The sequence below is a fragment of the Vibrio sp. 2033 genome (genome assembly GCF_033339735.1).
In genome coordinates this window covers 115,344-163,887 of record NZ_JAWOVC010000011.1, presented here as the reverse complement: position 1 = coordinate 163,887, position 48,544 = coordinate 115,344, and the positions used below count along the sequence as shown (strand labels likewise).

The following is a 48,544-nucleotide window of genomic DNA, read 5'->3' as shown; positions in this document are numbered from 1 at the left end:
AATACGTGGGAAGCTTGATTGTATCTACTCATGTTATTTGTCCTCTTTGACTTCTGGAAAAATCAAAGACGCATTTAACATGAGTAGTTTTACAGGCAAAGCCGAAACGGATGATAACCACCTACTGAAGTAGGTGGTTTAGGGCTGAAAACAAAAGGCGGCTTCAAGCCGCCTTTTTCTACTCAATGTGTTACTGCTGTGCAACCGTTACAGGTTTAGTTGCACCACGGTAATCAAACTCAAAACCAATACCTTGGTCTGTCACGTCCATCGTCATACCACCAACAAGCTCGCCTTGTAAGCTTTTGACAACATCATCCGGAACCGGCTCCCCAGTGATTGACGACGCACTCTCTAGCACTTCCAAAATACGCTCTGAATCAAAATCAAAACTGAACAAGCCATTTGGAGAAAGTGATTGCGCCATCACATCTTTGCTTGCTTCCGCAGCACTATCACCACTGTAAAGAGTGAAATGGTTTTCGTTTAGACGAGCAAACACGTCCACCTTCATGCCAGTATGCATTTCTAATAGCTCACTGACATTAACAGGTTGGTTATCCGGTTGAATTTGCAATTGAGCAAGTTCAGGAACGAACATTTGCGCAGTTTGAATAAGCATCATTGGATCATTGGCAGAAAGAGACAACATACCATCTAGCTGGCTAAATACTTCACCATGCTGAGCATTAGTATCTACTTTGATATCAAACATTTGCAGGCTTAACCCTTTAAGGCCATTAACCATGCCTGACCCCATGCTTACAGCGGCTGCTGGATTCTGGCCGCCCATCTCTTGCTGCATTTGTGTCAATAAAGAGCATTGATATTGAGGCTGGGTCAAGTCAGCCCAAATCTGACCAATCGATGGCGCTAGCGTATTAATGTCTAAACCAAGCGCCATACTAAAGAAACTCTTATCACTTTTAGACTCAGCCAATACACCACGAATCGACTTGAGCGCATCTAGAATCACTTTATTGTTGGACTCAACAACAAAAGAACCTTTAATGAACGCCTGATCGCCTTTCATCTTGTATTCTGCAAACGCGACGGACTGAGGCCAGTTTTCTGCAACTTGAGTAAGCTCAGTATGGCAGGCTGGTGAACGCATTTCCTCAATAGTTGGTTCAGGATCTATTGCATCCAACGTGCTGATTTGACGAGCAAACATATTGCCATCTTTCGTCGTCAAACCTTTAATCACTTCGCGATGATCAAAGTAACCAAAAGAGTTGTTGTTTTCACCGTATTTGGCTTGCAACGCCTCAAGGCGTCCACTGTCAGCAATATTTTGACTTGGTGCTTCAAGCCCTAATGCCATTTTAATCGGGTTTTGAACGCCCAGTTGCGGAACATCAACCGTTAACGTAAGCACGTTATCAACCACGGCTACAACCAAGCCAATACCGTCCTGCGGGTCAATTGAATCAGTCATCTCGTAACGACGATACTCGACGTCACCAAGCTTAACCAACTCATGCTTAGCGCCGCTCATCTGCTCTTCATGATCCAGTGTTTTCCATAACGCGGCAGGGTCTTCAATATCCACTTTGTACACCGGTACCATACCAATTGTGTACAACACAGGATTAATGTTTTCCCCGGTGCCCAAATAAGCTTTTAATGTTTCTGGCGACGCAGCACTCTCTAGGTACCCATCGAATAAGTTAACTGCAAACTGCTGTTGTGGAGACAGTGGTTCATCGGCAAAAAGTTCTGCAATCGAGCCTTGATTCGCCGTACCGAATGCGTTCATGTATTTATAATGGTTAAAAGGTTCTGTCTGATACGTCACCATAAGTGAATCTGCAGGAACTTGCGTTAACAGTGAGCCTGCATCACTCGCGGTAGTATTGTTTTGGTACAGGTAGCCAGCGCCCCCTGCTGCTGCGACCACTGCTGTAGCCAATAGTAGTTTTTTCACGACCAACTCCGTTGTCATAGTTATGTGTTCCTAAACGAAATGTAACGCTTAGGTTTAAAGCCAATGAATAGTGCTTTATATCAACCGCTATCATAAACAAGTTATCGATGTAATGAATGTCGGTTTGATAAATTATCCAACATTTATAAGGCAAACCGTGAAGTAAGTTGAATTGCGTGCGGATGCTATTGGCAATATTCACAATCCAATTTCTCGGATAACCGCCTTAAAAATCATAATATTCAGTTAAATGAAGCGATTTGGAGTAATTACGACCAAAATCAGCAGAATATTAAATCTTTATTGAGTCTTTTATCTAATATCTGAAAACGCCTCACGACCTGACACTTCTTTCCAATTTGCCTCTGGCGGTCCCTACTCGTTTTCCTTACATTCCTACTAACTCAGTGACGAGACGTATACCAAATACGAGCAATAGAAGACGATGAAAGACCAGTTGACGATCTCTATATCAACTATCAATGGCTCAAGACATTGGTACTTCAGTAAAAGGATGCAACGCAACATAAAAACGTTTTTCGTTTTTTTTGTTGTTGCTCTGGCCGCGACCGTAATCTTAATTCATCACTTGTACACTCGCGTTGATAATGCAGCGTTAAAACAAGCTGAATTGACAGAGCATTCACGCACCATGGGTGAAGAGCTCAGCACACTGAAAACACTTAAATCAGAGCTAGAAAATGACCTTTCAGAACGGGAAGAACGGGTACAACTTGTTTCGGAACGTTTGGGTGAATTAGAGAAAGTGCTTGGGGTTGGAGAACATACCTCGACAAATAACTTGGATGCTAGGCTCGATGCAGCGGCGATAACCTCAAACGTTCGCATGGTGTTATTAAACCAAATACCAAGTGGCTCTCCAGTCGGCAACGTACGACTATCTTCCGGATTCGGTAAGCGTATCCATCCGGTGACAAAAGTTGCCAAGATGCATCGTGGGCTCGATTTTGCCGTAAATATCGGCACCAAAATTTATGCCCCTGCCGATGGGGTAGTGGAAGTCACCCGCCGCAGTAATAAAGGCTCTGGTAACTTCCTCAGGCTACAACATTCTTTCGGTTTTTCGAGTTCTTATTCGCACTTGAAAGCGTTCAAAGTAAAAAGTGGTCAGTTCGTCAAAAAAGGGCAGCTGATTGCAATTTCCGGCAACAGTGGGCTCTCTTCTGGCCCTCACCTGCATTACGAGGTGCGATTTGTTGGGCGAGCACTGAATCCGAAACCATTTGTCGATTGGAGCCTTAATGATTTCGAAGACATTTTTACTAAGGAGCGAAGAATACGATGGGAATCTTTAATCAAAACAGTGGAACAACGAGTAGCTCAGCAGCTTCAACTCTCATCGCCAAAGGCTGTTCTCTTAGCGGAGAACTCAAAGTAGAAAACGATGTCCAGATTGATGGCATCGTCGATGGTCAAGTTAACGTGGAAGGCACTCTCGTTGTCGCAGAAAGCGGGCGAGTAAACGGTGAAATCTACGCTAAACAGCTGATCATTAATGGCATGATGGACGGAAACTGTCACGCAGAACACATTCAAGTACTTGCCAAGGGACGCGTAAGCGGTAGGATCTGGAGCAATAACCTCAGCATTGAACCTGGTGGCAAATTCTTTGGTGAAGCAGCTGAATTACCTGAAAAAGAAGTGGTAACGCTCAAGGGTAAGGCTCAAGACAGTGCGATCACAAAAGAAAACAACACCAACAATGAAAAGCGACTTTCGCGTAAATCAGCATAAAAGCTTTGATTAAAGTGCTTAAAAAAGACGGCTTTCACGCCGTCTTTTTTATTACTATTGCCACGATTTTCGTCAGAAACTACGTGATTATTCGGCCGGATTTAAAACCATCACCGAGCGTTTTGCCTGTGGACCAAAAGCTGATTTTGCATGCGCTTTCACTTCATCTAACGTCACACTTTTAGCCACTTTCTCAACGTCAAGTAACACATCGACGCCGTAATCATGCACCAAATAACGAGTATATGCCCATGATCTCTGTGCTGGGTTGTCATCCAATCCTTGCATCGCGACTGCCAGTTGTTTCGCGGCCGTATCCACTTCTTTTTGGGTAATATTTGACGCTAAACCATCAAACACTTTGCCTAGTTTACTCTCTAAAAGTGCCACGTCTTCGGGCTCAACTTGAGACTCCAAGAGCCAATCAGAGATGGGTTCGCGATCTTGTGTCATGGTGTAAATGCTCGGGCTGTAATCAAGGCTAGACTCTTCTCGCACAATATCCAAAACACGTGCATTACTAATACGTTGCAAAATATCTTCGATAACCGTGTCTCTTGCCGTACGTTGGTAATCGCTCGTATTAGTCAAACGCATTACATACAACGATGAAGGTTCATGCCCATCCGCAACCACAGTTCGCTCCGGCACTTCCGGGTTAAACGCAACGTGATAATCAATCGAACGACTCGGTTTCATTTCGATAGAGGCCACATATTTACGCAAAAGTGGTGTAATTTCTTCCGGCTCTACGTTTGCAACAATAACCATCTTAAAACCATCATTGGTTTTGAAAAGTTGCTCATGCACCGCTAGTATCTGCTCGGAAGTCACTTGTTCAACATCATCACTGGACACTATACGATGACGACTACCCGGCAAATAAGAATTGCCGTTTGCTTTTTGAATCAGTTTTCCCATCGGTGATTCAAAAAAAGCGCCGCTCTGCTGTTTAAACTCTTGCTTCGCTGCTGCCATCTGGCGCTCGTCGACTTTAATCTCCGTCGCTAGGTTGTATAGTCCATTCAAAGCATCAGTTAGGTGCGTATTTGGCGCCGTAATTTGTGCTCCGTGACTGGTCGCATCAAGCATCGCGCCAAGCGCAATGTTGTTTTTGCGTAAGTAGCTATCTAGCTCTGAACCAGAAAATGCCCCTAACCCACTGCGTATTGCCGTTGTTGCTGCGATTTCATAAGCGGCATACAACGTCGGATCAACAGCGGCTTTACCACCTTGGCTCGCATAGTAAATATACGCTCGACCACCCGCTTTAGTATCTTTTTGGAACCACACTTCGACACCGTTTGATAGCGTATAGACTTGAAAACCACCCGCTTCCTGACGCATGCTCGTGATGCTGCCTTCCTGGGTAGGCTTTAAGAATCCATCCACTTTGTCATACATCTCTAACGTTTTTTCGCCAGTTTGAAGATAGGCACTGTTTAGAGCGGCAAATACACCATTGAACTGTTCTGACGTTTCGCTTTTCCCCAAACCAATAAAAAAGCTTGGCTGCTGAGATAACAAAGCCGCCAATTGTGTGTTAATGCTCTCTAAATTCTCGTTGTTGATGAATTCTGCCAAACTCTGGGCATAATTCTCTTTTGATTGGCTGACACTGTCTTGTCCAATTTGAAAAACACGTGCTTCTGCGTAACTGTTTGGCTTACGCTGACTCCAATCTGAATCAATATTTGCAAGTTCACCTTGCCAATTTGACATAACGCTATCTAACTCGGATTGAGTCGCACCATAATCTCTCAACGACGCCAAGGTACGAATGAAAGTCTGGTGCATTTGTTCGCGGCGATCTGGTGCAAACGAAATCCCTGCCGACATCATACGCTGATAGTTAGAGTAATAGGGCTCTGCATAAGCGTATTGAAAAGGTTCAGCGGCATCACTGAGTACACGGATCAAACGCTGTTGAATGAGTTGTGTTGCGACTTCATCACGCCACACTTCATGTTGTTGCTCAATCGTCGTGCCGCCACTTAGACCACGCTCAATCACTAAATGAAGACTTGGTGATTCCATCGTGTTACTTGGCAAGATTCTGTTTTCGTTGTTCACTCGAATATCACGGCGCTTCTCTATTACCGTATCCGAGGTACTTTCCCAGTTCGAGAACTTGCTTTTGATAATCTTGGACAGTGAATCTACGTCGATATTACCAGTCACAATCAACTCGGCATTTTGTGGCTGGTACCATTTGTCGTAAAACGCCTTTAACTTACTTGAGGAAGCATTTTGAATCGCTTCGCGAGTACCAATTGGGTCATGCTCACCATACATAGTGCCTTCAATCGAGGCTTGGTAAGCATGCATAGAAAAGGACTTATCATCCGGATTGGCACGTCGCCATTCCCCGAGAATCACCCCTTTTTCTTTCTCTACTTGCTCAGGAGCAAACTCAAGTCCGTTACCGATATCTCTCATCCACTTCAGGGCATCTTCTAGCTTCGTATTATTCGCAAGGTCAAGTTGGTAAGACGTTTGCTGATAACTGGTAAAAGCGTTGATATCAGCGCCAAAGCTACCACCAGATTGCTCAAAAAGTTTGACAACGTCGTTACCGGTAAAATGCTCACTACCATTAAACGCCATATGCTCAACAAAGTGAGCGTAACCCTTTTGAGAAGATGTTTCTTGGAATGAGCCGATATTCATCACCAAACGGACCGAGACTTCTTGGTCTTCTGTTGGATAGAGATGGTATTTCATACCGTTCGATAACTGGTCCACGTGCCAGTTGGCGTCAGGTTGAATCGGCGTCGACTGTTGTATCAGAGCACACCCTGACACTAATAACGCGGGGACTAACAATATACTGCGCATAACGATTGCCCATAACAATGATTAAGCTAATCAATATATATCCGGTGCTATAACCTTCACATTTTTAATGGATTATCAGACACGCAAATGTGATAAAGATCACCATTTATTGAAATCAATTCTCATTTACAAAAATCGACAAATCCTTACTTTACAAATACATAAATAATATCGTTCCAAATCCTTTTGCTTATTTGGTGTAAAACTCAAATTCGCGACATGGAGTCAGTATTTATTTTGAGCAATAAAATATAATTATTGAACAGATTCGAATCTGACTTTCTGCTGCATATTCAACAGCGCAGAGAGCACTGATGAGAATAAAAACACAACAACTATTATTCAAAGATCTATTATTCGCTTTATGTTCAAAAATCTATCATTAAAAAACAAACTGGCAATTTCTGCCAGTGCCGCCATCATTCTAGGGGGAGTGCTGGTAGAGGGGCTGTCTTTTCGAGATTCATTAAATAGGCTCGATGTCGAAGTCGCACAGCGACTAGAAAGCACTAGCGCATCTTACAATCAATACGTAAAGGACTGGCTACTCTCTAAAGAGCGCGCACTGACTTCACTCTCTTCTGATTCAGAGAAACGTTCTCTGGTTACACATTTGAAACAAGTCCGAGACTCTGGCGCGTTCGATAACGTTTTCCTCGCTTACCCGGACGGGTCACAAGACAACGCTAATGGGGTGGTTTTGCCACCAGGTAATAACGATCCTCGCAAGTGGGGCTGGTACACCAACGCCATTGCCAATCCATCGAAAGTCTTTATGGATAATCCGACCGTTGCTGCTGCAACTGGTGCGAATGTGGTGTCGCTCGGTAAAGCCCTGCAATTGCATGGTCAAACCGTCGTTCTGGGTGCTGACGTAGAGATCGGTGATATCCTGAACAGCCTCAACCAAGTGATCCTACCGGGTGAAGGTTATATGTTTATTGCCAATGAACAGGGCAATATTTTCACTCATAACAACGGTAAACTGCTGAATCAACCGGTTAGCAAGCTAGGCCTCAACAACAACGACATTACGTCAGCCGCACGTTCAGGTACAGAACGTCGCGTCTCTATTAACGGCATCGAATATGTGATTTACGCGCGCCACATAGAGGGTACCAAACTCACAACGGTCACAGTGTTAGATCAAAACTCGTTGGTTGCCCCACTTTACGATGCAGTTTGGGATCAAATCATCGCAACCACTATCGTCGTCGTTATCTGTGTGGCTTTGTTTAACCTGCTATGTAACATCTTGTTCCGTCCGCTCTACAATGTTTCGAATGCGCTTGCGCAAATCGCCAACGGTAGCGGCGATCTGACTCAACGCATCAAAGTAGAAAACCGTGACGAAGTTGGTGAACTGGCTGAAAACTTCAACCAGTTTGTTGAAAGTTTACAGCAGCTTATTGGTCATATTCGTCACCAAGCGGAAGAACTAAGCCAGCAATCAGAACTGAGCACGACTCGCGCGAATCAGTCGGTTTCTGATCTGAACCATCAGCAACAAGAAATCACTATGGTGGCGACCGCTGTGACCGAAATGGCATCGGCAACGCAAGAGATTGCCGCACATGCAGAGCAGACGGCTAAAGCCGCTCAAGACTCTTCAGCAAGCACACAAAATGGTCATGAGTTGGTGATCAACTCCAAATCGTCCATCAATAATTTGTCTTCTGAAGTCAACCAAGCGAGCGTTGTCATCGGTGAGCTCAACCAGCACGCGCAAGACATCTCAACCGTGCTATCAACGATTCGAGACATCGCAGAGCAAACCAACTTACTGGCTCTGAATGCGGCGATTGAAGCGGCGCGTGCAGGAGAGCAAGGTCGCGGTTTTGCCGTTGTTGCAGACGAGGTTCGCGTGCTATCACAACGCACACACACCTCAACCGAAGAGATTCGCTCGACGATCGAGACCTTGCAGCAAACCACACAACGCGCAGTGACCATCATGGATACAAGCTCTCAGCTCGCGCAAGGTTCGGTGGAAGATGCAGATCGCGCAGCACTGGCTCTGGATGAAATCAACGCGGCCGTTGCGCTGATCAGCGATATGGCAACGCAAATCGCGACCGCCGCCGAAGAGCAAACGCACGTAACCAATGAAATCACGCAAAATGTCACGTCCATTAAAGATGTGACCGATCACTTGGTAGTTGGTGCCGAAGAATCGATGAATCAATCTGCTGAGCTGAAATCGCAAGCTGAGGATCTCAACTCGAAAGTGGCGACGTTTAAACTGGCTTAAACGCCACATTAAGGACGCTCTTAAAAACAACAAACCCCGCTAGCAACTTTGTTACTAGCGGGGTTTGTTTTTATGGATCGACGTTTTTATTGCAGATAGCTTTCCAAAGACGTAAACCTACACCGCCACACACATCGGCGTGCCTGAGATTGGGTCATTAAATACTCTCGCTTGTAAATCAAACACCGATGACAACATGCCTTCTGTCATTACCTCTTGCGGTGTTCCCTGCGTGACTAACTGACCTTTTTCCAACACCACCAAATGATCGCAGTAACGGCACGCTTGGTTTAGATCGTGCAGCACTACGACCACTGTTTTGCCTTTGTCGTTCATCTGCCTCATGAGTTTCATCAGCTCAACTTGGTGAGAGAGATCCAAGTAAGTGGTTGGCTCATCAAGCATCACTACGTCGGTATCTTGCGCCATTACCATCGCAATCCACGCTCTTTGCCTTTGACCGCCAGACAACGATTCAACTGGCTTGTCAGCAAACTCAATCACGCCAGTATCTTGCATTGCTTGCTCGACCAAGGCTTTGTCTTGTTGACTTAACCTGCCCCAATGAGAGAGATAAGGCGAGCGGCCATATTCGACCAGTTTTCTGACGGTAATACCTTCAGGACCGACAAGAATCTGCGGCAGCAAAGACAACGAACGCGCCAAGCGTTTATCACCGTAGCTGCTTAGTGGTTTGTCGTCATACAACACTTGGCCAGAAGCGGGTTTATTGATGCGTACCAAGGTTTTTAATAGTGTCGATTTACCGCAACCATTTGGACCAACTAGTGCGGTAATTTTACCTTGAGGAATCGACAAAGAGAGATCTGGAATGATGGTCTGTTTGCCGTACGCGACGGATAAGTTCTGCGTTCGTAACATGCTTACCAACCTCTATAACGATACAAAAGAAAAATGAAATATGGTGCGCCAATAACAGATGTCAGCACTCCCGCTGGTAGCTCAATTGGCGGCTGTAAGCCTCTCGCTAAACCATCGGCGCAAATCACCAACAAAGCGCCAAGGGTTGCAGCGGCTGGAATCAACAACTTGTGGTTGTGGCCAAACAGCAAACGCGCAAGATGCGGCGCAAGCAGGCCAACAAAGCTGATCGTGCCTGCCACAGACACACTGATACTCGCCAATAGCACGGCAGCAATCAACGCAATAATTTGGATCTGTCTTGGTTTCGTGCCAAGTGTAGTGGCGCTTTCTTCTCCCAGTCCCATAACATCTAGCCGCCAAGCCAGCCAAAACGCCAATGGTAGTAGCAGCAATAAAGCACTCCAAATAAACGGCACTTGTTGCCAGTTTCGTCCCCACAAACTGCCGGTTAGCCATACCATCGCCGTGTTGATTTCAATAGGGTGCACAATCAGAAGAAAATCGATACCGCTGGCTAAAAATGCGCTGACAGCAACACCAATCAGCGCCAAACGTGCTGGTGTTGGTTTCGACCAGTAAGCCAGCACAGCAATAAAGCCAGCAGCAAGCAAGCCTCCCGCCATGGCGACCATCGGCAACATTGCCACTGGCGCATTCGGATACAGCACCAAACAAGCGGTAGCCGCCAGTCCTGCTCCGGCGCTTATCCCCATTAAATCTGGTGAGGCAAGTGGATTACGGATGACGCCTTGAACTAAAACGCCTGACAGCCCCAACCCAGCGCCCACGCCAATGGCGAGCAACATTCTCGGTAATCGATATTGGTGAATCACAAAGTCCGAGTCAGAGAAAGAAAACAGTAATGCAAAAACCTGTTGAGCCGACATGTTCGCCGCGCCAACAAACAGCGTGAGAGAAGACGCAATCAGCAACAATCCAACTAATGCAAACAGTTTGGTTTGATTCATCATGATGATTTCCTCATTGCAATCGCGATAAAGCAAGGTGTGCCCAACAGCGCGGTAATCACGCCCACTGGCGTTTCAGCCGGAAAGGCAATCGCTCGTGATAAAGCATCTGACCACGTCACCAATGCCGCGCCACACAAGGCGGAAACCGGAATGAGAATGTGATAGTTGTGACCAACAATCGGGCGTACCAAGTGCGGCACTAACAACCCGACAAAGCCAATTGGCCCAGCAATCGCTACGCTAGTTCCTGCCAACAGCACAACCGCTAAACCACTGATAAATCGCGTAAGACGAATGTTACCACCTAGCCCAACAGCAACTTCGTCCCCCAACGCGAGTAAATTTAAGTTTCGCGCTAAGCCCATGGCGAGCACCAAACCTAAAGTCGCAAAAGGCCACAGTTGCTGCAACTGCTCAGAATCTACCGCAGAGAGTGAACCCGTTAACCAATGCAACACGCTGTAAGCCATGTCATCCGCCAAAATTACCGACGCACGAGTTAACCCTATCAGCAGTGCACTGATGGCAATGCCCGCTAGCACTAAACGCAATGGGTGAGAACGCGCGGAGAAAAAACCGCCCAACAACATGACCGCACCACCACTTAGTAGCGCACCGAATACTGCGTTGATGATGGGGTTCAATTGACTAAAGAATGGTACGCCGATGGAGGCCAAGGCCATAAAACACGCCGCACCAGCATTAATGCCGAGAATGGATGGCGACGCCAAAGGGTTACGAGTTAACCCTTGCATCAGCACACCGGATACCGCAAGCGAAGCACCAATCAATAACCCAGCATAGGTGCGAGGAGCGCGCAACGTCGCAAGAATTTGATGCAGCATATTGCCCTCATCAAACGCAAACCAATAGCTTGTCAGATCATTAACACTCAAAGAAAAGTTGGACCACCCAATCATTGAGGCGGTATAGCCTGACAACGTACACAACGCCATAGCACTGACAAACAAGCTCGCTTTCCAATGCGATTTGCTAACCGAAGACGGGCTTTCTGAGATTATCGACGCACTCATGAGCGCTCCAATAACGCTTCAAGGTTGCAGGCAATTTCTTCCGCCGCCAACATGCCGCGATTTAATGACCACAGTTCCGGAGAGACTTCTACCAGTTGCTGCTTTTTCGCCGCAGTTAACAGCTTAAATAATGGATTTTTGCGCCATTCATCCACGATATTTGGTTGAGAGTAAAGTCCAACTAGTAACCAATCAGGGTTGGTTTTTAGCAAAAGTTCGAAGCTGGTTGGGATATACGCATTGCGCTCAGATGGAGCCAGCGGGCTTTGGATGCCTAGAGTGCTCAAAACGCCGCCAGCGTAAGAAACCCGGCTATGCAGCCACATCCCTTTGTCGGAAACCACACCAAACTGAATGGTTTCTTGTGTCGAAAAATGCTGTTTGAACTCTGCCATGGTCTGTTTGTGCTGCTCAATGCGTTGCGTCATTTGCGCTTGCTTGCCAATCGCAACCCCGATTTTCTGTGCAGATTCGAGGTTTTCTTGATATGTCTCTCCACGGCTTTTTAACAGCAAGGTTGGCGCAATTCGCTGCAAATCCTGATAAATAGCACGATGGCGTTCGGCATCGGCAATGATCAAATCAGGCTTGAGCACCGCAATCGCCTCTAAACTCGGTTGTGAGCGCATGCCGACCGATTGCCAAGGTTCGATCTTGTCACGAACAGCAGGGATGACTCGTGTGGCATCGTTGTCATCGGCAACGCCTACCGGTGAGACATCGACGGCCGCCAGAGCGTCCACAAACGAAAACTCCAAAACCACAATACGTTGAGGTATCGCTTCTAGCTCAAAAATGCCTTGCTCATCTTTCACGCTGCGCGCCTGAGACAATGCGCTAAATGACATCAAAGCTGAGCTCAGTAGCATCAGCAAAACGGTTGAAAAGTGTTTGATCGTAAATTGTTTTTTATTTTTCATCTTGCTTTTTTCCAGTGCTAAGAGTTTTCCATTACCTAAGATCGGCAAAGTCGCCAAGGTAAATTGGCGACTTTTCTTTTCAAACTCGGTGAACGAAACGCTTAAAACTGATAGTTCAGATCCAGTGTGTAAGAGCGTCCCGGAGCTGGGTACCGACCAACTGGGCTTGTATCAATCCCGCGGAAGTAATACTCCTCGTCAAACAAGTTGTTCACCGCAACATTCATGCGTAACTTGCCTTTATCGTCTTTGTATAAATCCGTCCCCAAGTTGAAGTTCCACACCATGTAAGATGGTACTTTACCCGTTGCGCCTGTTGCATCTTCGGCACTGGTGTTGACGTTATCGGTATACGAATCACTGAAGTAGAAGCCCGATAGCGTGGTGTCCATGCCGTAAAATGCGTAAGTTGCATCCCAACCAAGCTGATGCTTAGAGGTGTAAGGCAGTTGATTACCTTTATTCGCGCCTTCTTCTTCAAGCGTAGCGTCTAGATAGTTGTAGCTTGCGCCTAAACTCAGTGCAGGTAGAACTTCAGGCACATAACGAGCAGAAAGCTCTATGCCTTGGTGAAGTGTTTTTCCGATGTTATCGAAAGTCTGCGTTGAGCTTTGCCATTGCAATTGATCTTCAAAGTCGATGCGATAAAGTGCAGCGTTAAAGCTGGTCGCATCTTGGGTGTAACGCGCGCCGACTTCGTAGTTCCAAGCCAGTTCGCTACCTTCTTCACCCAAGCCTCGGATGTAGGCAATTTGTGGCGCACGAAGTGATTTTTGCGCGTTCGCATACGTCACCCACTGATCAGTTAAGTTGTATGCCACCGTCAAACCTGGCAACCATTCCGTCACGGTGTTGTCTGCTGTTTGTTTTTTACCACGATCGGTAAACGTCATTCGAACCGACTCAACACGCAACCCAGGCGTTACCTTCAATGTATCATTGAACAAACCAATTTCGTTGCTAACGTATCCAGCAAACGCGTCCGTATCTAAATGCCAATCACGCGGAACGCTGGTTGCACCACCGGCGATTGGAGTCTGAGTGAGTTTGTAGTCGATGTCTTCGTTAACATAACGGGTACCCACGATCCAGTTTTGAGTAACGGATTTACCTTCGCCAAAGTACATCGCCATTTTTGGCTCTATACCATACACGGTAAATTCACGTGGAGAGGTACGAACGTCCGTCGCTGGCAGAGCCGGATCCGCCCAATGGCCACCCGCGCTGTTAAAGCCCCACTTGAAAAGACGCTCTGACTTATGGCCAAACGTTAGCACTTCTAGCTCAGCACTGTCGGCAAATGGCAAATCGTGGATGTACTTAACACTCCAGCGCGTCGACTTACCTTCATAATCATCGTAAGGACGTTTCGATTGGTGACGATCTTGCTCGTAATCTTGTGGCGAAAGTGCGCCCGGCATTTGCGTTTCAGCATCGTAACGTTGCAGGAATGCTTGAATCTCTTGAGTGTCACTCAGTAGCCACTGTGCTTTGGCTTGGAAGTTCTTCACGTCCGTATCGGAATTTTCACGGAAGCTTTCACCTTTTAGGAAGTTACCTTCCAACTGTAGTGCAAATGTGTCGCTTAACCAGCCGCCCGTGCGTAGGTAAAAATCATTCAGCGGCGCATCACCGCCATCAAACACGGTAAGGCGGTTACTGATTTCAGTTTGCCACGTGTGTGGAATCGGTTTGGTCACTAAGTTGATCACACCACCGACGTTGTTTGGGCCGTACTGTACTGCGGCACCACCGCGTACAATGTCAATACGATCAAGCATCGACAGTGTTGCTGGGAAGATAGACTGACCAGTGTGACCATATGGCGCAAGTGTTAGCGGTACACCATCCATCAAAAACTGAGCATGACCACTACGGCTTGCTTTCAAACCACGTACGGAAATGTTAGGCAATACGCCCGTTCCGCTTTCATCCTGAACTTTAATACCCGGCACGCGCTGCAGCGCGTTATCAATCGAACCTGCGGCGGTTTTCTCAATTTGATCACGGGTAATGACGGTACGAGCACCAGGGTACTCTTTGACGTCTTCAATTTCAGAGTTACCAATCACACTACCAGTGACAACGACAGTTTCCATCGCGGTAGTTTGTTCTTTTTTAGCAGGAGCGGCAACCGCGCTCATGGATGTGGCAGAAGCGATTGCAATCGCAAGCACACTGTAAGTGGTAGACAAACCAGCACGTACACGCACTTTACCATCCAAATTCTGGTAAGACATTAAGATCTCCTTTGCGAGAAATTGAGCCTCGGGCAGAATACATCCCGTAGGCTCTCGGGGCTAAACATCCTCAATATGAGGAAAAAATCGGCTAACAGGCGCTAACTACGCACAAAAAGCCTAGAACTGATATCCGTAGCTGAGCATGAACTCGGCTGGTGCGCCGTAGCCAATCTGGTTTAAGCCAGACGTGCCGTTTGTTGCGCCAAGAATGTATTTCTCATCCAAAATGTTGTAAGCGTTCGCTTGGATTTTGTGACGACCAGTGGTGTACGCCGCCATCAAATCCACCGTTGTGTAATCGCCAAGTGCGACGGCTTCGTCGTTCCCTGCATAACGGTCGCCCACGTACTTCACACCACCGCCTAAACGCCAGTTGTCATCCAATTGGTAAGTGCTCCAAAGAGAGAACAAGTGGTCTGATACATCGTTAGGCTTTTTGCCTGTGGCTTTGTCTTCCGCATCCAAGTAGCTGTAACCCACAGAGATGTCCCACTGTTTGGTGATTTGGCCGCGAGCCTCTAATTCAATGCCTTGGTGACGCACTTCAATTTTATCGATCACATCGCCGTCCACGTTAGTTTGTGGTTGCTCTTGATCAATCTGGAACAGTGCCGCATTCAACATTAATGCGTTATCCAAAAGGTACGCTTTCGCACCCACCTCTTTTAAGTCGGTGTGGAAGAATTCCGCCAATTTTGGATTGATGTAGATACCAGCGTACGGTAACTGCCAAGAGCGCGCTAAACTGGCGTATACGGATGTGTCGGAATTGATGCGGTATACCAAACCAGCACGGTAGCTGACTTTGTCATCATCCAATTTTTCCTTATCTGAGCCCGCTTTTTGTTGTTCTAGCTCCATCGAGTCGTAACGCACGTTACCGATCAAAGAAAGGTCACCCCACGTATAGACGTCTTGCACATACAAACCTGTCGTGGTGGTGGTATTGTCACGAAATGGCTTAAAGCCCGGATCAGGCGTTGGACCAACGACTGGGTCGTAGATATTTTGCGGAGGAAGCGTTTTGTCACTTGCCAACGTTAGGTCGATATCGATCTGGTTGAAATCTGCACCCACCATCAATTGATTGTCCCTGGTTTCCCAAACCAACTCAGATTGTAAAGTGGTCGTAGTACGTGGATCGTAACCAAAGTTGTTAACGGTTTGAGACACTTCATTACCCGTCACTTTGCCCTGACGCGTGCCTTTTTGCTCAAGTTCGATATGGTTGAACGCCGCTCGGTTGTTCCATACCCATTGATCATTCAGACGCCATTCGTAATCCACCGCAATACGGAGACTGTCTGACTCCTGATAGTCGTTTGTGCCGCCAAAGTAAGTGCTTACTGGCAAATCAACTGGCTTGCCATTTTTTGATGGCACACCACGATACGGCACTAGTTCTTGATGGGCGTATTCCACGTCAATATCAATGGTGTGACCTTCCGCTGGTAACACACGAATGGTCGGTGCAATGAAGAAATCGTTTGAATCAACATGATCAACGTACGAGTCGGCTTGACGGTATTCCAAGTTAATACGCCCGTTGACCTTATCTGTAAACGCCATTGAGCTGTCGACCTGACCAACATATTGGTTGTTGCTGCCTACACTACCGTTTACGTGAGTAAAATTCTCACCGTTAGCGCGTTTCGTCACCAAGTTGATGATGCCCCCAGCCGAACCACGGCCATACAAAGCACCCGCAGGGCCTTTCACAATTTCAACGCGTTCAACGTTCGCTAAGCTGCGGTAAGACTGCAACGTACCGTCATCTCGCAAGCCATCACGGTACATATCGTTGAGTGAATCAAAACCACGGATCATGAACTGATCGCGGCTGCCTTCGCCCAAGGTGTTATTGACCCCGGCTACCCCATCTAGCGCATCCACTAAGCGCACCGCGCCTCGGTCTTGCATTTCTGTTTTCGTAACTACGGATACCGCTTGTGGCACATCAAGCCATTCCACATCGGTTTTGGTGCCTGATTGAGGCATGTGTTCAGCATAACCTTCGTACTGATGCCCGAAGACTTGAATCGTTTCAGTTGCTGATGAGGTTGAGTTCGTCTCTTCTGAAGCCACTGCGCTTGGTGCTACTAGTGAAGAACCAATCGCGACCGCCAAGGGGGTCAGGGTCAATAATTTATTCATTCCATAATTCCGTTTAGTTGTTATAAAGCCAACGGATGGAAATAAGAACAAATATTATTTCTATTTGCAATATTAATTTTATGCTCTATATTTATTTACCCTAAAAACACAACTAACAACAAAAAAAACCAAACATAATAACAATAAACACTAAAACTTCTGCCCTCCGTCTCGCGAGAGGCACATTGGAAGACGACCGTGAGCGACTTTATCAACGTTAGAAGAAAATGTTAGAAAATTAGGAAAGCTCATGAAATCTACGATGATTATCGTAAGTCATGTCGTTAACGATGCAGTCACTCACGGCTTCGTGCCTGCAGCTAAAGCGATGGACCTTCACGTCGTTCTTATCACCGACCATAAGCTCAGCCATTTAGAGTTGGCGAGTCGTGATAGTCACTTTAATCCGGATACCATTCTAGAATGTGATGTCTTCAACCCATTAGAACTCATCGAAACCATCACGGAGCATGAACTAAAGCCAGACGCTGTTTTCAGCAATAGTGATCACTTACAAACTTCCACCGCCATCTGCGCGCAATTTTTTGGTCTACCAGCCAAAGATTGGTCTGTCACGTTAAAGGCCAAAAACAAACACTTAACTCGACAAGTGTTAAATGAAAAATCCTTACCCAACACACAAAGCTGTTTGCTGCATCGCCATTCGAATGTGGCATTAGGCATGGCCTTCCCTGTCGTAGCAAAACCCAAAGAAGGCGTGGCAAGTATAGATGTACAGCGCTGTGACTCCCAAAGCGAGCTCGATGCATACTGCGATACGTTTTGGCAAAAGCACCCAAACGCCACCATTCTGGTGGAGCAGTTTCTTCAAGGACCGTTGGTTACGCTCGAAACTTTAGGAGATGGTAACCAACTTATCGCCGTGGGCGGTTTTGATGTGTCGCTCTCTGAGCCGCCTTACTTCATCGAAACCGCCGCAGACTGGAACGGACCAAACGGCATTGCTCACCGAGAAGCTTGCTTGGCTCAACTGAAAGCGTTCGGCGTTGGTTTTGGAGTTTGCCACAGCGAATTTATCATCACGGAAAACGGCCCAGTTCTGGTGGAAATTAACTACCGCAGTATTGGAGATGGCCGCGAATTCTTGCTCAACAATCTCGCTCACTTCGGCTGGTTTAGCACGATTTTGGGTCTGCATCTGGGTCGAAGATTGGACGGCGATTACCAAATTCATGGGTCAGCGCACGTGCACTACGTAGTTGCGGGACACAGTGGTGTGATTGACGGAGGTTCGACGTCGTTCATCCAACACGATGACGATATCATCACCCAGCAACAGGTACTAAAAACCGCTGGAGAACACTTCCAACAGAGTTATTCCAATAAGGATTATCTCGCCCGAATTTCGATTGTCTCACCATCAGGGCGAAACCTCGACCAAGCGCTGCAGAACGCGCTTAGCAATTTCGATCTCGCTCCGACTCGTGAGGTGGCAGCATGAATGACAACGCTTTGTATCTAACGCAACGATTGATCGACACTTGCTTGCGCGAAGACATGTTTGGCATTTTGTCGAAGGCCAAGTTCAGTAGAGACGCGCCAAAAGGGGTAATTGTTCCTCAAGACGAGCAAGTCTGGCTGATATTTGCCAACTCTGATTTCACGTTGTATTTACCTGTTGCGCCAACGTATTACATGCAGCACTGGCGCTACGGTCACGCCAATGACGAAACACCACCAGGTTGGTGGGTGGAGAAAAATGGCCAAGTCGAGCATCAACAGCATTACAAAGAGTGGATTGCGCTACTAACGACACTGGCGCATGAGAGCTCTCACGAGTTGTTGGCGGGATACCTTCAAGAACTGGAATGTGCAGAGAAACACAAAGCGCTGTGTGACCAAGCGTTTCATCATCACGCAGACCACATTTCTCAACCAATATCCGAGCTTGGTTCTTGGCATCAAAAACTGCTGCTAGCCGACCAGATCGCTTCTTACCTTGACCACCCGTACTATCCAACTGCGCGGGCGAAGTTTGGCCTGAGCGATGAAGACCTTGCTAAGTACGCGCCCGAGTTCGCACAAAGCTTTGCTCTGCATTGGATTGCGATTGAAAAATCACTGGTAACATTAACCAGCGGACAACCTGATTGCTGGCCAACCATGGAGCAAGTAGGGCTTCCTGCTGATTTTGCACTGAGCCACGTTCTGTTCCCTGCACATCCGCTCACCCTGCGATCTTTAGAAGCCTTACCCGAAGGTGTGATAGAAGCGCCTTTAACGTATCTAGACGTGACGCCGACGCTTTCCGTTCGTACTGTGGTCGTCAACGAGGCACCGCACATTCACATCAAGGTTCCGCTGATCATGCGATCGCTAGGCACGAAAAATATTCGCTTAATCAAGCCTTCAACACTGTATGACGGCCACTGGTTTGAACGCCTACTCAGCCACCTTGAACAAACGGACGCCGATTTAAACAGTCGCTTGTTCCATTGCAACGAAAAACACGGTGGACACATCGGCGAGGATAAAACCTTCGCGTACATCGTACGTGAGTACCCACTTACTCATTGCGAAGACAAAGCGTTAGTTCCGGTTGCAGCACTAGCAAGCCCAATGCCTGACGACCGCTTGTTCTTAGAACATTTGGCAGAACATTACTATCAACAAGATACGCTGGCGTGGTTCCAAGATTACGTCGATCTATTATGCCAAGTGCACCTCACCTTGTGGCTTCGTTATGGCATCGCATTGGAGTCCAACCAGCAAAACGCCATCATTGCATTTGATCAACAGGGCAAAATGACGCTCGCGATGAAAGACAACGACGCGGCGCGAATTTGGCCAGAGCGCTTCCACTTTGCAACAGAGCATGCCGCCCAAAAACACGGAACAGGAACAACTCCCGTGGATTGTGATGAACTGCTCGACCAACGCATCAAAGTCGACAATGAATTGGCGCTCGGTCAGATGTTTACCACCATCACACTGCAACTGGATATTGCAGCGATTGTAGAAGCCATGGCAGCGAAGGGCATTTCCTCTTCAGCATCGCTTTACGCTATCGTGGCCAAAAGCATTGCAGAGCAACTCAACCGATTAGAAGGCGAAGGGTTAGAGACAAAACTGGCTCGCGAGTTACTGCAAGAGGCACCTGATTTGTACGCCAAGTACTTGTTGAGCTCTGGCAGTTTGCTCTCAAAAGAAGCCTCCGGCGCGAGTGACATCAATAAGTTCTATGGTTTGTCGGCTCCGAACTTCTTGCTGCTTTCTAGCGAAGAAGCGCAACGCGCCTACTTAGAAGCCATCAAAAAAAGCGTACGTTAAACGATTATGACCAAACTCATCTACAGTGTGTTGTTGTGCCACTTTATCGCTGCGTTTGCCGCGTTAGGTATGCCGCTATTTCTACCCGTCGTGTTGCCAACGTTAGGCGCAAGCATTGATGCGGACTGGGCAGGGGTATTGTTTATCCTACCTACGTTTTGTACTGCGTTGGCGGCGCGATTTTGGGGCAACTTTGCCGATCGCTACGGTCGCCGCCGCTCACTCTTGCGTGCGCAACTTGGCCTTGCAGCAGGGTTTGCGCTGTGCGGCTTGGCAGACAACCTCGCCATGTTTGTGTTTGGTCTTATTGTTCAAGGAACCTTTGGCGGCACCATGGCCGCCTCGAACAGCTACTTATCTAGTCAAATTAAAGAAGCCAAAACACTCGGCAAGTCACTCAATAAAACCCAACTATCTGCTCGCTTGGCGCTGATCGTTGCGCCCATTGGGCTCGGCTGGAGCTTGTCCGAAACCAACCCACTCAACGCGTACCTGTGGTTATGCGTTTTGCCTTTGATTGCGATGGGCATCACGCTAACACTGCCAGTGGATAAACCCGCCGAACGAAACTTCGAAAAGCCAAACTCAGAATCTCAGCAAGAACAACCGGTTGCACAGAAAAACGCAATGCATGCCATTCGTTGGATCTTCTTTGCTCAGTTCGGGTTTGCGTTTTCTATGGTGGTGACCTTTCCTTATTTCTCGCCGTTTGTGCAGCAATATGGCATCACTAACCACGCATGGATCGGTTTTTTGTACGCACTGCCGCATGGTGTCTATCTGTTGCTGGCAGGCAAAATCCACGTGTTGTCAGATGGGCTGAATCGCCATCAACCGCTGCGCACGTTGTGGCTTGGGTTTGCATTGCTTGCCGTGAGCTCTGCCTTGCATTTGATTGCATCCGAAACCGCACTCATTGCTGCGAGAATTATCTTCGGCATCGCGATGGTGTGTTGTTATCACGGATTGCATCAGCATCTTGCGAGCAATCTGGATCGCAAACTCAGTGGCAAAGTATTTTCTCGCTTTGATGCCATGTCCAAATGGGGGGGCGTGGCAGCGGGATTTTGCGCTTCTTTCATTTCTAGCTTGGGGCTACTTGAGGTTCCTTTCCTACTTTCTGCGATAGTCAGCGTAATCACCTTGATCGCGCTGGTTCTCCATTCAAAATTTGGAAATCAACATGTTACAAACTCAATCCTCTCAGACTAGCGAGTTGCGCGCGCATGATGTGCAGCTCAATCGTGAGAAGGCCCAACTCAACACGATAATGGGTGTTCTTAATTGTTACTTACGTGAATTTGCGCTACCGAATCAACAAGTGGAATGGCACTACCAATCGACATCGCTACCCCAAACGTTAAAACGCAACTATTCCGCCAAGCAGCGGGTAGCCGTTCATCTTTCTCAACAAAATGACGTGCTGGTTTTGCCGATTCACTACGCGAGCAAACTGGGCAAAATCAAATTGGCAGAACTGCCGTGGGCGAAAATGCCGGGATCTGGTTGGGCGAAATTGGATGCCACGCAAACTCTTACGCTTTTGCTTAACTATCTCAAGCAGGTGTTGGCGATCCCGTTCAACCATGAGCTGATCGAACAACTGGAAAATAGCGTGCTGGTTACCGAGCAGTTTCTCAACGTCGCGCCCAAATCGCATCACAACGAGTTTATCGCTTCGGAACAATCTCTGATTTGGGGGCATACTTTCCATCCGACCCCGAAAAGTCGTTCGGGCGTCACCATGGATGATCTCTTGGCGTTTTCTCCAGAAGTCGGCGCGCAAGTCCCGTTGTACTGGTTTGAAGTGGATACGTCCTTACTTGATGTGCTGAGTTCCGACGGAGAAGCTAACCCTGCGCAACGCATGCTACAACAGCTCGCGCCACAACACACCACCAGCAATGGGAAGACCCTCTACCCTTGCCATCCTTGGGAAAGCTACACCATTTTGAGCAACCCAAGCGTGAAGCGTGCCATTGAACAAGGCAAGATCACGCCACTGGGTTTAGGTGGTGAAAAGATGCAGCCGACCTCTTCAGTTCGTACCCTCTACCACCCAGATATGGATTGGTTTGCGAAATTCTCCATCAACGTACGATTAACCAATTGCGTGCGAAAAAACGCGTGGTACGAACTCGACAGCGCCGTGCAGCTCACGTCGATTCTCAAACCAATTCGAGAAAACGAACAGCTGCACAACCCCGTATTTAAAGTGATGACAGAGCCTTACGCCACCACATTGAATCTAGAAAGTGTCGCTGAGCGTAATTGGGATGACAACACCAAAGCGCGCGAATCGTTTGGGATTTTATACCGCGAAAATTTCTCGCTGAGCGAAGTCGACATCTTAAAACCAACCCTCGCTGGCGCTCTGTTTGCTTACGACAAAAACGGCAACAGTTGCATTGCTCAACGCCTTAAAAACAAAGCGCGTACTACGCAAAATCGCTATTCCGACATCGCGACACTGTGGTTTGAACGCTATTTGCATTGCCTAATTCCAGGTGTGTTTAACTACTACTTCAAACACGGGGTGGCGTTTGAGCCGCATTTGCAAAACACCTTGATTGGCTTTGAAAAAGAGATGCCGTGTTGTGTTTGGATTCGTGATTTGGAAGGCACCAAGTTACTGCCAGAGTTTTGGCCAGCAGAAACATTAACTGACTTGTCTGAACGCGCGCGACAATCGGTTTACTACAGTCGCGAACAAGGCTGGAATCGCATCGGATACTGCACCTTTATCAACAACATCAGCGAAGCGATTTTCTTCATCGCAGAAGGTGATGAGCCACTAGAGCAAACGCTGTGGAATGCGGTGCAAAGTGCCATTGTGCGTTGGCAGTCAGTGAATGGAAAACAGCCAGAACTAGAAGCATTGCTGAATGGCGGTCACTTCCCAAGCAAAAATAATTTCACCACGCGTTTGATGCAAAAAGCCGATAAGGAGTCGGGCTATACCCAAGTCGCCGCGCCTTGGCAGCAACACGAAAAAGGATCGCAACATGTCTAATTCACTCTCTCTACCGACACGCGTTTGCCAACAAGTTCACACGCTCGCACAGCAGCAAAGTCAACCCTTGTGCGCGTACGTGTATGACCTAAGCGCCTTAGAAGAACACATCAAACAACTGCGTCACGTTTTGCCGAGAAATGTCGAGCTATTTTACGCAGCCAAAGCCAATCCATCGGGCCCGATTCTTAAAACGCTCGCGCCGTATGTCGATGGTTTTGAAGCGGCATCTGGCGGGGAGTTGACACACCTCCACCAGCAACAACTCGATAAGCCATTGATCTTCGGTGGCCCAGGAAAAATGCCAAGTGAATTGCAACAAGCGATTGAGCTTGATGTTGATGCAATTCATGTCGAAAGCCTCACCGAGCTACAACGCATTGGAGCACTAACCGAGCGCCTCAACCGCCCTGCTTCGATCTTTTTGCGTATGAACATTAATATCGGCGACATCACGCTCAGCAAGTTGGCGATGGGCGGCAAGCCGACCCCTTTTGGTTTTGACGAGTCCGAGCTGAGCAATACTTTGATGTTGCTGCGCGATTTCCCGCAAGTGTCACTCAAAGGATTCCATTTTCACTTGATGTCGCATCAGCTCGATGTTGAACGTCACTTAGCGTTAATGCAGCGCTATTTCCAAGTCGTGAAAGCGTGGCAACAAGAGTTTGAACTCGGTGAGCTGATGATCAACTTGGGTGGAGGCATGGGGATTAACTACCAAAACCCTGAGCAACACTTTCCGTGGATGGAGTTTTGCGACAAGTTGGAATTCCTCATCGCCAAAGAGCAAGTGCAAGATTGGACACTGCGTTTTGAATGCGGACGGTTCATCACGGCGGCATGCGGTTATTACGTGATGGAAGTGCTCGATATTAAGCAAAATCTTGGCGAAAACTTTGTCATCGCACGCGGGGGAACTCACCACTTCCGCACGCCAGCAGCGCAGAGTCATGACCATCCATTCGTCATCCTGAAAAGCGAGCAACACCATGAGATTTCTCACCCAATTCAGCATGCACAAGCGACCTTTGTCGGCCAGCTTTGTACGCCCAAAGATGTGCTGGCACGCAATCAGCACGTCGCCCACGTCGATATTGGTGATTACGTTGTGTTTACCTTAGCGGGCGCCTATGCGTGGAACATTTCCCATCAAAACTTCTTGATGCATGAACCGCCGATCTTCCACTATTTCTAAACGGCATACTTCGCTTCATTCAAGCCCCAATCATTGGGGCTTTTTTATTCCACTCGGCACAAATTCATTGCCATTAACCGCTTTGCGAAATAGCAATAATGCGTTTTATCAGCTCGTCGGGTTCCATCTTGGGATTGCGGTAAAAACGGAAGATTTCCGAGTTTATCGCTTGCTGAGCAACCGGATTGACCGCCATCGAATCAATCATACTCGGCACAGCGAGGTTGTATTTAACGCCGTAGTGAAAGTCTTGATATGACTGGACCTGACACGGATTAAAATCGCTGATGTCGATATCGGTACGCACCGGAATCGAGCCTTTTACCTTATTGAACTTAGCTTGAAACTCGACATCTGCCAGCGCGCTTGCGGTTTGCTGAGCCGCCTCGGCAGAAAACGACTTGCTCGACATAAACACCAAGCTGTCCATGTTGTAGAGGAATACACCATCGCTGTCCGGCGTTGGGTAACAGCCGACCTCTTGCGGAACCGAGACTTGATTGGCGAGCAGCTCCCCCAAAATCCAATCTCCACCGATTTGAAACAGCGCTTGACCGTCGGCTAGCGCTTGGGTCGCCGTATCCCACTTACTGTCAGGTAATTGGTTGTCGATCAACAAACTCAGGCGGCGAAATTGCTTCAACGCTTGGCGCAGTGTATCGCTGTCGATGCTGTCTCGCTCAAGTTTAACCATCGCATTGGTGTAGAACTCAACGCCGCCAGTGGAGATCACTAAGTTCTCGAAAAGTTGGGCGACTTGCCACGGCTGCTCACCGACCGCGATCGGTACAATGCCATTTTGCTTCGCAAGCTCCATGGCAGCGAACATCTCTTGCCAGTTTTTCGGCGCTGATAGATTCAGTTGTTTAAGCAGTTTGTGGTTGACCCACAACCAGTTCAAACGGTGCAGCGTAAGTGGCAGGGCGATGTAGCCGTTTTGTGTTTTATTGATTTCGATAGACAGTGGGTAGAGCACCTCGTCCCAGCGCTGCTCATCGGCAACCGCGTTGACGTTGTGCAAAATACCGATGGCATCCCACGCTTTAATACTTGGCCCTTCGATTTGCGCGAAGCTCGGTGGATTGCCCGCCAGCGCGCGAGCTTGCAGTACCGTCATTGCGCTGTCGCCACCACCGCCTAGCACCGGGCTTTGCAGCAGCTCAATATCGTGCCGTTTTAGCTGAGCTTTGAGTGTTTGCAGCGCTTGCTGTTCGCCGTCAGAAGTCCACCAATGTAAAAACTCTACCCCTTGTGGCGACTCAGCGTGAGCGACGCAAGGGGCGAGCAACAGTGGGAACAAGAATGCCAGTTTGTTCATAGTCAGTCTCTCGGGAAAGTCAGCGTGGCGCAGAGGCCGCCAAACTGAGAATGGCTCAGCAACAAGTTGCCGCCATGAGCCTTTGCAATACTTTGTGAAATGGTTAACCCCAGCCCACTGCCTTCTTTATCGTTGCTAGCGCGAAAGTATGGCTGGCAGAGCTTTTCAAGTAATAAATCGTCAACACCGTCACCGTGATCTTCAATTTCAATCTGGATCGACTCTGGGCTTTCACTCAGCGTAATGTCCGCTTGATGGCCGTATTTGAGCGCGTTATCGACCAGATTCTGAATGCAGCGCTTAATCGCTAACGGTTTACCAGCAAAGTGGGTGCGGATTTCACCGTGGATGCGAATCGTGTCCGGCGCATCGGCGATATTGGAGGAAATGTGCTGAATCAGTTGGGTGAAATTGATCGGCTCGATTTCCTCGTGGATATCGGTCTCTTTAATGCATTGCAATGCGCCTTTGACCATCAAGTCTAGGTCGTTACTCAGGCGGATAAAGCGTTCTCGGTCGGCGTCGTCATCCAGCATTTCCGCTCGCAGTTTTAGGCAGGCAATCGGCGTTTTCAGATCGTGGGAGATGGCGCTGAACAACATTTCACGGTCTTTAATATGGCTGTCGATGCGTCGATTCATCTTGTTAAACGCACGTACCGCCGCTTTCAGTTCGTTACTGCCTCGCTCAGAGACTTCGGGCACGTCTAGTCGGCTCGACATCAGGGTTGCTGCTTTTGCCAGATCTCGAATTGGTTGAATTTCTTTGCGAACGATAAACCAGGTACACAGCAACAGCATTAGCGCGGACAGCAATAGCGTCAGCCATTGGCGCAGCTCAAAATAGTTAGTCTCTAGGTTGATGTAAGGCGCGGGTAGCACCGCCGCGAGATAAAACCATTCGTTCTGTGCGACTTCGACCTGCATCACCAGAATCGGCGGATTGAGGTCACCAAACGAAAGCGAATAATGCGCCCACAATAGTGGCAGTTCATCGATAGGTAGCTCGTTGTTGAACACTTTGAGTTTGTCGCGCTGGGTGAACTCCACCTCGATATTAGGAATGCCGCTCAGCTCGCTTTCTAATACCTCGCGAACTTGGTTGATGACCAACGTTTTGCGTTCGCTCTCAGGCAGCGGGTCGACGTTAATCTGGTGATTGTTGAGTGAGACGAAGAAGCGCGTGCCGCCCATATTGCGTAGTTGATTGAGCACCAAGTGGCGGTATTCCGAAGGGAGGGTTTGAAAGAAGGCGATGGTAGAAGAAGCACTCAGTGCTAAGCTTTTGACTGTGGTGGTCAGGCCTTCTTTATCGCGTTCGCTGGCGTGTTGATACCAGATAATTCCGGATAATACCTGCGCCAGAATGATCACCAGCAACAGGAATACACTGGTACGAACGACCAGTGATCCCGTCCAGCGTTTAATTCTCATAATGCACGTCCGTGGTCAGCATGTAGCCTTTGTTGCGCACCGTTAGGATCAGCGAGCGCTCTTTATCTTCAAGGTGATGACGCAAGCGGCTGATCTGCACATCAATGCCGCGTTCAAACGGGTCGGCATCGCGTCCCCAGATCTCGCGCGCAATGTCATCGCGAGACAATATTGATTGCGCGTGGTTGACGAACAAACCGAGCAGCGACAAATCCGCGCCACTCAGTTGCTTAACCTCGCGGCTAGCAACGTGGGTCAGTTGCCGGGTTACGGTGTCTAATAACCAATCGTCAAAACGCACTTTACGCGTCAGTTTGCTATTGGCGGTCGATTGGCTGCGTCTCAAAATCGTTTTGATGCGCGCGAGCAGTTCTCGCGGGCTGAATGATTTGGTGATGTAGTCATCGGCGCCCATTTCTAGCCCTGCGACTCGGTCGGCTTCTTCAGTGACGGCGGTCAGCATAATGATCGGGATATCGGAGTTTTTGCGCAGTTTTTGGCACAGGGTAAAGCCGTCTTCACCGGGCATCATAATATCGAGGATGATCAAATCAGGATGGTGCTCGTTGAGCAGTTGCCACATCACGCCGCCGTTTTCCGCGCAAAGCACTTCAAACCCAGCGCGACCAAGGTAATCCGACAACGCTTCGCGAAGGTCGAGGTTGTCATCGACGACCAGTATCTGCTTGTTTTCCATCCTACTTTCCCTGTGTCCGTCCCTGTGCCTGCCCCTGAGTTTGGCGCTGGCCAATATGATGCATTCTTAAACGCCCATGCACAATCGAGCCGATTGCAATTTTCACTTCTCGGTATAAGAGATTTGTAAGCGGCCACTTACAAACTGATTGCCTTTTGTAACCTTAGGCGCCGCCTTGCTCGCTATGATCATCCTGACCTTACGTGAAACAACATGACCTGAAGGAATCAGGTCCTACAACACTGGCATTCGTCAGGAGGAAACCATGTTTGCAAGTATATTTGGACAACTACAAAAAATAGGGCGGTCGTTGATGCTGCCTGTGGCGGTGTTACCAGTGGCTGGCTTGATGCTGGGTATTGGTAACGCGGGGTTTGCGTTTATTCCAGACGCGGTCAACAAAGTGATGCTCGCCGCCGGTGAGGGCGTGTTCGGCAACATGCAGTTGATGTTTGCGGTCGGTGTAGCGCTCGGGTTATCAAAAGGCAATGACGGTGCGGCTGCGCTCGCAGGCTTAGTTGGCCTAATTATTATGAACGCATCGCTCGGTATCGTGACTGGCTTGCGCGGCTTAGAAACTGACGCCACCATCATGGGCGTTGAGACGCTGCAAACCGGGGTGTTTGGCGGCATCTTTATCGGTGCGGTCGCGGCAATCATGTACAACCGCTTCTACAACATCAAACTGCCAGAGTACTTGGGCTTTTTCGCGGGTAAGCGATTTGTGCCCATTGTCACCGGTTTATCGGCGATCGTCGTTGGTGCGATTCTCGCGTTTGCATGGCCACCTGTCGGACAACTTCTTGATGCATTCTCTCATTGGGCAGCGTACCAAAACCCGGTACTCGCGTGGGCGGTTTACGGCGCGGGCGAACGTTCATTGCTCCCGGTTGGTTTGCACCACATCTGGAATGCGCCGTTCTTCTTTGAAGTCGGCAGCTATGTAGACCCAGAAACAGGCAAAGAATTTACCGGTGAGCTCACTCGCTTCTTCGCAGGCGATAAAACCGCAGGTTATCTGTCTGGTGGCTTTATGTACTCCATGTGGGCACTACCAGCAGCGGCATTGGCGATTTACCACTGCGCGTCTCCAGAGCGTAAGAAAATAGTCGGCGGTTTGATGATGTCTGCGGCGTTGACCTCTTGGTTAACTGGTATCACAGAGCCAATCGAATTTACCTTCCTATTCGTCGCGCCAGTGCTGTACGTAATCCATATTTTCCTAACTGGTATTGCGTTTGCGATCACCGCATTTTTGGAAATCAAACACAGTACTGACTTTGCGCACGGCGCGATCCAGTTCTTCCTTTACTACCCAATGTCGACCAACGCGTGGATGTTCATCATCATCGGTCCAATCTGGGCGACGCTGTACTACGGCTTGTTCCGATTCCTAATTGTGAAGTTGGATCTAAAAACGCCGGGTCGTGAAACCGACATTGCAGAAGTGAAGATTGCCGGACAGCCTGATGAAATCGCGGTAGATGTAGTGGCGGCATTGGGCGGTAAAGCCAATATCAAGTCAGTCGATGCGTGTATCACTCGTCTACGTGTCTCGGTAAAAGACATTGCCAACGTTGATGTTGCTAAGCTAAAAGCACTTGGCGCGCGAGATGTATTAGTGATTGGCGACAGTTTACAAGCGATTTTCGGTACGCAGTCTGACTCAATTAAGTCAGAGGTGCACAGCGTACTCGCCACCTCCTGATCTTACCTTCCCCAATCTAGGTAAGATTTGCCAACCTCCTTGTGAGGTTGGCTTTTTCGTTTTCGGAGTAAAAAAAGCGAAGCCAATAACCAGCCCTACTTCGCCGCCGCGTTGGTTAAATTGCCCAGCACGCCGCTGATTTTGTTCAATACCTCGTCACAGCCTTCAATATGATGGCGCTGCTTTAAATACATAGGATCGTTATAAGCTAACCACGTTTTGCCTTCTGCATCTTCATACACCAACACTTTTTGGGGTAAATCGAGCGCCACTTCCTGCGCACAGATCATCAGTGGCGTGCCCACTTTAGGGTTCCCAAACACGATAACTTCGGTTGGTCGCAACGTCATATCGACTTTCGTGGCATTCTCTTGATGGTTAATGCGCGCAAAGACGTTCAACCCTTTTTCTTGCGCGATAGCGACAAATTTATCCGCCGTATCTTTTGCTGAATGCGTGCTCGCAACGGTTACCATACCCTCCCCAGCCAATGCACTCAATGACGTCAACGCCACGACCAACCCGATGATTACTTTTTTCATTTGTCGTCCCTTCCTCTCTCTGAGTCGAAAACTAGATATAGAAAAACCAAGTGTAGGAAAACTATAGAAGTCAGATTCCGCTATCGCGAATTGCACCCTACCCACTCAAGAGTCGACCGTGTAACACGGATTAATTGATTCAGATTAATAAAGCATTAACTAGCCGAGCATCAAAAGCGTGAAATACGTAACATTTGCAGCCTATTTTAGTAAGAAAGAGAAAAGTAGTGACACGCGATCAATTTGAGTTATTAGCACCTGGTGGTGATTTAGATTCCATCAAAGCCGCCATTGCCGCTGGCGCCGATGCAATTTACTGTGGACTCGACCGCTTCAATGCTCGTAACCGAGCGACCAACCTCACCTTAGATAACTTAAATGGCGTGTTAACGTTAGCCCATCAGCACAGCTGTAAGATTTTCCTAACGTTGAATGTGCTGATTTTAGAAAGTGAAATTCCAGCGATTGTTCGCTTACTCAGCCAACTGAACACCACCAAAATCGATGGCGTGATCGTGCAAGATCTCGGTCTGGCCTACATTCTCAAACATCACTTTCCCGATTTGGATGTGCACGCTTCAACGCAACTAAACACGCATAACGAAGGCCAGATCCTCTTTCTCAACCAGCTCACCGCAAGCCGAGTAAACTTATCTCGCGAACTTAACATCGATGAAATAAAACATCTGGCGCAATTTGGTCGCGAGCACAACGTAATGATGGAAGTGTTTGTCCACGGCTCATACTGCATCGGATTCTCCGGAATTTGCTATATCAGTTCCGCTCGCAATGGTGCATCAGGTAACCGTGGACGCTGCAGCCAACCTTGTCGCGAACAGTACGAAACGACCAAAACGGGCAACAACTACCCACTCAATATGAAAGACAACTCCGCCTTTGGGGACTTGGAAGCGCTTGCCGATGCCGGCGTGTATTCATTAAAAGTGGAAGGGCGAATCAAGAAATCGCACTACGTCTATACCGTGGTCGACAATTGGCGCCAGCAAATCGATCGCTTGTGCGAGGGTTTGGAACTCTCTGAAGACACCACAGAGTTATACACGGTGTTCAACCGTGATTTCTCCAACGCATTTTTGCAAGGTGATTTCGGCAAGGCGATGTACATCGACAACCCGCGCGACCATGCTGTAAAGCATTTTTCGAAGGTTTACCAATGCCAGTCTGCTGATGATGTACAAGCGGTGAAAAAGAAACTCTACGATGACAAAACCGCGATCATTGAGAAAGTGGCAGAGCAAACTAAGTCGTTCGATGTCACTTCAACACAAGTATCCGGCAGCAGCTTGAAAGGGTCGATTGATGTGCCAACTCTGCCAGCGTTACCTCAACCAGAACCTCGCCAAGGTGCGCCAAAATTATCGGTTCTGATCTCGTCAGCACAAGAAGCCATGCTGTGCGAATACCACGACGTTGATGTTTACTATCAATTGCCAATGGGATTGTCTGGCGAACTGAGCGCGATGATTGAGTTATTCCAAGCCAATCCAATGCTCAAACCATGGCTCCCGGCCATTTTGATTGGCGAAGACTACCACGCCGCGCGCGTATTTTTGGAAACCATCCAACCTGAGTTGTTGATCACCAACAACTCAGGCGTCGGCATGATCGCAAAAGAGCTCGGCTTAGGCTGGGTGGCAGGCCCACAAATGAACACGGTGAACTCATACGCGTTTAAATGCCTTCAAGACGAGTTCGCGGCAAGTGGCGCGTTTGTTTCTAACGAGCTGAATATGAAGCAGATGCGCCATATCAAGCGTCCGAAAAACATGCGCAGCTTCTACAGCATTTATAATCCAAATACCCTACTCACGAGCCGCCAATGTTTGTTCCAACAAACCGAAGGATGCCGTAAGGTGAAGGTCAACAAAGGTTGTTTGAAACGCTGTGATAAACGCACGTCTATCATCAACTTAAAATACAATCCTTACGTGGTGCAAAAACAGAAAGGCAGCCACAATTCGATCTACAGCGAACACAACGTCTTAAACCTGCAAGTGCTGCACGATCTGCCTCAATTATTTACCGATGTGTTGATCGATCTGCGTGATATCCAGACCGAAACGAAAGTCTCAGCGAGCAAACCTGAGTTGATTGACGCGTTCTTAGCTCTACTTGAAGAACACAGCGAACAAACCGTCCAAACGCTGAATGCCATGATTCAACCAACAGCCAACGCGCAGTATTTAAAGGGGTTGTAGAATTTTTCTAACGAGGCAAACAAAACAATAAATTATCCTACACTCTACTAGAGGGAAGCGTAACGCTTTGTAAGTCAGATGGTTGGCTGAAGAACATAGTTCATCAATAGAAGAACTTCCTGGCCATTTGAGATAATTTATTTGAGTACGCCATGAAAATATCTAAAGGTATCGAAGAGCAGGGGATCCCTGTCGGAAACTATTACGACAAATACAATACTCAGAACCCCATCGCCAGAAAAATGATGAGCAATTTCGATCATCATTTATCGCAACTGGTTGATATGGTCACACCAAAGTCGATACACGAAATCGGCTGCGGAGAAGGAGTCTGGGCACTTAAATGGCATCAACAAGGGATCCGTGTGAAAGGGAGTGACTTCTCCCAACAAGTGATTCAACTAGCAAGAGACAATGCCCAAGCACACAACTTGGAAGACATTTTGTTTGAACAAAAAAGTGTGTATGACGTTGCTAGAAACACTGATTCTGCTGACCTTGTTGTTTGTTGTGAGGTCTTGGAACACCTAGAGCATCCCGAGCAAGCACTAGCAACATTGCAAGATCTCGATACTGACTATTACATTTTTAGTGTGCCAAGAGAGCCGTTGTGGTGTGCGTTAAACATGGCAAGAGGTAAATATTTAAACAGTTGGGGCAATACTCCCGGACATATCCAACACTGGTCCAAGAATACCTTTCTGACTTTGCTCAATCAACACTTTGAGATTCTCGAAGTACGCTCTCCCATTCCTTGGACCATGGTTTTATGCCAGCGTGTGAATCATGAAACATAATAAGAGTAAATTCATATTAAGTTGGGTTGGGCGAATCATTACTATTTTTTCCATCGCCTTTGTATTAATCAAGCTCTCTACATACTCGCAGCAACTGAATATTCAGGATATTCCCTCTTACTCCTATCTGGTATTTATTTTTTGCATAGGCCTCTACGCCTTTGGCAATTATGTTCTTTCTATGGCGTGGCGACTTTTAGTCGCGAACAGTGAATATACTTTGTCTGCATCAACTGCTATTTGGGTGTTTGGCGGATCTCAAATTGCTAAGTATCTACCTGGAAACATTTTCCAATTCGCTAGCCGACAAGTAATTGGCGTACAACACGGAATTAAGAATAATGTATTACTGAAATCGACCTTATGGGAAATAGGGTTGATGGGTATTGCGGCTGGTTCGTTTGGCGTCTTTCTGCTGAATGAGTACTTCCCTAGTTTAATGGGGTACGAGATGACTTTATTCGCTGGATTTATCGTGATCACCGGATCAATATTAAGCTTGATAGCCAGTCGCAATTACCTAAAAGCTTGTGGGCTTTATCTCTGCTTTTTTTTGGTATCGGGCGGCATTTTCTCACTCATATTTTTTACGCTAAACGACAATCTAACTCCAACTTTAGAGACATTTTTACATACATCTTGTTACTTCATCATCGCATGGTTAATAGGGTTTGCCACCCCAGGTTCTCCTGCAGGGTTGGGTGTCCGAGAGGCTGTTTTAATCACACTTCTAGATTCGCCGAGTATTGAAGATACACTCTTAGTTGCAGTCCTTGTTTCCAGAATCGTCACGGTTCTAGGGGATATGTTGTTCTTCGCTATCTCGAGTTTATTTAGGCCTAAGCAAGCCGTATCAAATAACTCACTTCTTTAAAGTATCGAGGTAACTCGCTATTACTCTCCAGATCGTTTTCGCTTGGTTTCAAACTGATAAGTGGGCAACTTTTCCTGATGCTCCAGCTTTTCTTCCAATACCTCAATTCGGTGCAATACTTTTTCGGTCAGCTTTCGATTGAACCCTATTAGATCGGCCACCAACCCCATCAATAAAGTGATGAAACCCAAGATAAGTAGCGTTGACCCCAAGACCAATGACTGAATATGGCCATCTCCTGCTCCATTTAAAAAGAAATACAGGAATCGCATAATGGGAATCACACCACAAATCATCGCCACCGAGCCAATAAACAAAAACACTTGCAGAGGTCGATACATGGTATAAACCCTGACCAAGGTAGAGAGCGACATTTTTAGAAACTGCGGAATGCTCTTAAACAGACGGGACTCTCGCGTTTTTTCATTAGTTCGGATTGGCACCGAAACCACACCAATCCTTTTTGCACTTGCTTGAATCAACATTTCTATTGTGTAGCTAAAATCCGATACGATATTAAGTTGTTGTGCCGCACTTCTCGATATTGCGCGAAAACCACTCACAGCATCTTTAACATCCAATCCCGTCGCTTTGGCAATAATAAAGCTCCCCGACACTTGTAAACATCGTTTAAATACAGAGAAATGTGTATTGCTATACCCTCCTCGGTCACCAACAACAATTTCTGCTTTGTGCTCGATAATAGGCTTAACCAAGTGCGGAATATCGGCCCCATTATATTGATTATCGCCATCGGTGTTCACAATGATATCAGCATGAAGACGAAGGCACTCCTCAATCCCTCTTCGAAATGAGTAAGCAAGCCCCTTATTGCCCTGGTTAGTAATAATGTGCTCAACACCACACTTGCGTGCGACTTCTGAAGTACCATCCGTAGAACCATCATCGATGATTAGAATCTCTATCTTAGCGATACCATCAACGCGCTTTGGTATTGAGCGAATAACATCAGCAATATTGTCCGCTTCGTTAAAGCACGGAATTTGAACAATTAACTTCATGCTTGCTCCTCATGTTCTGAATCAACATTACTGTGCGTATTAGAAGCCGGTAAATAACCTCTGCTTCTCTTCAAGATTGCGAGGTCGGTACAGGTTATCTCCCCAACGCAGAACGACTTTACCTGGCTCTTTCGACACTAATTCATAGCCCCCCCGCGCCAAGTACCGTGCTTGACCTGCCAACCAAACCTTGCCATTAATCAGAAGACTATTGCTAGCTTCAAGCGTATATACGCCCTCGATGTTGACCTTAACTTCCCGACTAAGAGAGTTGGGCGTCAGTTCAAACGTCTTTCCTGCAACATACAGATGCGACCAATGATGAATGTAGTTCTGCCTTAACGCTTGAATATCTTGCCTTAATAGCCCTTTATCGGTTTTGTCAGGGCCAAACACATCTAAATAGTGCGAATTAACCAGTACAAAAGCCGGATTGTCTTGCTCTATTGCATTGCGAATAACGGGGATGTTTCTCGCAATATAATCTTCGTAACCCCACGTACTCATGAAAAAACCTTGTTTTGAAAAAGTCGGAACCATGGAGCATCGATCAATATAAGCAACAGGCTGAGGAAAGATTTTATGTATTTCATCAAGAAACTGACGCTGGTAGGCCAAGTTGCTTTTTATCGGTAAAACAAAACCATTCACCACAATGGATACCGCAAACAAGCAGGGAACAATAAAATTAAAAAATTGTGCAACTCTTGCGTTAGTGAAATTCTGGATACCAACCCAAGCCACAGCAAACAAAGCACTCACTGGAGCAAGCATAAAAGAGTAATAGTATGGGAAAGCGTTGCGATAAAAGAGCAAAGTGAAGAGTAATAAACTTAGGCACAAAAACTTAATCGATGACTCACGGCTTAATAGCTTTTGCGAAAAACACGCATAAACAGCAGTACCAATACCAATGAAAAGAGCTAACCAATACCATGAGTTCGTCGAAACTGAATGAACAAAGTAAAACAATCGAGGAAAAAGCTCGCGCTGGTTTAGTGTCTTATCCGCAGCACCGAACATCGTTCCTGCATCACCAACCGAACTCGCTCCATGTATAGAGAAGTAATGCCAACTGTATAGCATCGCAAAGGCAACCAGTATTGCGACTCCATACATGAGAACTTGCCTAAAATAACGCTTACGATTTCGCGACCAATAAAGCGAGGTTAAAACTATGCCTATAAAAGTCGGGATATACAGAGCGGTCTTTAAAGTGACGAGCAAGGCGACAGCCGTAAGGACACCAGCAAGAATGGATACACGCCAAGAAAATGTTGTACTAAACACATAATACAGCGCCGCCATGATCATACATGTCGCGATAGGATCAGTACGAAAACTGGCCCCCATACGAACATTATAAACAAAAGAAAAATAGGCAAGCACCGCAAAAAGTGCCGCCGATTTGCTGCAGTACAATCGACATAACTTGTATAGATAAAATCCCGTGAGTAATTGAAAGAAGACCATAACGACTCTCGCCACAATGATCTGGTCAACATCGTTATCTGATACACCACTCAGCCAAGTAAAGAAGTGAATGTGAAAGGTTTGGAAACTATTAATCACCTCGCCGTTAATAAACCGATGCACAAAAGATAGGTAATAAAACTCGTCCCAATTTACTTCGTAATTAAACGCAACAAAAAACCGAGCGATTACAGCCACTACGATTAGAATACAAAGAAAAATAGAAGTGCTAGAGGTAGTATCTCTATCCGATAAATGACGTTTATTAACCTGTTCAACAGTCTTCATTCACCCTTCCTTGTTAATCGTTTCTCGACTAGTGGCATGCTCTGAGACATTAAGTTGTATGAATAAGGTTAGAACTGCCAGTAATGAGTATAGTCATGATTCAAAACCAAATAAGGGGTGGCAGGAGAAGTTTCGAGAGCAAAACACCGTTGAGCAACGAGACCGTGTTTTTATTCCACACTTTGAAAGCGGGAAACTTTGCATTATTTCAAAAGGCTTTAGTATTAAGTCTCTCAACATATCTTGAACACTCACTGTGCACTGACTACAATGGCGCACTTTTTACGGAATTTAGGTCACAAACATGACAGATACAGCTAAACCAGCTCTACCAGATCGCCTAGCAGGTAACCCACGTAGCCCATTCTTCATCAAAGAATGCTTCGAGCACCAAATCGGTATTCGTATCAACGGCCAAGAGCGTACTGACGTAGAAGAATACTGCATCAGCGAAGGTTGGGTAAAAATTGCTTCTCCTAAAGCAAAAGACCGTTTCGGTAACCCAATGCTAATCAAACTTAAAGGCGAAGTTGAAGCGTACTACGTGTAAGCTAACCACGCTGAATTTCTTTGAAAGCTCGAGTCTGACTCGGGCTTTTTTAATGCCTGTCATATCCCCTTCTCGTTTAATCTATTCCCTCTTCTTTTCAGTACAAAGGAGGGTCTGTTTATCTTTCGAGATTAAGTTTTGTTCGAGATAAAATCGTTTTAGGCGAGGCAAGGAGTGTGTAGCCTAGCATTCTAAGTAAATACTCCTTAACAAAGCATAGAACGATTTTAACCGAACCCTTTGGGCAGCGTTTGTTGGTCATTTCTCCTGCGTTATCAGCTTTTTCATGTAGGCTAACTACACATCAAAGCTTCTGCCTTGCACAAACACCCAACAATTCGCTGCAAAAATCAGCTCGAAAGGTCAACAGACCCTAAACTCGATGTGAATCGCTGTTTTTATCTGATTGTTGTCTAAAGTTTCTAGAGAACTAACTGCAATAGCCATTGCCAAAAGAAACGACACCTTTTGAATACAGGGAGAGGAAATGGAAAGCCCACTTGTCACACTCAAACACGCCAGCAAAAGCTTTGTCGATGGCAAAGAGACACATCGCGTGTTGGAAGGCGTCGACTTTACGTTGAACACAGGAGCGAGTGTTGCGCTGACGGGCGCAAGTGGCAGCGGCAAAAGTACCTTACTCAATGTCATCGCTGGCTTTGAGCCACTTTCCGAAGGTGAGTTGTGGTTAGATGGTGATAACACGGCGACTTGGAAAGACCCGCAATGGAGCCGATTTCGACACCAAAAACTCGGTGTTATTTTTCAGCAATTCAACCTATTAACGCCGCTCAACGTGCAGCAAAACATCGCCTTCCCTCTGCATTTGAATCAACAAAAATGGAATGACTGGTGCGATTATTTGGTCGAGACTCTAGGCATCAGCCAACTGCTTGATAGACATGTTTCTGCCCTTTCCGGTGGTCAACAACAACGAGTCGCGATTGCGCGCGCTTTAGCACACAAACCTAAACTGCTACTTGCTGATGAACCCACAGGTAACCTCGACCAAAAAGCAGGCTTGGAAGTGATGAAACTGCTCAGTGAAATCACCACCCAGGGCAATACGGCGGTGCTATTGGTAACACACAGCCATGAATGCGCTGAATTTATGAAAGCACGGCTGCGATTGGATAACAGTCAGCTACAGAACAGTCATCAAGTAAACAAACATGAGCTTCGCCATGAAGCAAGCTAAGCTATCAACCACCAGATTCACGCATACTCGACTCGCCCTGGATCTGTTTGCGGCACATTATCGACAAGCACCACTGCAAGCCGCCGCGATTCTGATCGGTATCGTGTTGGCTGTGACCTTATTTGTTGCGGTGCAAGCCATCAACCTCAATGCCAAACGAAGTTATGCGGAATCTACCGAGCAGCTTAGCGCACAAGCTCAGAACTTAATTATTCCACCAGCAGGGCAAAACTATCTGCCCGAGTCTCTTTATTTCACCCTTAGACAAAACGGGCTCAGTGCAGCGCTACCTGTAATCGAAGGGCGAGTGAGAGACGAACAAGATCGACGCTGGTCAGTACAAGGTAGCGAGTTGATTGCCGCTATCTCTTCACGTTCTCGCTATTCATCAGATAGTGAACAGAACGTGTCTTTGTTCGATAGTGCTTTACCTTTGCCTGAGCTTTTAGCCGGCAAGCCAATCGTGATGATGAGCCAATCTCAACATCAAAACTTAGGAGAGGTAGAAACCCTAACTCTGGACGACATTCCAACCCAAGTGGTGGTGCTACCTGACGAATGGCAGTTAGGTAGCCGAATGTTGATGGACATTGGCTTTGCCCAGCAACTGCTCAATAAACAAGGACAGCTCAGTTACATTGCAGTTTTCCATTCGGGTGATAAAGAGAATAAAGACACGCAAGCAAAATGGCAGAAGTTGATTGGCGATCAAGGGCAATGGATTTCCAATAACCAAAGTACAAACCTTGGCTCGCTGACCGACAGCTTTCACCTCAATCTCACGGCAATGAGCTTACTTGCCTTTTTAGTCGGGCTGTTCATTGCCTATAACGGCGTAAAGTACAGCTTGCTTAAACGCAATCGGCTGTTAGTGCAGATTCAACAGGCGGGTGTCGCGCCGAGCATTGTATTTTCTGCGTTGTTAGTTGAACTCACGATTCTGGTTACCATCGGCGCTTCCCTCGGTTTTGTATTGGGCATGCAGCTTAGTCATTGGCTACACCCGACCGTGGCACTGACTCTAGAACAACTTTATGGCGCGACACTGCTGCCCGGCACTTGGCAGTGGCAATGGTGGGCGCAAGCCCTGCTGCTCACGTTAGCCGCAACACTATTGGCATGTTGGCAGCACTTTAAACAGCGAGTGCGCCAGCCGCTCTCCTCTCATGGTGGATTTTATCAAGCACCTGAAGCCTCTAACGAAAACCAATTGTTCTTGATAGGTGCTGCGTTAACGATTCTTGCGCTTGCGGGTTTGTGGCTGAGTGAGCACCACCGATTTACCATGGCGTGGCTCGGCGTGCTTGTGGTGTCGATTCCTTTGTATCTACCCAAAACACTCAGCGTGTTAGCCAATTGGTGTGAAAAGCGCACCACTTCCGGTTTGATGCAGTATCTGTTTGCTGAGTTGCGTGAGCTGATTTCTCCGCTTTCTCTCGCCATGATGGCACTGCTACTCGCCGTTACTGCCAATATGGGCATGAACACGCTAGTTGGCAGTTTTGAATCCACCCTAAAACAGTGGTTAGAACAAAGGCTACACGCCGACATTTACGTCAGCCCTGCCCAAGGAGAAATCGCTGATGTAGAGCGCGCATTAGGGCAGTTCGACAAGGTTGAGACCGTCTACAAGCAATACTACGTCGATGATAACCTGCAAGGTTTACCGATTTTGCTTGGCACCAAAGACAAAGACACCTTAGAGCAAACCATGGTGTTCAAATCGCATTTGGAGAACTTCTGTTCACGCTTTTACCAAGGTGAGTTGGTCGCTATCAGTGAACCAACCGCGGTCAAACTGGGTTTATCTCTGGGTAGCGAGCTCACGCTTGATGCCGTTCCAAATAAGAACCTCCTTGTGGGTGCGGTATTCCATGATTACGGCTCACCTAACGGTGAAGTCTTATTAGCACCAAAGTTATGGCAAGAGAGTGGCTTTACCGACCTGCCAACAAGCCTTGGCATTAAAGTCTCAGGGGACCCACAAATCGTCTACGAGCAACTGCGCGAGCAATTGAATCTGCATCCGAGTCAACTCTACGACCAGGCGCAAATCAAATCCATCGCGTTAGATATTTTCTCGCAGACCTTCGCCATTACACGCGCGCTCAACGGCGTGACGTTGATGGTCGCGGTGATTGGTTTGTTCAGTGCTTGCTTCATGTTGCTCGACGCGCGCAAAGCCGCCATTGCAAGGCTGTATGCACTTGGTGTCAGCCGTCGTAAATTAATGACCATGGTGGTCGGACAGATCGTCGCTCTGGTCAGTTTTATTCTGGTTATCGCCCTGCCCCTCGGTGCCATGGTGGGTTATGTACTGACAGACATCGTCACCTTGCGCGCTTTTGGTTGGAGCTTAAATTATCTGTGGAATTGGAGTGACGCCCTCAGCATTGCGGCGATCACCATCTTGGTGGCAGTGATTGCGACCTTGATTCCGCTGTGGCGATTGGTCAGCAAGCCTGTCGTATCCAGTTTGCAAAGCGAGGTGTTGTGATGGTTCGATTGGCAAGCAAACTTACTCTACTCATAAGCAGCTTATTCCTATTCGGTTGTGAAGATGCCCAACAAAAAAATATGGGCACGCAAAATATGGGCACGTTGCTGGGCAGTGGAGATACACAAAGCGAGAGCAACTTATTCACACCCGTAGAAAAAGGGGTTGAACTCACCTTTCCTACCGATCATCAAGCGCACCCCGACTTTCGTCATGAATGGTGGTACTTAACCGCTAACTTAATTGATGAAGATGGCAACCCACTTGGCGTCCAGTGGACACAATTTCGCTTTGCTGCTGCGCCACCAAAAGGCGAAGATGACGTAAAGAAAACCGAATGGCAAACTCAACAAATCTACATGGCGCACAGCGCGGTCACGACGAAGGACAAACACTACGCCGATGAAAAATGGTCGCGCGACCAAGCCTCTCTCGCTGGCGTCGACACTTCACCATTTCGAGTTTATCTCGATGATTGGCAGTGGATCTCTTCAACCAACGACCTCTTCCCTGCCACATTGAAGGCAAACTCCGAACAGTTTGGCTATTCGCTGACGCTTACCAGCAGCGCACCTTATCAAAAGCAAGGCGAGCAAGGGTACAGCACCAAAAGCGCCGATGGTCAGGTGGCTTCGTATTACTACAGCCAACCGTTTATTGATGTCTCCGGTGAAGTCACGATCGACAGCAAAACCCATCAAGTGTCGGGCAAAGGCTGGATAGACCGAGAGTGGAGCTCGCAATTCTTACTCGACTCACAACAAGGCTGGGACTGGTTTGCCCTAAGATTGAGTGACGACACCAGCTTGGTGGTGTTCCAGTTGCGGGATTCCAAAACCGGTCAAGCCAGTTACTCCAGCGCAAGGCTGATGCAGCAAGATGGGGCTGGCATCGCCATTTCTCAAAAAGACATTCAGTTAAAGGCGACCAAGCAAACAGAAATCCAAGGGCGAAAGTATCCAACCCAGTGGCGAGTGTCGATTCCGAACCAGCAAATTGAGCTTACGGTTTCTGCACTCAACCCGAACGCAAAAATGCCCCTTTCTGTGCCTTATTGGGAAGGCCCGGTGCGTATTGATGGCTCTCATTCTGGGACGGGTTACATGGAGCTAACAGGGTATTGAAATATTGCGCGGGAGCCCCAATTATTCTGCTAGAACAAATACTGGCAACCAAGTCATACACTGATTGAAAGGAAATATGATGAACCCAATTATCGCCTTGCTGAAAGAGAACAACATCAGCGATGAACAGATCAACGAAATCTTCCAGACTCTGACGCAAAACCCGCTCGCAGCAATGGCAAGCATCAGCCAACTAGGTTTGCCACAAGACAAGCTACAAATGCTGATGGCGCAAGTGATGCAAAACCCTGCGCTAATCAAAGAAGCCGTAGACGAGTTGGGATTGGATTTCTCAAAGGTTGAAGAAGCAAAAGAGAAGCTTCAAAGCCAAAACCAAGGCAACTAAGTCTTAGCCATTTAGCGCTGAATATAGAAAAGGCCGTTAACCCGAGCATGTGGGTTAACGGCCTTTTTTGTTCGCTACTTTTTGTCAGCTAATTATTAGCGATTTAAAGACGCGAATTGTTCTGCGGTCATACCGTAGTAAAGCTTGTCGTCAAAGCCTTGCTCTAGTTTGTAGTAGTCTTTCTGACGGCCTTCTTGAGTAAAACCATTTTTCTCTAACGTCTTGTAAGAACCAGCATTAGAAGCGTAGCAATCGGCACTGACTTTATGGGCGTTTAGCTCAGTAAAGCCAATGTCGGTCATCATTTGGCAAGCGCGAGTCGCAACGCCTTTACCCCATGCACAAGTTGGTAATTGATAACCTACTTCGTAGTTGCCAGTTAAGAACATCACTGCGGTCACTGCACACATTCCCATGTACTGGCCTTGTTGGTCACGAATCACGAACGTTGGGCTATCTGGCCAAACACTGTCTTTAATCGCTTGTGCCGTATTTTCAATAATAGGGCCAAAGAAACCCTCATATAGGCTGTTGTCAGCAGGTGCGAAGAACAGATACTGATTGACCTTATCATCGTTCAACATCTCGATAATATCTTGTAGATCAGAGCCTTGAATCAGTTGGATAGTCAACGATTCGTTAAATGGGATGGCTTCGCCTTGTTTTAGTTTTTGATATGACATGTGTTACCTCGTTATCTGCTAAAAATAGTAGCCCAGCGGATAAGAGAAAAATTGGATTTTTGCGACAACTTTCGGGCTGAGTAGCAATGTATTACGACTCAAAATCGCCATAGATATCGATGGTTAAGTCGCGTTTTTTCAAGTACTTGCTCGGTGTTTTTCTTAGCTGCTGTTTGAGGGTACGAATCAAATGCGATTGGTCACTGAAACCAAATTGCTGTGAGAAGCTCGCCCAATCAATCGCCTCTTGTTGCTTGTAGAGGGTCAAAATCATCTGCTCCAGACGTGCCATTTGTTGATACTGCTTAACACTCAACCCCACCACCTGCTTGAAACTGCGCTCAAGCGTTCTGCGAGAACAGGCGCACTGTTTAGCTATCTCATCAATATCCATCGCTAGTTCAGGTGAGCGTAGTGCTTGAGCGTCCATCACGGATACTGCTTTTTGCGATGCCAAAAACGGTTTGCTGCGGCAAGGTTCGATATCTAACGCAGCTAGATGTTGTTTGATGTAGTTCAGCAAACATTGCGGTGAATCTTGCAACTCTAGCTGCCATAACCCCTGTTGAAAGCGCTCATCAAACGCCGTGTTGAGCCAATCAAACCATTCGCATTGGTTAATTGCGCTAACTCGGGATGCATCACTAAACCGCGATTCAATGGCATACAAACCCTCTGGGCGAAAGGTGATACCAATACGCTTGATGGGTGCCGTATCTTCCAACAACAGCAAGTGTTCGTTAGCCGTTAATAAGTGACAGCCTTTGCCAGCAAGCTTAGTGTCTCCCGTGTCGTAACTGTAGCCTTGCTCTGGTGGCGTAAAGAGTAAATGAGCACGCGGGTTTGGAATAAGGTGCGGCTTGGGGTCAATGACTTCACCCTCTGGCACTTCCAAGTACCAAACTTGATGAATGAGCCATTCGTACTCTGGCAGAGACTGTTTCCAAGCTATCATGATTGTCCTAGCGGTTAGTAAAGATAATAAGCGCGACGTTTTTGCTTCAACATCTGTTCGTTGAGTGTGACTGATTGACGCTCATCTCGCCACGCATTTCTCACCTAGTTCCCTTGCAAGCTTGTTGGATTACGGTAGGCTTTGAGCAGAGAATACAAGCTGAAAAGAACAAGGAAATACCTCGATGCGCGTCGACTACCACCAACGACTGATTCCTGTGATTCGCTTTTTAGAACAACACTTTAATGAACCACTCAACCTGCCAGAAGTAGCCGCGCTGGCGAACCTTTCCCCTTATCACTTTCATCGTACCTTCAAAGCCGTGCAAGGCGAGACATTGGCTGATTTCATTCGACGTTTACGTTTAGAAGCCGCCGCCGATGACTTATTCAAATCCAAGCAACCTGTATTAAACATTGCCCTAGAGTACGGATTTTCTAGCTCACAGAGCTTAGCCAAAGCCTTCAAACAACATTATGGCGGCACACCTACGGCCTTTCGTGACTGCGAAAACTACCAGCAATTTTCTGAATTAGCACGAAACAGCAAGATTGGACACACGTTGCGCAAGAATGGAAACGAAGTATCACCAAGCGATTCATATACTGGCTCTGAACTCACCAAATGGAGCATGACAATGGAAACGCAAAACTTTGAAAAAGCAAAACTGGCTTACATTCGCGTAAACGGCCCTTACGGCCAAGGCTATGAGGAGCCATCAGGTCGCTTGTATCAATGGGCAGGAATGAAAGGTTTGGCAGGCAATACCTGCATCTTCATCTACCATGACAACCCAGAAATCACGCCAGACGAGAAGTGCCGTACTGACATCTGTCTAATGGTGCCAGAAGATACCGAAGTTCCGAAAGGCATTGAACTGCAAGACTTCCCCGGCGGTCAGTATGCGGTGATGCGCCAGCACATTACTGACCCGAGCCAATACTCAAAAGCGTGGGATGATGTCATGAGCAAAGTGATTGAATCCGGTATTGAGAACGACGACCGACCTTGCTTTGAGCTTTACCACAGCTTCGACCCACAAACGCACCATGCAGACGTTAGCTTCTGCACTGCCATCAAATAAACCAAAAGCCTGCATCGTTGCAGGCTTTTTCATTTCTTACTCTGGTTGCTTAAATTCGTTCTTCCAAACGCTGTTTATCTTTTAATCCAATTACTTAGAACACGAACGAATACCTCAATATTTTCGTGATCCTACTTCGCGTTTTGACCACGCGCGTTCATTCGCTCGGCTGAGTTGGGATTCATTTCACAGATTATTCATGAAGCGAACCTAGACTGAAAAAATTCTATCGACCCCGTTCGACCTACAACGCTAGGCACAATAAAAACTAGGTACTACAGCACCTCTAGGACATTCCATGAAGAAGAACTTACTTGCCATTGCTCTTGGTAGCGTGATTGCGCTGACTGCTGCCCCATACTCTATCGCGGCTAACGATGCTGCCGTTCAATCTTCCGCCGACTACTCACAGATCGTCACCAAACGTCAGGTTGTCGACCAACTGCTGAATGACGCGGTACAAGCATTCAAATCCCCTGCGCGTATTTCGCATGCGGGTTTTACCGCCAAAATGCCGAGCAACATGGAGATTGTTACCGACCGCTTACTAGAAGCATACAAACTCGAGCCGTACCGCACTGACCTACTGATTTCTGCGGCAAACGCACAGATCTACAACAAGAATGCAGACCGCGCGATTGAACTATTTGAACAAGCTCTTTCTGTCGCACCAGACGATGTGGATTTGCACGCTTACTTAGCGGTATGGCAACGCTTTGAGGGCAACCAAGCAGAATCAGCGAAACACATGGCGACGCTCATGAAGCTCAATGCAGGTAAAGCGGCAGATATCCAACGCATCTTCGACACCGTAGACCGCGTACTTGCAACGCCACTAAAAGAGAAAGCCGATAAAGGCAAACTGGATGACAAAGGCGCTATAGTCACGTTGGGATACGCGCTGAACCCAGATGGTTCAATGCATCAAATCTTGGTTGAGCGTCTGGAAACCACGCTAGCCATGGCGAAAGCAAGCCCAGACGCGTTGATCGTGTTGACGGGTGGTGTACCGAAGAACCACAAAACCGAAGGCAAATTAATGGCAGATTGGCTGATTGAAAAAGGCATCAGCAAAGATCGCATCATTGAAGAAAACTACGCCACCAGCACGGTAGGTAACGCCCTATTCAGCAGCTACGCATTGGCACGTCATAACATCAAGCACGCGACCATCATCAGCTCAGCGAGCCATGTGCGCCGTGGTCAAACCTTGTTTGAAATCGCAAGCTGGCAAACTGGCCCGCAAGACATCACTTTTGACACAGTGAGCTATCCAGACAAGCCACTGAAAGACTTAGCCAAAGCCAGCGATGGCGAATTGCTTGGTATCTACCGCGATGCACTGCGTACCTACGGTATGTGGAGCTACCGCTCTTACCCGCTAGAGTCGCGTTAAGTATTCTCGACTCATACCAATCAAAAAAAAGCCTGCGTACTTGCAGGCTTTCTTGTCTTTGTGCAGTGGTTGAAACCGCTTAAATCGCTTCGCCGTTTACCGTTACTGCCACATCAATGTTGCCACGAACTGCGTTTGAATATGGGCAAACTTGGTGTGCAATGCGCGTTAGCTCTAGTGCTTGTTCTTGTGGCATGTCTAGCTCTACCGCTAGGCTCACTGTTAGTGCAAAGCCACCGTTATCGTTCGGACCGATGCCCACTTGCGCTGTTACGGGTGCACTTTTCAGATTTACTTTACCTTCACGCGCTACGTGCAGAATCGCGTTAGAAAAACATGCTGAATAGCCCGCGGCAAACAGCTGTTCTGGGTTAGTTGCTGCGCCTGTGCCGCCCATTTCCTTCGGGTATGACAGCTCTAGATCGAGAAGACCGTCATCTGTTTTTACTTGACCATTACGACCAGCCAAAGCGGTAGCTTGAGTTTTGTATAGAGTAGTCATGCGAGTGTCCTTCTTAATTTAAGTTGTGCGCAATTTAATTGCTTGCAATCTTATATCGAAGTAAAGATCGTTTGCAACTATATTGTGCACAATTTATTTTATGACTTTCTTTCTCTGTGATCAGGTAGGCAACGCCAATGAGCCAGTGTTACACCGACAACACCATGACCGACGACGATAAACTCTTACTCGAAAACCAAGTTTGCTTCCCGCTCTACAGCGCAGCAAATGCAGTGATCCGAGCGTACCGCCCGTTATTGGACGAGCTTGATCTGACTTACTCGCAGTACTTAGTGATGATGGTACTGTGGGAGAAAGACGGTGCCAGCGTTAAAGAGTTGGGGTCACAACTGTATTTGGACTCAGGCACACTCACGCCGCTACTTAAACGCTTAGAAGCAAAAGGCTATGTAGAGCGTGGTCGCAGTGAAACCGATGAACGCGTTCGCGTACTCAACCTAACCGAGCAAGGTAGTGACCTTAAAGAACAAGCCAAGTCAGTGCCAAACGCCATGATGTGTAAAATCACCTTAGAGCTGGATGAAATGATCATGCTGAAGAAGTTGTGTGGCAAAGTGCTCGATAATCTGAGCTAACAAGATAGAAGCATCCGCTTCCACACTTCCTATTAGAAAGAGCCTGCCGAGATGCAGGCTCTTTCGATCTTAGCGAGAAGATCTACTCAAAGTAATCATCGGTATTCTCTATTGCAACTCTGCCTTAATCTTCAATAAAACCTATCAAAGCAAACTCACTTACATCGGATTTCCCTATCAAGTGAAATAGGAAATGGCTATCAATAGGATAGTTACAAGCGATTTTCCTTAAACACACTCCGATGAGAATATACTTTCCGAAAGCAACAACAACTCAGCTTAAAACATTCAAAGGAAAGTAAATTATGATTAATACTCAAATCAAACCATTTGCAGCTACAGCGTACAAAAACGGCGAATTCGTTGAAGTAACAGAACAAGACGTTCTAGGTAAATGGGCAGTATTCTTCTTCTACCCAGCAGACTTTACGTTTGTATGTCCAACAGAACTGGGCGACCTAGCAGACCACTACGAAGAGCTACAAAAACGTGGCGTAGAAGTTTACTCAGTATCAACTGACACACACTTCACTCACAAAGCATGGCACGACAGCTCAGACACAATCGGTAAGATTCAGTACTACATGCTTGGCGACCAAACAGGCAACATCACAAACAACTTCGGTGTGATGCGTGAAGGTCAAGGTCTTGCAGACCGCGCTACGTTCCTAATCGACCCAGAAGGTACTATCCAAGCAATGGAAATCACTGCTGAAGGTATCGGTCGTGACGCAGAAGACCTACTACGCAAAGTGAAAGCAGCTC

Annotated in this window: 38 protein-coding genes (1 of these 38 running past the window's edge); 21 read left to right on the top strand and 17 right to left on the bottom strand. The window is 47.3% G+C overall.

What is annotated here, in order from left to right; all coding sequences use genetic code 11:
* Window positions 1-190 precede the first annotated feature (190 nt).
* Complete coding sequence (locus R7P74_RS15425; protein WP_225473638.1) at window positions 191-1,945, bottom strand: hypothetical protein; 1,755 nt, start codon at window positions 1,943-1,945, stop codon at window positions 191-193.
* A 427-nt stretch (window positions 1,946-2,372) separates the two neighbouring features.
* Between R7P74_RS15425 and R7P74_RS15420 the strand changes: the two genes are divergently transcribed.
* Together R7P74_RS15420 and R7P74_RS15415 are read left to right on the top strand one after the other, a co-directional pair.
* Window positions 2,373-3,326: a M23 family metallopeptidase gene (locus tag R7P74_RS15420; protein ID WP_005374721.1), complete on the top strand. Its 954-nt coding sequence runs from the start codon at window positions 2,373-2,375 to the stop codon at window positions 3,324-3,326.
* Window positions 3,230-3,682 carry a bactofilin family protein gene (locus R7P74_RS15415; RefSeq protein WP_138939491.1) on the top strand — a complete coding sequence of 151 codons (453 nt, stop codon included), beginning with the start codon at window positions 3,230-3,232 and terminating at the stop codon, window positions 3,680-3,682. The genes R7P74_RS15420 and R7P74_RS15415 overlap by 97 nt, the downstream gene beginning before the upstream one ends.
* A gap of 87 nt (window positions 3,683-3,769) precedes the next feature.
* On the opposite strand, the gene R7P74_RS15410 is transcribed toward R7P74_RS15415, so the two are convergent.
* Window positions 3,770-6,520, bottom strand: a complete 2,751-nt coding sequence (locus R7P74_RS15410) for a M16 family metallopeptidase (RefSeq protein ID WP_225473636.1) — start codon at window positions 6,518-6,520, stop codon at window positions 3,770-3,772.
* A 364-nt stretch (window positions 6,521-6,884) separates the two neighbouring features.
* Between R7P74_RS15410 and R7P74_RS15405 the strand changes: the two genes are divergently transcribed.
* The gene (locus R7P74_RS15405) at window positions 6,885-8,771 is read left to right on the top strand and encodes a methyl-accepting chemotaxis protein (protein WP_005383451.1); all 1,887 of its coding nucleotides are present in this window, start codon (window positions 6,885-6,887) and stop codon (window positions 8,769-8,771) included.
* A 117-nt stretch (window positions 8,772-8,888) separates the two neighbouring features.
* Here the strand turns inward: R7P74_RS15405 and fecE are convergent, their stop codons facing one another.
* The 6 genes from fecE to R7P74_RS15375 all read right to left on the bottom strand — a co-directional run bounded on the left by fecE (window position 8,889) and on the right by R7P74_RS15375 (window position 16,978).
* Entirely contained in the window at window positions 8,889-9,653 is a 765-nt protein-coding gene (gene fecE / locus R7P74_RS15400; RefSeq protein ID WP_213905526.1) for a Fe(3+) dicitrate ABC transporter ATP-binding protein FecE, read from the bottom strand.
* Between the two features lie 2 nt (window positions 9,654-9,655).
* The gene (locus tag R7P74_RS15395) at window positions 9,656-10,627 is read right to left on the bottom strand and encodes a FecCD family ABC transporter permease (RefSeq protein ID WP_047102431.1); all 972 of its coding nucleotides are present in this window, start codon (window positions 10,625-10,627) and stop codon (window positions 9,656-9,658) included.
* Complete coding sequence (locus R7P74_RS15390; RefSeq protein ID WP_334458728.1) at window positions 10,624-11,583, bottom strand: FecCD family ABC transporter permease; 960 nt, start codon at window positions 11,581-11,583, stop codon at window positions 10,624-10,626. The genes R7P74_RS15395 and R7P74_RS15390 overlap by 4 nt, the downstream gene beginning before the upstream one ends.
* A gap of 74 nt (window positions 11,584-11,657) precedes the next feature.
* Window positions 11,658-12,581 (bottom strand): Fe(3+) dicitrate ABC transporter substrate-binding protein FecB, encoded by a 924-nt coding sequence (locus tag R7P74_RS15385; RefSeq protein ID WP_225473632.1) that lies wholly within the window; start codon window positions 12,579-12,581, stop codon window positions 11,658-11,660.
* 101 nt (window positions 12,582-12,682) lie between these two features.
* On the bottom strand, window positions 12,683-14,821 hold the full coding sequence (gene pvuA, locus R7P74_RS15380) for a TonB-dependent siderophore vibrioferrin receptor PvuA (protein WP_318122945.1): 2,139 nt from the start codon (window positions 14,819-14,821) through the stop codon (window positions 12,683-12,685).
* 120 nt (window positions 14,822-14,941) lie between these two features.
* A complete protein-coding gene (locus tag R7P74_RS15375) occupies window positions 14,942-16,978 on the bottom strand; it encodes a TonB-dependent receptor (protein WP_025768678.1) in 2,037 nt (678 codons plus the stop codon).
* A gap of 250 nt (window positions 16,979-17,228) precedes the next feature.
* Here R7P74_RS15375 and R7P74_RS15370 point away from each other — a divergent pair, with 250 nt between their 5' ends.
* The 5 genes from R7P74_RS15370 to R7P74_RS15350 are packed head-to-tail and all read left to right on the top strand — an operon-like array spanning window position 17,229 to window position 24,477.
* The gene (locus tag R7P74_RS15370; protein ID WP_085569434.1) at window positions 17,229-18,440 is read left to right on the top strand and encodes an ATP-grasp domain-containing protein; all 1,212 of its coding nucleotides are present in this window, start codon (window positions 17,229-17,231) and stop codon (window positions 18,438-18,440) included.
* On the top strand, window positions 18,437-20,269 hold the full coding sequence (locus R7P74_RS15365; RefSeq protein ID WP_225473627.1) for an IucA/IucC family protein: 1,833 nt from the start codon (window positions 18,437-18,439) through the stop codon (window positions 20,267-20,269). Before R7P74_RS15370 ends, R7P74_RS15365 begins: the two co-directional genes overlap by 4 nt.
* A gap of 6 nt (window positions 20,270-20,275) precedes the next feature.
* Complete coding sequence (locus tag R7P74_RS15360) at window positions 20,276-21,481, top strand: MFS transporter (protein WP_213970157.1); 1,206 nt, start codon at window positions 20,276-20,278, stop codon at window positions 21,479-21,481.
* Window positions 21,453-23,282 carry an IucA/IucC family protein gene (locus tag R7P74_RS15355; RefSeq protein WP_225473625.1) on the top strand — a complete coding sequence of 610 codons (1,830 nt, stop codon included), beginning with the start codon at window positions 21,453-21,455 and terminating at the stop codon, window positions 23,280-23,282. The genes R7P74_RS15360 and R7P74_RS15355 overlap by 29 nt, the downstream gene beginning before the upstream one ends.
* Window positions 23,275-24,477, top strand: a complete 1,203-nt coding sequence (locus R7P74_RS15350) for a type III PLP-dependent enzyme (protein ID WP_225473623.1) — start codon at window positions 23,275-23,277, stop codon at window positions 24,475-24,477. Before R7P74_RS15355 ends, R7P74_RS15350 begins: the two co-directional genes overlap by 8 nt.
* 73 nt (window positions 24,478-24,550) lie before the next feature.
* Here R7P74_RS15350 and R7P74_RS15345 read toward each other — a convergent pair whose 3' ends face one another.
* From R7P74_RS15345 to R7P74_RS15335, 3 genes are read right to left on the bottom strand one after another with little or no spacing between them, the layout of a single operon-like run.
* Entirely contained in the window at window positions 24,551-25,795 is a 1,245-nt protein-coding gene (locus R7P74_RS15345) for an ABC transporter substrate-binding protein (protein ID WP_225473622.1), read from the bottom strand.
* Window positions 25,796-25,797: 2 nt separating this feature from the next.
* Entirely contained in the window at window positions 25,798-27,228 is a 1,431-nt protein-coding gene (locus R7P74_RS15340) for an ATP-binding protein (protein WP_140148489.1), read from the bottom strand.
* Window positions 27,218-27,925 (bottom strand): response regulator, encoded by a 708-nt coding sequence (locus R7P74_RS15335; RefSeq protein ID WP_225473619.1) that lies wholly within the window; start codon window positions 27,923-27,925, stop codon window positions 27,218-27,220. The genes R7P74_RS15340 and R7P74_RS15335 overlap by 11 nt, the downstream gene beginning before the upstream one ends.
* Before the next feature lie 265 nt (window positions 27,926-28,190).
* Here R7P74_RS15335 and ptsG point away from each other — a divergent pair, with 265 nt between their 5' ends.
* On the top strand, window positions 28,191-29,633 hold the full coding sequence (ptsG, locus tag R7P74_RS15330) for a glucose-specific PTS transporter subunit IIBC (protein ID WP_025500127.1): 1,443 nt from the start codon (window positions 28,191-28,193) through the stop codon (window positions 29,631-29,633).
* Window positions 29,634-29,728: 95 nt separating this feature from the next.
* On the opposite strand, the gene R7P74_RS15325 is transcribed toward ptsG, so the two are convergent.
* Window positions 29,729-30,175, bottom strand: a complete 447-nt coding sequence (locus R7P74_RS15325; RefSeq protein ID WP_225473618.1) for a DUF302 domain-containing protein — start codon at window positions 30,173-30,175, stop codon at window positions 29,729-29,731.
* Between the two features lie 227 nt (window positions 30,176-30,402).
* On the opposite strand from R7P74_RS15325, the gene R7P74_RS15320 reads away from it, so the two are divergent.
* The 3 genes from R7P74_RS15320 (at window position 30,403) to R7P74_RS15310 (ending at window position 34,065) form a co-directional block, all read left to right on the top strand.
* Window positions 30,403-32,394: a U32 family peptidase gene (locus R7P74_RS15320; RefSeq protein WP_225473615.1), complete on the top strand. Its 1,992-nt coding sequence runs from the start codon at window positions 30,403-30,405 to the stop codon at window positions 32,392-32,394.
* Between the two features lie 152 nt (window positions 32,395-32,546).
* Window positions 32,547-33,191 carry a class I SAM-dependent methyltransferase gene (locus R7P74_RS15315; protein ID WP_225473613.1) on the top strand — a complete coding sequence of 215 codons (645 nt, stop codon included), beginning with the start codon at window positions 32,547-32,549 and terminating at the stop codon, window positions 33,189-33,191.
* Window positions 33,181-34,065 (top strand): hypothetical protein, encoded by an 885-nt coding sequence (locus tag R7P74_RS15310; RefSeq protein ID WP_225473611.1) that lies wholly within the window; start codon window positions 33,181-33,183, stop codon window positions 34,063-34,065. The genes R7P74_RS15315 and R7P74_RS15310 overlap by 11 nt, the downstream gene beginning before the upstream one ends.
* A gap of 20 nt (window positions 34,066-34,085) precedes the next feature.
* Here R7P74_RS15310 and R7P74_RS15305 read toward each other — a convergent pair whose 3' ends face one another.
* Both R7P74_RS15305 and R7P74_RS15300 read right to left on the bottom strand, forming a co-directional pair.
* Window positions 34,086-35,087 carry a glycosyltransferase family 2 protein gene (locus R7P74_RS15305; RefSeq protein ID WP_005395558.1) on the bottom strand — a complete coding sequence of 334 codons (1,002 nt, stop codon included), beginning with the start codon at window positions 35,085-35,087 and terminating at the stop codon, window positions 34,086-34,088.
* Window positions 35,088-35,126: 39 nt separating this feature from the next.
* Entirely contained in the window at window positions 35,127-36,848 is a 1,722-nt protein-coding gene (locus R7P74_RS15300) for an ArnT family glycosyltransferase (protein WP_225473609.1), read from the bottom strand.
* Between the two features lie 304 nt (window positions 36,849-37,152).
* Here R7P74_RS15300 and R7P74_RS15295 point away from each other — a divergent pair, with 304 nt between their 5' ends.
* From R7P74_RS15295 to R7P74_RS15275, 5 genes are all read left to right on the top strand, one after another.
* Window positions 37,153-37,398, top strand: a complete 246-nt coding sequence (locus R7P74_RS15295) for a DUF3297 family protein (RefSeq protein WP_005374689.1) — start codon at window positions 37,153-37,155, stop codon at window positions 37,396-37,398.
* 487 nt (window positions 37,399-37,885) lie between these two features.
* A complete protein-coding gene (locus R7P74_RS15290) occupies window positions 37,886-38,596 on the top strand; it encodes an ABC transporter ATP-binding protein (RefSeq protein WP_258622675.1) in 711 nt (236 codons plus the stop codon).
* Window positions 38,583-41,093, top strand: coding sequence for an ABC transporter permease (locus tag R7P74_RS15285; RefSeq protein ID WP_318122944.1), 2,511 nt, complete (start codon window positions 38,583-38,585; stop codon window positions 41,091-41,093). Before R7P74_RS15290 ends, R7P74_RS15285 begins: the two co-directional genes overlap by 14 nt.
* Window positions 41,093-42,217 (top strand): lipocalin-like domain-containing protein, encoded by a 1,125-nt coding sequence (locus tag R7P74_RS15280; protein WP_318122943.1) that lies wholly within the window; start codon window positions 41,093-41,095, stop codon window positions 42,215-42,217. The genes R7P74_RS15285 and R7P74_RS15280 overlap by 1 nt, the downstream gene beginning before the upstream one ends.
* A 79-nt stretch (window positions 42,218-42,296) precedes the next feature.
* Entirely contained in the window at window positions 42,297-42,563 is a 267-nt protein-coding gene (locus tag R7P74_RS15275) for a DUF2999 family protein (protein WP_318122947.1), read from the top strand.
* Window positions 42,564-42,658: 95 nt separating this feature from the next.
* Here the strand turns inward: R7P74_RS15275 and R7P74_RS15270 are convergent, their stop codons facing one another.
* On the bottom strand, window positions 42,659-43,246 hold the full coding sequence (locus R7P74_RS15270; RefSeq protein ID WP_017634515.1) for a GNAT family N-acetyltransferase: 588 nt from the start codon (window positions 43,244-43,246) through the stop codon (window positions 42,659-42,661).
* A 91-nt stretch (window positions 43,247-43,337) separates the two neighbouring features.
* On the bottom strand, window positions 43,338-44,201 hold the full coding sequence (locus R7P74_RS15265; RefSeq protein WP_318122942.1) for a helix-turn-helix domain-containing protein: 864 nt from the start codon (window positions 44,199-44,201) through the stop codon (window positions 43,338-43,340).
* A gap of 184 nt (window positions 44,202-44,385) precedes the next feature.
* On the opposite strand from R7P74_RS15265, the gene R7P74_RS15260 reads away from it, so the two are divergent.
* Both R7P74_RS15260 and R7P74_RS15255 read left to right on the top strand, forming a co-directional pair.
* Window positions 44,386-45,285, top strand: a complete 900-nt coding sequence (locus R7P74_RS15260) for an AraC family transcriptional regulator (protein WP_318122941.1) — start codon at window positions 44,386-44,388, stop codon at window positions 45,283-45,285.
* A gap of 298 nt (window positions 45,286-45,583) precedes the next feature.
* Entirely contained in the window at window positions 45,584-46,681 is a 1,098-nt protein-coding gene (locus R7P74_RS15255; protein ID WP_225473602.1) for a YdcF family protein, read from the top strand.
* A 79-nt stretch (window positions 46,682-46,760) separates the two neighbouring features.
* Here R7P74_RS15255 and R7P74_RS15250 read toward each other — a convergent pair whose 3' ends face one another.
* Entirely contained in the window at window positions 46,761-47,183 is a 423-nt protein-coding gene (locus tag R7P74_RS15250; protein WP_042600226.1) for an organic hydroperoxide resistance protein, read from the bottom strand.
* Between the two features lie 137 nt (window positions 47,184-47,320).
* On the opposite strand from R7P74_RS15250, the gene R7P74_RS15245 reads away from it, so the two are divergent.
* On the top strand, window positions 47,321-47,779 hold the full coding sequence (locus tag R7P74_RS15245; RefSeq protein WP_318122940.1) for a MarR family winged helix-turn-helix transcriptional regulator: 459 nt from the start codon (window positions 47,321-47,323) through the stop codon (window positions 47,777-47,779).
* A 305-nt stretch (window positions 47,780-48,084) separates the two neighbouring features.
* A protein-coding gene (gene ahpC / locus R7P74_RS15240) for an alkyl hydroperoxide reductase subunit C (protein ID WP_005374632.1) crosses the window boundary here: on the top strand, window positions 48,085-48,544 show its 5' portion. 98 nt of this gene lie beyond the right edge of the window; the window shows 460 of its 558 coding nt (coding positions 1-460); the start codon lies at window positions 48,085-48,087; its stop codon lies beyond the right edge, outside the window.

What these genes read in the sequence shown, in the direction of transcription:
- R7P74_RS15355 (WP_225473625.1), top strand. Translation starts at nt 21,453, where the DNA reads ATGTTACAAACTCAATCCTCTCAGACTAGCGAGTTGCGCGCGCATGAT.
- R7P74_RS15395 (WP_047102431.1), bottom strand. Translation starts at nt 10,627, where the DNA reads ATGATGAATCAAACCAAACTGTTTGCATTAGTTGGATTGTTGCTGATT.
- R7P74_RS15300 (WP_225473609.1), bottom strand. Translation starts at nt 36,848, where the DNA reads ATGAAGACTGTTGAACAGGTTAATAAACGTCATTTATCGGATAGAGAT.
- R7P74_RS15285 (WP_318122944.1), top strand. Translation starts at nt 38,583, where the DNA reads ATGAAGCAAGCTAAGCTATCAACCACCAGATTCACGCATACTCGACTC.
- R7P74_RS15255 (WP_225473602.1), top strand. Translation starts at nt 45,584, where the DNA reads ATGAAGAAGAACTTACTTGCCATTGCTCTTGGTAGCGTGATTGCGCTG.
- R7P74_RS15305 (WP_005395558.1), bottom strand. Translation starts at nt 35,087, where the DNA reads ATGAAGTTAATTGTTCAAATTCCGTGCTTTAACGAAGCGGACAATATT.
- R7P74_RS15390 (WP_334458728.1), bottom strand. Translation starts at nt 11,583, where the DNA reads ATGGCGTTGTGTACGTTGTCAGGCTATACCGCCTCAATGATTGGGTGG.
- R7P74_RS15405 (WP_005383451.1), top strand. Translation starts at nt 6,885, where the DNA reads ATGTTCAAAAATCTATCATTAAAAAACAAACTGGCAATTTCTGCCAGT.
- R7P74_RS15265 (WP_318122942.1), bottom strand. Translation starts at nt 44,201, where the DNA reads ATGATAGCTTGGAAACAGTCTCTGCCAGAGTACGAATGGCTCATTCAT.
- R7P74_RS15275 (WP_318122947.1), top strand. Translation starts at nt 42,297, where the DNA reads ATGAACCCAATTATCGCCTTGCTGAAAGAGAACAACATCAGCGATGAA.
- R7P74_RS15260 (WP_318122941.1), top strand. Translation starts at nt 44,386, where the DNA reads ATGCGCGTCGACTACCACCAACGACTGATTCCTGTGATTCGCTTTTTA.
- R7P74_RS15410 (WP_225473636.1), bottom strand. Translation starts at nt 6,520, where the DNA reads ATGCGCAGTATATTGTTAGTCCCCGCGTTATTAGTGTCAGGGTGTGCT.
- R7P74_RS15295 (WP_005374689.1), top strand. Translation starts at nt 37,153, where the DNA reads ATGACAGATACAGCTAAACCAGCTCTACCAGATCGCCTAGCAGGTAAC.
- ptsG (WP_025500127.1), top strand. Translation starts at nt 28,191, where the DNA reads ATGTTTGCAAGTATATTTGGACAACTACAAAAAATAGGGCGGTCGTTG.
- R7P74_RS15245 (WP_318122940.1), top strand. Translation starts at nt 47,321, where the DNA reads ATGAGCCAGTGTTACACCGACAACACCATGACCGACGACGATAAACTC.
- R7P74_RS15335 (WP_225473619.1), bottom strand. Translation starts at nt 27,925, where the DNA reads ATGGAAAACAAGCAGATACTGGTCGTCGATGACAACCTCGACCTTCGC.
- R7P74_RS15385 (WP_225473632.1), bottom strand. Translation starts at nt 12,581, where the DNA reads ATGAAAAATAAAAAACAATTTACGATCAAACACTTTTCAACCGTTTTG.
- fecE (WP_213905526.1), bottom strand. Translation starts at nt 9,653, where the DNA reads ATGTTACGAACGCAGAACTTATCCGTCGCGTACGGCAAACAGACCATC.
- R7P74_RS15310 (WP_225473611.1), top strand. Translation starts at nt 33,181, where the DNA reads ATGAAACATAATAAGAGTAAATTCATATTAAGTTGGGTTGGGCGAATC.
- R7P74_RS15325 (WP_225473618.1), bottom strand. Translation starts at nt 30,175, where the DNA reads ATGAAAAAAGTAATCATCGGGTTGGTCGTGGCGTTGACGTCATTGAGT.
- R7P74_RS15270 (WP_017634515.1), bottom strand. Translation starts at nt 43,246, where the DNA reads ATGTCATATCAAAAACTAAAACAAGGCGAAGCCATCCCATTTAACGAA.
- pvuA (WP_318122945.1), bottom strand. Translation starts at nt 14,821, where the DNA reads ATGTCTTACCAGAATTTGGATGGTAAAGTGCGTGTACGTGCTGGTTTG.
- R7P74_RS15350 (WP_225473623.1), top strand. Translation starts at nt 23,275, where the DNA reads ATGTCTAATTCACTCTCTCTACCGACACGCGTTTGCCAACAAGTTCAC.
- R7P74_RS15345 (WP_225473622.1), bottom strand. Translation starts at nt 25,795, where the DNA reads ATGAACAAACTGGCATTCTTGTTCCCACTGTTGCTCGCCCCTTGCGTC.
- R7P74_RS15370 (WP_085569434.1), top strand. Translation starts at nt 17,229, where the DNA reads ATGAAATCTACGATGATTATCGTAAGTCATGTCGTTAACGATGCAGTC.
- R7P74_RS15290 (WP_258622675.1), top strand. Translation starts at nt 37,886, where the DNA reads ATGGAAAGCCCACTTGTCACACTCAAACACGCCAGCAAAAGCTTTGTC.
- R7P74_RS15280 (WP_318122943.1), top strand. Translation starts at nt 41,093, where the DNA reads ATGGTTCGATTGGCAAGCAAACTTACTCTACTCATAAGCAGCTTATTC.
- R7P74_RS15315 (WP_225473613.1), top strand. Translation starts at nt 32,547, where the DNA reads ATGAAAATATCTAAAGGTATCGAAGAGCAGGGGATCCCTGTCGGAAAC.
- R7P74_RS15425 (WP_225473638.1), bottom strand. Translation starts at nt 1,945, where the DNA reads ATGACAACGGAGTTGGTCGTGAAAAAACTACTATTGGCTACAGCAGTG.
- R7P74_RS15340 (WP_140148489.1), bottom strand. Translation starts at nt 27,228, where the DNA reads ATGAGAATTAAACGCTGGACGGGATCACTGGTCGTTCGTACCAGTGTA.
- R7P74_RS15415 (WP_138939491.1), top strand. Translation starts at nt 3,230, where the DNA reads ATGGGAATCTTTAATCAAAACAGTGGAACAACGAGTAGCTCAGCAGCT.
- R7P74_RS15250 (WP_042600226.1), bottom strand. Translation starts at nt 47,183, where the DNA reads ATGACTACTCTATACAAAACTCAAGCTACCGCTTTGGCTGGTCGTAAT.
- R7P74_RS15420 (WP_005374721.1), top strand. Translation starts at nt 2,373, where the DNA reads ATGAAAGACCAGTTGACGATCTCTATATCAACTATCAATGGCTCAAGA.
- R7P74_RS15375 (WP_025768678.1), bottom strand. Translation starts at nt 16,978, where the DNA reads ATGAATAAATTATTGACCCTGACCCCCTTGGCGGTCGCGATTGGTTCT.
- R7P74_RS15360 (WP_213970157.1), top strand. Translation starts at nt 20,276, where the DNA reads ATGACCAAACTCATCTACAGTGTGTTGTTGTGCCACTTTATCGCTGCG.
- R7P74_RS15365 (WP_225473627.1), top strand. Translation starts at nt 18,437, where the DNA reads ATGAATGACAACGCTTTGTATCTAACGCAACGATTGATCGACACTTGC.